General features: G+C 62.2%; 47 protein-coding genes and 1 pseudogene. 26 read left to right on the forward strand and 22 right to left on the reverse strand.

Annotation, left to right across the window (positions count from 1 at the left end):
- Positions 1-523 precede the first annotated feature (523 nt).
- Together B0G76_RS40545 and B0G76_RS40550 are read left to right on the forward strand one after the other, a co-directional pair.
- Positions 524-2,215 carry a sensor domain-containing diguanylate cyclase gene (locus tag B0G76_RS40545; RefSeq protein ID WP_120298319.1) on the forward strand — a complete coding sequence of 564 codons (1,692 nt, stop codon included), beginning with the start codon at positions 524-526 and terminating at the stop codon, positions 2,213-2,215.
- A gap of 116 nt (positions 2,216-2,331) precedes the next feature.
- On the forward strand, positions 2,332-2,598 hold the full coding sequence (locus tag B0G76_RS40550; RefSeq protein WP_115782186.1) for a hypothetical protein: 267 nt from the start codon (positions 2,332-2,334) through the stop codon (positions 2,596-2,598).
- A gap of 77 nt (positions 2,599-2,675) precedes the next feature.
- Here the strand turns inward: B0G76_RS40550 and B0G76_RS40555 are convergent, their stop codons facing one another.
- Positions 2,676-3,992 (reverse strand): ATP-binding protein, encoded by a 1,317-nt coding sequence (locus B0G76_RS40555; RefSeq protein ID WP_120298320.1) that lies wholly within the window; start codon positions 3,990-3,992, stop codon positions 2,676-2,678.
- The gene (locus B0G76_RS40560) at positions 3,976-4,701 is read right to left on the reverse strand and encodes a response regulator (protein ID WP_054035058.1); all 726 of its coding nucleotides are present in this window, start codon (positions 4,699-4,701) and stop codon (positions 3,976-3,978) included. The genes B0G76_RS40555 and B0G76_RS40560 overlap by 17 nt, the downstream gene beginning before the upstream one ends.
- A 220-nt stretch (positions 4,702-4,921) precedes the next feature.
- On the opposite strand from B0G76_RS40560, the gene B0G76_RS40565 reads away from it, so the two are divergent.
- A complete protein-coding gene (locus B0G76_RS40565) occupies positions 4,922-5,449 on the forward strand; it encodes a periplasmic heavy metal sensor (RefSeq protein WP_120298321.1) in 528 nt (175 codons plus the stop codon).
- Between the two features lie 183 nt (positions 5,450-5,632).
- Here the strand turns inward: B0G76_RS40565 and B0G76_RS40570 are convergent, their stop codons facing one another.
- Positions 5,633-6,343, reverse strand: coding sequence for a pirin family protein (locus tag B0G76_RS40570; protein WP_120298322.1), 711 nt, complete (start codon positions 6,341-6,343; stop codon positions 5,633-5,635).
- 144 nt (positions 6,344-6,487) lie between these two features.
- Here B0G76_RS40570 and B0G76_RS45060 point away from each other — a divergent pair.
- From B0G76_RS45060 to B0G76_RS40595, 6 genes and pseudogenes are all read left to right on the forward strand, one after another.
- Positions 6,488-6,667: pseudogene (locus B0G76_RS45060) on the forward strand (lipoprotein); the annotation flags it as partial.
- 178 nt (positions 6,668-6,845) lie between these two features.
- Positions 6,846-7,622, forward strand: coding sequence for an ABC transporter substrate-binding protein (locus tag B0G76_RS40575; protein ID WP_120298323.1), 777 nt, complete (start codon positions 6,846-6,848; stop codon positions 7,620-7,622).
- A gap of 277 nt (positions 7,623-7,899) precedes the next feature.
- On the forward strand, positions 7,900-8,589 hold the full coding sequence (locus B0G76_RS40580; protein WP_120298324.1) for an ABC transporter permease: 690 nt from the start codon (positions 7,900-7,902) through the stop codon (positions 8,587-8,589).
- Entirely contained in the window at positions 8,586-9,299 is a 714-nt protein-coding gene (locus B0G76_RS40585) for an ABC transporter permease (RefSeq protein WP_120298325.1), read from the forward strand. The genes B0G76_RS40580 and B0G76_RS40585 overlap by 4 nt, the downstream gene beginning before the upstream one ends.
- A 48-nt stretch (positions 9,300-9,347) precedes the next feature.
- The gene (locus tag B0G76_RS40590) at positions 9,348-10,127 is read left to right on the forward strand and encodes an ABC transporter ATP-binding protein (RefSeq protein ID WP_120298326.1); all 780 of its coding nucleotides are present in this window, start codon (positions 9,348-9,350) and stop codon (positions 10,125-10,127) included.
- Positions 10,128-10,719: 592 nt separating this feature from the next.
- Positions 10,720-11,847 (forward strand): porin, encoded by a 1,128-nt coding sequence (locus B0G76_RS40595; protein WP_120298446.1) that lies wholly within the window; start codon positions 10,720-10,722, stop codon positions 11,845-11,847.
- Between the two features lie 308 nt (positions 11,848-12,155).
- Here B0G76_RS40595 and glnK read toward each other — a convergent pair whose 3' ends face one another.
- Together glnK and B0G76_RS40605 are read right to left on the reverse strand one after the other, a co-directional pair.
- Positions 12,156-12,494, reverse strand: a complete 339-nt coding sequence (gene glnK / locus B0G76_RS40600; RefSeq protein WP_074763377.1) for a P-II family nitrogen regulator — start codon at positions 12,492-12,494, stop codon at positions 12,156-12,158.
- Between the two features lie 150 nt (positions 12,495-12,644).
- A complete protein-coding gene (locus B0G76_RS40605) occupies positions 12,645-14,345 on the reverse strand; it encodes an NAD+ synthase (protein WP_120298327.1) in 1,701 nt (566 codons plus the stop codon).
- A 135-nt stretch (positions 14,346-14,480) separates the two neighbouring features.
- On the opposite strand from B0G76_RS40605, the gene B0G76_RS40610 reads away from it, so the two are divergent.
- Positions 14,481-15,650, forward strand: a complete 1,170-nt coding sequence (locus tag B0G76_RS40610) for a GNAT family N-acetyltransferase (RefSeq protein WP_120298328.1) — start codon at positions 14,481-14,483, stop codon at positions 15,648-15,650.
- Between the two features lie 53 nt (positions 15,651-15,703).
- Here B0G76_RS40610 and B0G76_RS40615 read toward each other — a convergent pair whose 3' ends face one another.
- The gene (locus B0G76_RS40615; protein ID WP_120298329.1) at positions 15,704-17,971 is read right to left on the reverse strand and encodes a glycoside hydrolase family 3 C-terminal domain-containing protein; all 2,268 of its coding nucleotides are present in this window, start codon (positions 17,969-17,971) and stop codon (positions 15,704-15,706) included.
- 147 nt (positions 17,972-18,118) lie between these two features.
- Between B0G76_RS40615 and B0G76_RS40620 the strand changes: the two genes are divergently transcribed.
- A complete protein-coding gene (locus tag B0G76_RS40620; protein ID WP_120298330.1) occupies positions 18,119-19,144 on the forward strand; it encodes an AraC family transcriptional regulator in 1,026 nt (341 codons plus the stop codon).
- Between the two features lie 139 nt (positions 19,145-19,283).
- On the forward strand, positions 19,284-19,595 hold the full coding sequence (locus B0G76_RS40625; RefSeq protein WP_120298331.1) for a GIY-YIG nuclease family protein: 312 nt from the start codon (positions 19,284-19,286) through the stop codon (positions 19,593-19,595).
- Here the strand turns inward: B0G76_RS40625 and B0G76_RS40630 are convergent.
- A complete protein-coding gene (locus B0G76_RS40630) occupies positions 19,592-21,697 on the reverse strand; it encodes an FUSC family protein (RefSeq protein ID WP_120298332.1) in 2,106 nt (701 codons plus the stop codon). The two genes, B0G76_RS40625 and B0G76_RS40630, sit on opposite strands and share 4 nt — an antisense overlap.
- Positions 21,698-21,973: 276 nt before the next feature.
- A complete protein-coding gene (ppa, locus tag B0G76_RS40635; RefSeq protein WP_064272305.1) occupies positions 21,974-22,501 on the reverse strand; it encodes an inorganic diphosphatase in 528 nt (175 codons plus the stop codon).
- A 258-nt stretch (positions 22,502-22,759) separates the two neighbouring features.
- Between ppa and B0G76_RS40640 the strand changes: the two genes are divergently transcribed.
- From B0G76_RS40640 to B0G76_RS40650, 3 genes are all read left to right on the forward strand, one after another.
- Positions 22,760-24,199, forward strand: a complete 1,440-nt coding sequence (locus tag B0G76_RS40640; protein WP_120298333.1) for an aldehyde dehydrogenase family protein — start codon at positions 22,760-22,762, stop codon at positions 24,197-24,199.
- A 77-nt stretch (positions 24,200-24,276) separates the two neighbouring features.
- Entirely contained in the window at positions 24,277-25,035 is a 759-nt protein-coding gene (locus B0G76_RS40645) for an SDR family oxidoreductase (protein WP_120298334.1), read from the forward strand.
- 84 nt (positions 25,036-25,119) lie between these two features.
- Positions 25,120-26,439 carry an MFS transporter gene (locus B0G76_RS40650; RefSeq protein WP_120298335.1) on the forward strand — a complete coding sequence of 440 codons (1,320 nt, stop codon included), beginning with the start codon at positions 25,120-25,122 and terminating at the stop codon, positions 26,437-26,439.
- A 190-nt stretch (positions 26,440-26,629) separates the two neighbouring features.
- Here B0G76_RS40650 and B0G76_RS40655 read toward each other — a convergent pair whose 3' ends face one another.
- From B0G76_RS40655 to hemC, 3 genes are read right to left on the reverse strand one after another with little or no spacing between them, the layout of a single operon-like run.
- Entirely contained in the window at positions 26,630-27,820 is a 1,191-nt protein-coding gene (locus B0G76_RS40655) for a heme biosynthesis protein HemY (protein ID WP_120298336.1), read from the reverse strand.
- A 2-nt stretch (positions 27,821-27,822) separates the two neighbouring features.
- Positions 27,823-29,841 (reverse strand): fused uroporphyrinogen-III synthase HemD/membrane protein HemX, encoded by a 2,019-nt coding sequence (hemDX, locus tag B0G76_RS40660; RefSeq protein ID WP_120298337.1) that lies wholly within the window; start codon positions 29,839-29,841, stop codon positions 27,823-27,825.
- Complete coding sequence (hemC, locus tag B0G76_RS40665) at positions 29,841-30,857, reverse strand: hydroxymethylbilane synthase (protein WP_120298338.1); 1,017 nt, start codon at positions 30,855-30,857, stop codon at positions 29,841-29,843. The genes hemDX and hemC overlap by 1 nt, the downstream gene beginning before the upstream one ends.
- Before the next feature lie 461 nt (positions 30,858-31,318).
- Between hemC and ppc the strand changes: the two genes are divergently transcribed.
- Positions 31,319-34,447, forward strand: coding sequence for a phosphoenolpyruvate carboxylase (gene ppc, locus B0G76_RS40670; RefSeq protein WP_120298339.1), 3,129 nt, complete (start codon positions 31,319-31,321; stop codon positions 34,445-34,447).
- A 165-nt stretch (positions 34,448-34,612) separates the two neighbouring features.
- Here ppc and B0G76_RS40675 read toward each other — a convergent pair whose 3' ends face one another.
- Entirely contained in the window at positions 34,613-35,365 is a 753-nt protein-coding gene (locus tag B0G76_RS40675; RefSeq protein WP_120298340.1) for a class I SAM-dependent methyltransferase, read from the reverse strand.
- A 167-nt stretch (positions 35,366-35,532) separates the two neighbouring features.
- Between B0G76_RS40675 and B0G76_RS40680 the strand changes: the two genes are divergently transcribed.
- The 5 genes from B0G76_RS40680 (at position 35,533) to B0G76_RS40700 (ending at position 40,919) form a co-directional block, all read left to right on the forward strand.
- A complete protein-coding gene (locus tag B0G76_RS40680) occupies positions 35,533-36,345 on the forward strand; it encodes a helix-turn-helix transcriptional regulator (RefSeq protein WP_120298341.1) in 813 nt (270 codons plus the stop codon).
- 244 nt (positions 36,346-36,589) lie between these two features.
- Entirely contained in the window at positions 36,590-37,996 is a 1,407-nt protein-coding gene (argH, locus tag B0G76_RS40685) for an argininosuccinate lyase (protein WP_120298342.1), read from the forward strand.
- A gap of 441 nt (positions 37,997-38,437) precedes the next feature.
- Positions 38,438-38,893: an energy transducer TonB gene (locus B0G76_RS40690; protein ID WP_409076783.1), complete on the forward strand. Its 456-nt coding sequence runs from the start codon at positions 38,438-38,440 to the stop codon at positions 38,891-38,893.
- Between the two features lie 421 nt (positions 38,894-39,314).
- A complete protein-coding gene (locus B0G76_RS40695; protein WP_120298344.1) occupies positions 39,315-40,622 on the forward strand; it encodes an MFS transporter in 1,308 nt (435 codons plus the stop codon).
- 117 nt (positions 40,623-40,739) lie between these two features.
- Positions 40,740-40,919: a hypothetical protein gene (locus B0G76_RS40700; RefSeq protein ID WP_093643889.1), complete on the forward strand. Its 180-nt coding sequence runs from the start codon at positions 40,740-40,742 to the stop codon at positions 40,917-40,919.
- A 158-nt stretch (positions 40,920-41,077) separates the two neighbouring features.
- On the opposite strand, the gene B0G76_RS43235 is transcribed toward B0G76_RS40700, so the two are convergent.
- Both B0G76_RS43235 and waaC read right to left on the reverse strand, forming a co-directional pair.
- Positions 41,078-41,215 carry a hypothetical protein gene (locus tag B0G76_RS43235; RefSeq protein ID WP_167363299.1) on the reverse strand — a complete coding sequence of 46 codons (138 nt, stop codon included), beginning with the start codon at positions 41,213-41,215 and terminating at the stop codon, positions 41,078-41,080.
- Between the two features lie 743 nt (positions 41,216-41,958).
- The gene (gene waaC / locus B0G76_RS40710) at positions 41,959-42,963 is read right to left on the reverse strand and encodes a lipopolysaccharide heptosyltransferase I (protein WP_120298346.1); all 1,005 of its coding nucleotides are present in this window, start codon (positions 42,961-42,963) and stop codon (positions 41,959-41,961) included.
- Positions 42,964-43,176: 213 nt separating this feature from the next.
- Between waaC and B0G76_RS40715 the strand changes: the two genes are divergently transcribed.
- Complete coding sequence (locus tag B0G76_RS40715) at positions 43,177-44,604, forward strand: chloride channel protein (protein WP_120298347.1); 1,428 nt, start codon at positions 43,177-43,179, stop codon at positions 44,602-44,604.
- Positions 44,605-44,889: 285 nt separating this feature from the next.
- Here B0G76_RS40715 and B0G76_RS40720 read toward each other — a convergent pair whose 3' ends face one another.
- From B0G76_RS40720 to B0G76_RS40755, 8 genes are all read right to left on the reverse strand, one after another.
- Entirely contained in the window at positions 44,890-45,201 is a 312-nt protein-coding gene (locus B0G76_RS40720) for a YXWGXW repeat-containing protein (protein WP_120298348.1), read from the reverse strand.
- A gap of 337 nt (positions 45,202-45,538) precedes the next feature.
- The gene (gene minE / locus B0G76_RS40725; protein WP_028196771.1) at positions 45,539-45,802 is read right to left on the reverse strand and encodes a cell division topological specificity factor MinE; all 264 of its coding nucleotides are present in this window, start codon (positions 45,800-45,802) and stop codon (positions 45,539-45,541) included.
- Positions 45,803-45,816: 14 nt separating this feature from the next.
- A complete protein-coding gene (gene minD, locus B0G76_RS40730; protein ID WP_120298349.1) occupies positions 45,817-46,632 on the reverse strand; it encodes a septum site-determining protein MinD in 816 nt (271 codons plus the stop codon).
- Positions 46,633-46,737: 105 nt separating this feature from the next.
- Positions 46,738-47,595 carry a septum site-determining protein MinC gene (gene minC, locus B0G76_RS40735; protein WP_120298350.1) on the reverse strand — a complete coding sequence of 286 codons (858 nt, stop codon included), beginning with the start codon at positions 47,593-47,595 and terminating at the stop codon, positions 46,738-46,740.
- A gap of 220 nt (positions 47,596-47,815) precedes the next feature.
- Positions 47,816-48,349, reverse strand: coding sequence for a GNAT family N-acetyltransferase (locus B0G76_RS40740; protein WP_120298351.1), 534 nt, complete (start codon positions 48,347-48,349; stop codon positions 47,816-47,818).
- Between the two features lie 197 nt (positions 48,350-48,546).
- Positions 48,547-49,332, reverse strand: a complete 786-nt coding sequence (gene map / locus B0G76_RS40745) for a type I methionyl aminopeptidase (protein WP_120298352.1) — start codon at positions 49,330-49,332, stop codon at positions 48,547-48,549.
- A 372-nt stretch (positions 49,333-49,704) separates the two neighbouring features.
- Entirely contained in the window at positions 49,705-50,862 is a 1,158-nt protein-coding gene (locus B0G76_RS40750; protein WP_120298353.1) for a transporter substrate-binding domain-containing protein, read from the reverse strand.
- A gap of 54 nt (positions 50,863-50,916) precedes the next feature.
- Positions 50,917-51,675 carry a hypothetical protein gene (locus B0G76_RS40755; RefSeq protein WP_120298354.1) on the reverse strand — a complete coding sequence of 253 codons (759 nt, stop codon included), beginning with the start codon at positions 51,673-51,675 and terminating at the stop codon, positions 50,917-50,919.
- Positions 51,676-52,500: 825 nt separating this feature from the next.
- Between B0G76_RS40755 and pstS the strand changes: the two genes are divergently transcribed.
- The 4 genes from pstS to B0G76_RS40775 all read left to right on the forward strand — a co-directional run bounded on the left by pstS (position 52,501) and on the right by B0G76_RS40775 (position 57,016).
- Positions 52,501-53,529, forward strand: coding sequence for a phosphate ABC transporter substrate-binding protein PstS (gene pstS / locus B0G76_RS40760; RefSeq protein ID WP_183082331.1), 1,029 nt, complete (start codon positions 52,501-52,503; stop codon positions 53,527-53,529).
- Between the two features lie 367 nt (positions 53,530-53,896).
- Complete coding sequence (locus B0G76_RS40765; RefSeq protein ID WP_120298356.1) at positions 53,897-55,072, forward strand: site-specific integrase; 1,176 nt, start codon at positions 53,897-53,899, stop codon at positions 55,070-55,072.
- Between the two features lie 415 nt (positions 55,073-55,487).
- Positions 55,488-55,865, forward strand: a complete 378-nt coding sequence (locus tag B0G76_RS44460) for an AlpA family transcriptional regulator (RefSeq protein ID WP_259460982.1) — start codon at positions 55,488-55,490, stop codon at positions 55,863-55,865.
- A complete protein-coding gene (locus B0G76_RS40775; RefSeq protein WP_147394160.1) occupies positions 55,865-57,016 on the forward strand; it encodes a hypothetical protein in 1,152 nt (383 codons plus the stop codon). The genes B0G76_RS44460 and B0G76_RS40775 overlap by 1 nt, the downstream gene beginning before the upstream one ends.
- Positions 57,017-57,671: the final 655 nt, after the last annotated feature.

Here is a 57,671-nt window from a genome sequence, read left to right on the forward strand (position 1 = left end):
CGCCGCAGGCGCCGCCCGAAGGCTGGCGGGCTTTCCTTGTTTTGGACGGCACGACACTACACCATCCTATGTTTCAGGCACAACCTTTCACGGCAAATAGCAACAAATAGCCTCGAACGCACGGGCAACAGCCTTCGGCCGGCGTCGGCAAGGCCGGATACAACCGCATACAACGAGTCAAATACTTCCCGTGCATGACCCGCTTTCCCGGCGAAAGCGATCATGACCGGCATCGCGTTTCAAACACCCTGAAAACCCGCGCTGCCATTCAGAAAGCTGACGCGCTGCCGTTAAGGACCTAATGGGCGAGGCGAACGTACTTCGCATTCCCGCAATAACGGTGGCGTCTGGCCCCATGACGGTTAAAATCAAGAAACGACACACCTGATTGCGGTAATCCCGGGCCATGGCACGGCCCACACTGAGAGCGTATCGCCAGCCGCTTCCACAGGGGCGAACCAGCGCCAGCGCGCTGCCACGAAAAAGCTAGTTGCATGTCACAGCCAGACGGATCAGAGGGTCGATGAACAGGACAACCTTGCGCCAGGCAACCGGACCGATCAGCTTCGCGCTGATCGTGCTCGTTTGCTGGTTCGTGGCCGGCATGGTCGCGGACCGGATGGTACAGCAAGAGCTGGACGCAGACTTGCGCACGCAGCGGCAAATGTCCATGTCGATCGTCGACAACATGGCGGAGGTTATCGCCAGCGACCTTGCAATGTCTCGGGCCATCCCCGCAACCATGGCCGAAATGGACGTGGTCCAGCGCGCGCTGGTGCAATCCCAGAATTATGCCGCGAACAATGAAGCGGCGGAACCCGCCTTGCACGACGCGTTGTTAAAAGATTCGCAGATGCTCGCCGTGAGCAATTTTCTGCACGACGCTCAAGGCTTCTCCGGGCTCGACCAGATCTGGCTCGTCAACGCCAACGGCATCTGCGTCGCGTCGAGCAGCGCCATCAATACCCCCCTCGCCGCCGAGCGCTCCTTCATCGGCGTCGACATGCGCACCCGCGGCTACCTGACCAATGCCCTGCTCGGCGCGTTTTCGGAAGCCTATGGTGTCGGCCGCCTGAGCGGCGAGCCGGGCATCTTCATCGCCGCGCCGGTCTACGCCGACGGCTTGCTGGTCGGGGTGGTGGTGGCCAAGGTGGGGATCGCGCGGTTGCGCCATTGGGTCGCGCATGCCGGCACCTTCGTCGCCGACGAGAACGGCGTCATCATCATGGCGCACGACAGCGAACTCGAAGGCCACGCGCTGCCGAACTCGCACGTGACGCAAATGAGCGCCGCCGAGCGTATGACGATCTATCGCCGCGAAATCCTCCCCGACATCCGGATCCAGGTCGACGCGCAGGTGCGCGAGCAGGCGCCGTGGGTGCCCGCAAATATCGCCAGCCAGTTGTTCGGCATGAGCGAGCAGCCGACGCCGGCGCTGTATCAGGCACGCAGCGGCTTGAACTCGGGGCTGTCGGCGCATCTGGTCGATCCGCTCGCGGCCTGGCCCGAACTGCTGCGCAATCACAAGCGCGATCATCTGCTGGTGTTTCTGACACTGGCCGGCACCGTCGCGCTCGCGTGGGTGATCACCGTGTCGTACGTGCGCGAGCGGCGCCACCATCGCGCCACCCGCGATCTTGCCGAGCAATTGCAATCGGCCAACACCCTGCTCTCGGCCGAGGCACGCCACGATGCGCTGACCGGCGCGCTGTCGCGGCGCTACTTCCTCGACCTGCTGCGCCACGAGATCGAGCGCGCGCATACGTGCAACGAGCCGCTGTGTATGGCGATCGCCGACCTCGACCACTTCAAGCAGATCAACGACCGCTTCGGCCACGCCGCCGGCGACCGCGCGCTCGAGCATTTCGTCGACACTTGCCGGGCCGAGTTGCGCGGCACCGATGCAATCGGCCGGCTGGGCGGCGAAGAATTCGGCTTGCTACTGCCGGCCACGGACCTCGCGGGCGGCCGCGAAGTGGTCGAACGCTTGCGCCTGCGCCTGAAGGCGATTCCTTCGCCGAAGCTGCCGGCTTCGGTGGGCCTGAGCGTGAGCATCGGCATCACCGAACTCTCCGCCGACGATCTGCCCGAGCGCATCATGAGCCGCGCCGACACGGCGCTTTACGCGGCGAAGACGGGCGGCCGCGACCGCACCGAAGCGCTTCCACCCGACGATACCGCGCCGCCCGCGCGGACGGTGGCCAACGCGTGGTGACGGCTGGCGATGCTGGTTGACGCAAAGCAAGTCCCGGCCTCGGGCATCCCGTAATGAAGCAGGTATCATCAACCCTGACATTGAGGTTGCCGCTACCGCTCTAACGGGAGATTCGCATGAAGGGAAATTTGGTCATCGTCTGTCGCGATCAGGATGCTGACGCTTTCGACCATTTGCTGGCCGAATATGGCGCGTTCCAGACGCGTTTGTCGTCGACTGCGTGGTATTTGAAGCTGGAAGTCGCGCCCGAGCTGATTCAGGAAGAAATACTCGCGCGTCTCGGCAAGTACACCACGCACTACATCTTCGAAGCCGAAACGGTAACGTGGAGTACGGTGGATGGCGACGCGGCGAATGCGTTGAACACGCTGTTTTCAGACTAGCGCAACGGTTGCCGGACGCGCTGTCCGGCATCAACACAGCGGGGCAGGCGCCTGCCGCCCTCGCCCCGCTCCACCTGCTACCAGACGCTTTCCGAAGCCGCCATGACACGCGGGACCACTTCGAACGGAAAGCTCATCAGGACTCGCAAGCCACGGCCGCCGTGGTTGCCGATCTCCCACTCCCCGCCCGCACGCCGCACCAGACGCTCGACGATCGCGAGCCCCAGCCCGCTATGCCCGTTGCCGCCACGCGCCGGGTCGAGCCGAACGAACGGCCGGCTGGCATTGATCAGGTCCTGCGCGGCGATACCGCTGCCGGTGTCGCTTACCGAAAGCGTGTACCCCTGCGCCGTGCGTGCCGTGGCGACGACGATCGGCGGCGCGCCGTAAGCATGCGCGTTATCCAGCAGGTTCGACAGGATCCGGTCGAGCGTCGCCGCGGGCAGCAGGAAACTAGGCCCCGCGTTGAGTTCGGTCTGCACCGTGGGCGCACCCGCCGCGACCGCGCGATAACTGCGGACCACGCGCTCGCATTGCGCGTCCACTTCGACCGCTTCGCTGCGATCGGCGCCGTCGTGGGCGAACACCAGAAACTGTTCGACGATATGTGTCATTGAATCGACGTCGCGCACGACGCCGTCACGCATTTTCACTTCTTCCATCATTTCGGCGCGCAGACGCAAGCGCGCCAGCGGCGTTTTCAGATCGTGCGCGACGCCGGCCAGCATCACGGCCCGATCGTTTTCAGTGCGCGCCACTTCCTGAACCATCTGATTGAAGCCGTGCGTGAGTTGCCGCAACTCGCGCGGACCGCGTTCGGGCACCGGCGGCACCGGCAGGCCGCGGCCGAAGCGCGCCACCGCCTGGGCAAGCGAGCGCAACGGCTGCTGCAACGCCCACGCGGCGAAAAGCGCCGCCATCACCGCGAACGAGAAAATGATCGCGAGCCACAGCACCGTGCGGTCGAGCGAACGCGGCGGGCGCAATGGCTGCACCGGCACGACGATCCAGCTGCGATCCGTGGTGGCGCGCACCCACAGCGTGGGCGGATGGCCCGGCTGGCCGACCCGCACCAGCGTGCCGGCGGGCATGCGATCGCGCACGTCCTCGATGAAACGTTGGAGCGGCGCCGGCAAAGCGGTGCTATCCGGCGGCACATCGGCGCTCGCCGGATCGACCAGCCTGACGCGCGACGGCAAAGGCTGGTCAGGCGTGCGGGCAACGTGCTGACGCACTGCGTCGACGAGGAAAGTGGCTTCCTCGACGGCATAACGCGTTTGCAGCTGGCTGCGCTCGAGCCGCATGAGCGCGTACCACGCGAAATGCGACAGCAGCAGCACTGCAATGACTAGCAGCGCGAGGCGCCCGAAAAGCGAATCAATGGGCCGGCGCATGCTGTTCGCCGTCCGGCACGAACACGTAGCCGCGCCCGCGCACCGTTTGAATGAAGCGCGGCGTGGACGGATCGGTTTCGAGAATGCGACGCAAACGCCACACCTGGACGTCGATGCCGCGGTCGGTGCCGTCGTATTCCGGGCCGTGCAGCAGTTCGAGCAGGCGCTCGCGTGTAAGCGTGCGCATGGGGTGATTCACGAAAATCTTCAGGAGCGCGAATTCGCTGCCCGACAGCGTGAGCGGCTTGTCTTCGAGATGCAGCGTGCGCGACTGGAAATCCAGCGTGAAGCGGCCGAAGTTGAACGGCTCGCGCTGTTCCGGCGCCGCCGCCGAGGGCAGCGTGCGGCGCCGCCGCAGCACCGCCTGCACACGCGCCAATAGTTCGCGCGGGTTGAACGGTTTGCCGAGATAGTCGTCCGCGCCGAGCTCCAGCCCGACAATCCGGTCGACGTCGTCAGCACGCGCGGTGAGCATGATCACGGGGATATCGTCGCCCGACGCGCGCAGCTTGCGCAGCGCGGTCAGCCCGTCTACGCCCGGCATCATCAGATCGAGCACGATCAGATCCGGACGCTCGCGTTCGAGCCTGCGCTCAAGCGTGCCCGCGTCATGCAGCACCGAAACTTCGATGCCCTGACGGGCCAGATAGTCGCGCAGAAGATCGCGCAATTCGACGTCGTCGTCGACGACAAGTATTTGAGTAGCCATGGGATGGAGTTTAACGCGCAGCAGGAAGGGATTTCGATTTCAGAAGGCCCGCAAGGGTTACCGGGTGTTACCGTGAAAGGCGCACGTAATGTCCCGTAATAGCCGCATCAATCCGCGTAACACAGCGCCGGACGCAGTTCTCTACGCTGTGTCTTACCGAATGCAGGCCGTCCTCAATCATCGGTTGCATCGTCGGCTATTCCATTACAAGGAGCCTTACATGTCCACCAAAAAAATGTCGCGCGTTCTCGCCGTTGCCGCCACTGCCCTCGCCATCGGCGCGGGTGCCGCCTATGCCGCACAACCCGCCGCTCACGGCGGCCCCGGCGGCTGGCATGGCCACTTCATGAAGGAACTCGGGCAACTGCATGACCAGTTGAAGCTGAACGCGGATCAGGAAAAGCAATGGCAGGCCGCGCTCGACACCATGAAGCAGAACCACGAAGCCATGCGCGCCAACCATGAACAGATCAAGAACCAGATGAAGGCCGCACAGCAGCAGCCGATCCTGGATCTGAACGCCATGGCGGCCAGCCACCAGCAAGTCGAGCAGAAAGACGCGCAACTGCGTCAGCAAACCACGGACGCGTGGCTCAAGTTCTATAACGGCTTGAACGACCAGCAGAAGACCACCGTCAGCACGGCGCTGAAGCAGCGTTTTGCGAAGATGGAAGCACGTCACGAGAAGATGCGCGACCGCTGGGAACATCACAAGGACGCAGCGTCGGCGCCGGCTGCGAATCAGTAAGCGGTACGACGAAGGCGGAAGGCGGCTTGCGCGGCCGTCGTCCGGATGCAAAAACGCCACGGAGGGTTTTCCGTGGCGTTTTTGTTTGCGTTCACAGCCTGCACTTCAGGCCGAGAAACTCGTTGCGCCCGCAACTAGCAACTAATAAGTAGCAACCGTCGGCCGTCGGCCCGTGAATGGCGCTTATCCGTTGAGCGGACCGAGATCGAACAGCAGCACTTCGGCGTTCTCACCCTTTTCGAGCGTCACCGTATCGGTCTCGCTGAGCTTGGCGGCGTCGCCGGTCTGGAGCGCTTCGCCATTCACAGTCAACGCTCCGCGCGCCACGTGCACATACACCAGCCGGCCTTTCGGCAACGCGAACGCAGCCCGTTCCGCGCCGTCGATCAGCGCCGCGTAGATCGAGGCATCCGCATGAATCGTGACGGAGCCGTCGCGGCCGTCGGGCGAGGCGACCACGCGCAGACGCCCGCGCTTGTCGGCATCGTCGAAGCGTTTTTCCTCGTAGCCGGGCGGGTCGCCCGCGCGCTGCGGAATCACCCAGATCTGCAACAGGTGCGCCTGCTCGTCCTGCGATGCGTTGAACTCGCTATGCTGCACACCCGTGCCGGCGCTCATGCGCTGCACGTCGCCGGGACGGATGGTCGAACCGTTGCCCATGCTGTCGCGGTGCGCGAGCGCGCCTTCGAGTACATACGTGACGATTTCCATGTCGCGATGGCCGTGCGTGCCGAAGCCCTGGCCACCGGCGATGCGGTCCTCGTTGATCACCCGCAGCGGTCCGAAATGCACGTGTTGCGGGTCGCGGTAGTCGGCAAACGAGAAGCTGTGATACGAATCGAGCCAGCCGTGATTGGCGTGGCCGCGTTCGTCGGAACGGCGAATCTCGATCATGGGGATCTCCCGGTGAGTAAATAGCGATGCCCAGAATGTATGGGCGCGCGGCTCGTTAAACAATCGGCAACGGCGCACCGGATCGTTTCATAAATCCGTGCAATCGCGCACGGGTGGGGGTGGTGAGGGTGGCGGCGCTGGCAGGCCGGTTGCGGGCGGTCCGGCTCGCTTTACCTGCCACCGGCTCGTCGATCGTTCACGCGAATGAGCGTCCGCAAGCACGGCCCGGCTGCGGCCCGGCACCGTCGCGCATGCGCAACGCATGCGTCCGTCCAATCGCAACCAGCGGCGTCCCGCACTGGCGCCCCGCCCCTGTTCGGGTAAAATACCGCCCTTTTCGAGACGCATGGGCGCTCAAGGCGCGCCGGCGGCCCCGAAGCAATGCCGAAGCAATGCCCCAGCGGCGCGACAATTTTGACCGCCTAGAATAGCGACGGCCGGCCACGAGCCGGCGGTCGTCGAGATCGGCACACCACGACGATCAGTCTGATCCAGGAGAAACATGAAAAAGGCCGCACTGTGCGTGGCGCTTGCCGTCATGGCCACCGGCGCGATGGCGAAAGAATGGAAAACCGTGCGCATCGGGGTGGACGCCAGCTACCCGCCGTTCGAATCGAAGGCGGCAAGCGGCCAGGTGGTCGGCTTCGACGTCGATTTGACCAAAGCGCTGTGCGCGAAAATGAACGTCAAGTGTGTGTGGGTCGAGCAGGACCTGGACGGGATCATCCCGGCGTTGAAGGGCAAGAAATTCGACGCGATCGTGTCGTCGCTGACCGTCACGGACAAGCGCCGCGAACAGATCGATTTCTCCGACAAGCTGTTCGACGCCCCGGCCCGCATGATCGCCAAAGCCGGCTCGCCGCTCTTGCCCACGGCCGAATCGCTGAAGGGCAAGCATGTCGGCGTCGAGCAGGGCTCGACCCAGGAGGCCTACGCCAAGGCGTACTGGGAGCCCAAAGGCGTCACCGTGGTGTCCTACCAGAATCAGGATCAGGTCTACGCCGACGTCGCTTCGGGACGTCTCGACGCCGCATTGCAGGACGAATTGCAAGCCGACGCCGGGTTCCTGAAGACGCCGCGCGGTAAAGGCTTCGCCTGGGCCGGCCCGGAAGTAAAAGACCCCAGGACGATTGGTGAAGGCACGGCCATCGGCCTGCGCAAGGATGACGTCGAGCTGAAAGCGATGTTCAACCAGGCGTTGGCGCAGGTGCACCAGGACGGGACGTTCAGGAAACTCGAAAAGCAGTACTTCGACGTCGACATCTATCCGGGTCACTGACACCCATGAAACTCGGGGCTCGCCCGCATGGGCTTTCCCGAGGCTTCGTAATACAGTCGGCACTAGTTTCAAAAACAGCTTCAAAGCAGCTTCAAACCCGATTCAATACCAGAGTCGAAAAGCGCGCTGCAAGGCCGGTAACGGCCATGCAGTCATGATTTGCACAGCGGTGCGCTGTGCGCCGCAGGAAACGGCGAGCCCTGGCTCGCGGCAAACGCGGTGCAGAGCTGGCCGCGTCTTTCGCGGTGCGTCGCAAACGCATCGTCAAGGACCCCCTATGTTCCTTCAAGGCTACGGCCCGCTGCTTCTCAACGGCACCTGGCAAACCGTCAAACTGGCGGTATTGTCGCTGGCGTTCGCTTTCGTGCTGGGCCTGCTCGGCGCGGCGGCGAAACTGTCGAAGAACCGCTTCTCCTATGGTGCCGGCACCGTCTACACGACGCTGGTGCGCGGCGTGCCCGACCTGGTGCTGATGCTGCTGCTGTTCTACAGCATCCAGATCTGGCTGAATAACCTGACCGACCTGCTCGGCTGGGACCAGATCGACATCGACCCATTCGTGGCTGGTGTCGCGGTGCTGGGCTTCATCTACGGCGCGTACTTCACCGAGACCTTCCGCGGCGCGTTTCTCGCGGTGCCGCGCGGCCAGCTGGAAGCGGGCGCGGCCTACGGCATGACCGGCTGGCAAGTGTTCTCGCGAATCATGTTCCCGCAGATGATGCGCTTCGCGCTGCCCGGCATCGGCAATAACTGGCAGGTGATGGTGAAAGCCACGGCGCTGGTGTCGATCATTGGCCTCGCTGATGTCGTCAAGGCTTCGCAGGATGCGGGCAAGGGCACGTTGCGGTTCTTCTTCTTCACCTTGCTTGCAGGGGCGATCTATCTCGTCATCACCACAGTGTCCAACTTCGTGCTGATGTACCTCGAAAAGCGTTACTCGACTGGCGTGCGAAAGGCGGATCTATGATCGAGATCATTCAGGAATACTGGCGCAACTATCTGTATACCGACGGCTACCGCCTCACCGGTGTCGTGATTACGCTGTGGCTGCTGGTGGTGTCGATCGGGCTCGGCTTCTGCCTGTCGATTCCGCTTGCGGTCGCGCGCGTATCGAAGAAGAAATGGCTCGCCGGCCTAGTGTGGCTGTATACGTATATCTTTCGCGGCACGCCGCTCTACGTACAGCTGCTGCTCTGCTACACCGGCTTGTACAGCCTAGAAATCATCCGCAACCACGAACTGACCAACGCGTTCTTCCGCGACGGCATGCATTGCACGCTGCTCGCGTTCACGCTGAACACCTGCGCGTACACCACCGAAATTTTCGCGGGCGCGATCAAGGCCACGCCGTATGGCGAGATCGAAGCGGCGCGCGCGTATGGCATGTCGTCGTTCACGCTGTACCGGCGGGTGATTCTGCCGTCGGCGCTGCGCCGTGCGTTGCCGTACTACAGCAATGAAGTGATCCTGATGCTGCACGCCACCACCGTCGCGTTCACCGCGACCGTGCCGGACATTCTCAAGATCGCACGCGACGTGAACTCGGCCACGTATCAGTCGTTCAATGCGTTCGGCCTCGCCGCCCTGCTCTATCTGACGATTTCTTTTGCGCTCGTGTGGCTGTTCCGCCGCGCCGAGCGCCGCTGGCTCGCTTACCTGCGGCCGCAAGGCAAATAATCAAAAAGGGCACTGCGCTCCAAGCAGGTAAGCCCGCCAAGGATCCTGATGAACACCAAGAAGCAAAAGCTCTTCGTCGACGAGCTTCACAAACAGTACGGCGACAACGAAGTCCTCAGGGGCGTGTCGCTGAGGGCCAACGCCGGCGACGTGATCAGCGTGATCGGTTCGTCCGGTTCGGGCAAGAGCACGATGCTTCGCTGCATCAACTTCCTCGAACAGCCGAACGCCGGGCGTATCTTTGTCGACGGTGAAGAAGTCCGCACGCAGATCGGCAAGGCCGGCGCGCTGCGCGTGTCCGATCCGAAGCAGTTGCAGCGCGTGCGCACCAAGCTCTCGATGGTGTTCCAGCACTTCAACCTGTGGTCGCACATGAACGTGCTCGAGAACATCATCGAGGCGCCGGTCAACGTGCTGGGTCTGAAGCGCAAGGAGGCCGAAGACCGGGCGCGCCAGTATCTGGAGAAAGTGGGCCTCGCGCCGCGTCTCGAGAAGCAATACCCGTCGCATCTGTCGGGCGGACAGCAGCAACGCGTGGCGATCGCGCGCGCGTTGGCCATGCATCCGGACGTGATGTTGTTCGACGAACCGACTTCCGCACTCGATCCCGAACTGGTCGGCGAAGTGCTCAAGGTCATGCAGACGCTCGCCGAAGAAGGCCGCACGATGATCGTCGTGACCCATGAAATGGCGTTCGCGCGCAACGTGTCGAATCACGTGATGTTCCTGCATCAAGGCCGCGTCGAAGAAGAAGGCCATCCGGACGAAGTCTTCAAGAACACAAAGAGCGAACGGCTCAAGCAGTTCCTCTCCGGCAGCCTCAAATAAGACTGCCATACAGCCTGGTATTTGGGCTGTAGTCAAAGCATAATTACAAGACGCTTACAGACGCTTTTTTTACTTCGCTCACCTGCACATTCCGGGTGTTTTACCCGCGAAAAACCTACCGCGGCGCACGCCGTCCGCCCCTCTTCCGCCCTACTCTGCCGCTTTTCAAGCGTCAATAGTGGCAATCCTTAACGTTATCCTCGCCGAACCGTGATTCCCTTGCCTCATAAGGGTTTCCGGCATTTTTTTCACTGTGGCGATGGATTGTTACGCACATTCTTATTGCAATTTGGAGACACCCACACTGGCCGGTACTAATTTCTGCTTCCACTTCAGGGTATTTTTGATAAATTAGTAACCAAAGTAGCAAAACAAAGTTCATTAAAAGTAGTTTCACTTCAAAGCAACAGAGGAGAACCGGTCGGCGAGGGATCGGCATGGCGCGAAGAATAGCCCGCTGAGGCTATCCGTCACGGCAGGAAACCCAATCCACCCGCTAATCTCCCTGGTACCGATTTCTGTTCGGCGCGCTTGCGTCCGAACACCATTCGCAGTACTGGGTTTCACTTTTTGACAGGGTATGGAGGAGAAGATGAAGAAAGCTTTGCTCGCCGCTGCGTTGATGACAGCCGGTGTAGTTGCCCACGCCCAAAGCAGCGTGACGCTGTACGGCCGCCTTGACGCTGGCCTGGAATACATCAGCGGCCTTCCGAACAACAGCTATACCGGTTCCACGTCGCGCTTCCGTGCGGAAAGCGGCGACTGGGGTACGAGCCTGTGGGGCATGAAGGGCGTCGAAGACATCGGCGGCGGAAACAAGGTCCTGTTCCAGTTGGAAGGCTCGTTCAACACGATGAACGGTCAGGGCCCTGGTGGCGGTGGTCTCTTCAATCGTTGGGCAACAGTCGGTATGGCGAACGACGCGTACGGTACGCTGACATTGGGCCGCATGCTCTTCATCTCGAACGGCGTGTGGGACTTCGACCCGTTCGGTCAGTCAAACTGGTCGTCGGCATCGCTGGTGCGTGGCCGCAACTGGCCGCAATCGAGCAACAACATCGCGTACCAGTCGCCGAAGCTCTACGGCTTTGACGTGTACGGCCAGTACGCGCTGTCGAACGCGACGAACTGGAACGGTAACGGCACGACGCCGCAAGGCCGCGAAGCCGGTCTGCAACTCACGTACACCTCGTCGCTGTTCCAGGTGCGCGGCTTGTACGACGAAATCCGCAACAGCGCGAACGGTCAATTCACCGACCCGTTCAACTTCTCGCGTGAATACACGGCTGCTGCCAACGTGTTCCTTGGCCAGTTCAAGATCCAGGCTGCGTACCAGGCGATCCGCACGTCGAGCTCTGCCAGCGCAGCCGGCGCGTCACCGACCTCGCTCGATCACGAATGGGGTGGCGTGACGTGGCAAGCCACGCCGGCTGCCGCGCTGATCGCTGCGGTCTATCACGTGAACGCGAACAAGGGCGCGGGTAACGCAACGATCTACACGATCGGCGGTTCGTACAACCTGTCCAAGCGCACGTTGCTGGACATCCAGGTCGCAACCGCGCGTAACAGCAAGACGGCTAACTTCGGCCTCGACGCGAACACCGCAGGTGTTGGTGGTACGGGCAACCCGGCTATGTCGCCTGCAGGCTCGTACAACGAGAACCCGCTGCCGGGTCATAGCCAGACTGGTGTGTACGCAGGTATTCAACACTCGTTCTAATCGAACGGTTTGCCCCGAAGGGAGTTTCTTCGGGGCGCCCCCCAAGGGAATTTCCTACGGGGCGTAGTCGCAAGTTCTTCAAGAGAATCTTTTTCACGCTGCTGCGAGAGGCGCGTATCGGTGCGATGTCCGAAAGGGTATCGCACCGTTTTTTATTTCAGCGCACGGTTTTGCCGCTGCCTCGACGCACCGTGCTGGTGCGCGGCGCATGCTTTGCCGCTGCGATTGCCCTGCTGCAATGACCTGCAATACCGGCGCTTGATTCCTGCGTTTGAACGTTGCGCAGAGAAGGCCTCTGGCCTAAAAACTCAGACCGCCGCTTCGTTTTCTTCGCCGGTGCGAATCCGGATCACACGCTCCACTTCCGCGACGAAAATCTTGCCGTCGCCGATCTTGCCGGTGCGCGCCGCGCCGATGATCGCGTCGATCACCTGATCGCACTGGTTGTCCGCGACCACTACTTCGATCTTCACTTTCGGCAGAAAGTCGACCACGTACTCTGCACCACGATAGAGCTCGGTGTGGCCTTTTTGCCGGCCGAAACCCTTGACTTCAGTCACGGTCAGCCCCGTGAGGCCGACTTCAGCGAGCGCCTCGCGCACTTCGTCGAGTTTGAACGGTTTAATGACTGCAGTGATGCGCTTCATGGCGGACCTCGTCTCGTGATTGGAAGGTTGAAAGGGACATGGATGATTTTTATTCTACGCCGCGCCGGATGCGTTGCGGCGATCCGGCGGACGCTTCTGGTCTGCTATGGGGTAAGTCCGCAGCAACCGTTCACTTCAGCTCGCTTCAGTTCACTCCACCGGCTCGGTGTAGCGCGACGTAATCGGATAACGCCAGTCGCGGCCGAACGCGCGATGCGTGACGCGAATGCCGATCGGCGCCTGACGGCGCTTGTATTCGTTGATCTTGATGAGACGCGTGACGCGTTTCACGTCCTCCACCGCGTAGCCCGCCGCGATGATTTCAGCAAGCGAGCGGTCCTCTTCCATGTACATGCGCATGATCGCGTCGAGCACTTCATACGGTGGCAAGCTGTCCTGATCGGTCTGGTTCTCGCGCAGTTCCGCCGACGGCGCGCGCGTCAGAATCCGCTCGGGAATCACGTCCTGCTTTGCAAAGGTGGTGGCATGGTTACGGTAATGGCACAGCTTGTAGACCAGGGTCTTGGCGATGTCCTTGATCACCGCGAAACCGCCGGCCATGTCGCCGTATAACGTGCAGTAGCCCACCGCCATCTCGCTCTTGTTGCCGGTGGTCAGCACGATCGAGCCGAACTTGTTCGACAGCGCCATCAACAAAGTGCCGCGAATACGAGCCTGAATGTTTTCTTCAGTGGCGTCTTCGGCGCGGCCGGCGAATTCATCGGCGAGCGAGCTGCGGAACGCTTCGAACATCGGCGCGATCGCGATTTCGTCGTAACGTACGCCGACGCGGCGCGCCATCTCGGCGGCATCGGTTGTCGATATGTCCGCCGTGTAGCGCGACGGCATCATCACCGCGCGCACGCGATCGGCGCCCAGCGCGTCACATGCGACGGCGAGCACGAGCGCCGAATCCACGCCGCCCGACAGGCCGATCAGCGCGCCCGGGAAGCCGTTTTTATTGATGTAGTCGCGCACGCCCATCACGAGCGCGGCGTACACCTGCGCTTCGAGCGAAAGCTCCGGTGCGATCGCGGCGGGCAGCGGTTTGCCGTCGTCGAATTCGACGATTGCGTTGCCTTCTTCGAACTGCGCCATCTTCGCGACCAGTTCGCCCTTCTCGTCGAGCACGAACGAGCCGCCGTCGAACACCAGTTCGTCCTGCGCGCCGACCATGTTCACGTAGACCATGGGCAAGCCGGTCTCGCGAATCCGTGCGCGCAGAATGTCGAAGCGCACCGCCTCCTTGTTCAGGTGGTACGGCGAACCATTCGGAATCAGCAGCACTTGCGCGCCCGCCGCCCTCGCCATTTGCGCAGCCGACGCATGCCACGCGTCCTCGCAAATCACCACACCGTACTTCACGCCCTCCAGTTCGAACACGAACGGTTGCGGATCGGAAGCGAAGTAGCGCTTCTCGTCGAACACCTCGGTATTGGGCAAATCCTGCTTGCGATAGGTGCCGACCACTTCGCCGCTCACGATCAGCGAGGCCGCGTTGAAGCTATCGACCGGCGGGACGCCGCGCTCGATCGGCGCGTTTGCTTTACCATGACCGTGCGCCAAGATGTGCGCCACGTCACGCAGCGGATGGCCGACGATCACATGCAAGCCGGCGAAGGGCTTCAGTTGCGCGGCCAGATCGGCGAGCGCCGCCGCGCTCGCGGTGTAGAACGCGGGGCGCAGCAACAGATCTTCGGGCGGGTAGCCGGATAGCGCGAGTTCAGGCGCAATCAGCAGCTTCGCACCATCGTTGTGCGCGGCGCGCGCGGCAGCGACAATCTTCGCAACGTTGCCGGCGAAGTCGCCGACGGTGACATTGATTTGAGCAAGAGCGATTCGGGTCTTCATGGCAGGATCGACAGGCAAGCCAGGCGGCTTGCGAGTACCGTGGCTGGTTAGCTCGACGGCAACGGACAAATCGGATAAACGAACGACGCACCGCTTTCATCGCGCCGCGCCGCTCATTGGGAACAGTCACACAGATTGAACCAGGAACGCTTTGATTATCGCACGGGCATTCTGGCGTCGCCCTCCGAGGTGGACGCCGCGGAATGGAATGCCCTCCTTGCGCAGCAGACACAGCCCACGCCGTTTTTGCGGCACGAGTTTCTGAGTGCGCTCTCCGCGACCCGATGTGCGGTCGCCGATACCGGCTGGGCGCCGCAATTCGTCACGCTCACCGACCCGCGCACCGACAAACTCGTGGCGGCCGCGCCTGTGTATCTGAAGGGCCACTCGTACGGTGAATATGTCTTCGACTGGGCCTGGGCCGACGCGTACAAACGCAACGGCCTGCCCTATTACCCGAAGCTGCTGTGCGCCGTGCCGTTCACACCGGTGCAAGGCAACCGGCTGTTGTCGGCGGATACGCATGCCCTCAGGCATCTGGCGGCAACGCTGATGGCGTTCGCCGAGCAAGCCGACGTGTCGTCATTGCACGTGCTGTTTCCGACCGAAACGGAGGCCGCCGCGCTAACCGACATGGGCATGATGCTGCGCGAAGGCGTGCAATTCCACTGGCTCAACGACGGCTATCGCGACTTCGACGATTTCCTCTCCACGCTCGAACAGAAGAAACGCAAGAACATCCGCGCGGAGCGTCGCAAGGTGCAGGAAGCCGGCGTGACGATGCGCCGGATTCGCGGCGAAGATATCCAGGACGCCGACTGGCGATTCTTCAGCAAGTGCTACCGGCAAACCTACCGCGAGCACTTTTCGAGTCCGTATCTGAACCTCGATTTCTTCCGGATGATCGGTGCGTCGATGCCGGAAAATCTGCTGCTGGTGATCGCCGAATACGACGGCAAACCGATCGCGAGTTCGCTCGTGGTCTATCAGCGCGATGAGAAAACTGGCGGCACCTTGTACGGCCGTTACTGGGGTGCGCTCGAACATGTGCCGTGCCTGCACTTCGAAACGGCGTACTACCAGCCGCTCGAATTCTGCATCGAAGAAAAGCTCGGTGCGTTCGAAGGCGGCGCCCAGGGCGAGCACAAGATGGCGCGCGGTTTTTTGCCGACGGTGACGCGCTCGGCGCATTGGCTCGCGCATCCGGCCTTCGCCGATGCGGTCGGCCATTTCCTCGACAACGAAAAGAACAGCATTCACGCGTATGTGGACGAGCTGCGCGAACACAATCCGTTCAAAGGTTGACAATCTTGCGCGGCACGACGGTCGTGAGCCGCCGTGCCGCGCTTCGCTACAGTTCAGCGGCCGGCCAGCGACAACGACTTCGTCAACGCATTCGCATCCCGCGAAGACGCGCCCGCGATAAACCCATAACTGCCGCCGTTTATCTTCCACGCGTGATTCGTCGCGTCCCAGGTCGCGAGCCGCTGCGCCGGGATCGTCACGCTGACGGGCTGAGCCTGCCCCGGTTGCAACGAAAGCTTTTGCCAGCCGACCAGACACTTCGGCGGTTCGCCCAACCCCGCAGGCAACGCCGCGTAAACCTGCGCGACCTCCTCTCCCGCACGCGCGCCGTTATTGGTCACGGTGAACGTGACGGTCACGTTGCCCGCGCCGTCGGCACTCGCATTGAGGTTCGAGTAGGCAAAGCTCGTGTATGACAGACCGAAACCGAATGGGAACAAGGGTTCGATCTGCTGTGCGTCATACCAGCGATACCCCATCAGCAGGCCCTCGCTGTATTTAACGCTCAGATCGGTCGCGGAAATGACCGGTTGCGGCAGGTCGCTATCCTGCTTCGGAAACGAGATCGGCAACTTGCCCGACGGATTAGCGTCGCCGAACAGCAGATCGGCGATCGCCTGGCCGCCTTGCACGCCCGGATACCAGCTTTCCAGCACACCATGCACATTGCCGAGCCACGGCATCAGCACCGGGCTGCCGTTTTCGAGCACCACGACGACCCGTTTCGCCTTGGCCGCCACAGCAGCGATCAGGGCATTCTGATCGTAGGTCTGGTTAGACGGATCGGCCTTGCTGTCCGGCAGGCTCAGGCTCGGCAAATCAAGCGTTTCAGTTTGCCACTGCGTCGCGAACACGATCGCGACATCCGCCTGGGCCGCGGCGTTGGCGGCTGCATTCGCATCATTCCCGTCGAAGTAGCTCACGCTCGCGTTCGGCGCCTTCGCCCTGATCGCCCCGAGCGGCGCGGACTTGTACCAGGTCGCACAAGCACTGAGCAACGCGCCAGCCGGCTGCTGACAACCCGACACGGCGTTGCCGTCGATCGCTGGCACCGCGCCTGACCCGCCGCCCGACAGCACGCCCGCATCAGCATGTCCGCCGATCACCACGATCGACGACAGATTCGCTGCCGCAAGCGGCAGTACAGCCTGCTGCGCGCCGGCCGGCGCGGCGTTTTTCAACAGCACCGCCGATTGCTGCGCAACCTTCAGCGCAAGCGTATTGCCAGCGGTTTCGTCGATCGCGCCACCTGCCGTAGGCGGCGAATCCATGATGCCGATCCGCACCAGCGTGCGCAGCTTGCGCTGGACCATGTCGTTCAATCGCGCGATCGGCACCGTGCCCGCCGTCACCGCGGCCTGGAGCTTGGTGTTGAAATACGAACCGAAATACGCGGATAGAGGATTGCTGGTGTCGCTATCGTCGGCGGCGCCCGGCTGTTCCTCGTCGAGACCGGCGAGCACCGAGGGCACCGTGCTATGCGTGGCGCCCCAGTCCGACTGCACGACACCCTTGAAGCCCCATTCGGTTTTCAGCACATCCGTGAGCAGGTAGGGGATTTCGCACGCATAGGTGCCGTTGACCTTGTTGTACGAACACATCACACTGCCCGGCTGACCCTCCTTCACGCCAATCTCGAACGCGAGCAGTTCGGTCTCGCGCATCGTGCGTTCGTCGACCTGCGAGTCACCCGTATTGCGGTTCGTCTCCTGATCGTTCATCGCATAGTGCTTGATGGTCGCGATCACTTTCTGCGACTGCGTGCCGACCGTGCGGGCGGCGCTCATCGTGCCGCTCAGCACCGGGTCCTCGCCCATGTATTCGAAGGTGCGCCCGTCGCGCGGCTCGCGCGCGAGGTTCACGCCACCGCCAAGGCCTTCCGCGTAGCCGAGCGTGCGCAACTCGACCGCGATGCGGGTACCGTACTCGTTAGCAAGCGCCGGGTCCCAACTCGCGGCAAGCGCTACCGGTGCAGGCAGCGCCGTGACGCGAGCGTTATTCACGTTGACACCGCCCGCGGAGTCCGCGCTGCTGACCCTGGGAATGCCGAGCCGCGCAATGCCGGGGATGTAGCTCGCTCCGCCCAGCGCGTCCGCCGGGAATGTGCCGTAGCCTAGCGTCGGCATGCCGGTACCGTGCACCATCTGAATTTTTTCGGCCGTAGTCATTTGCGCGACCAGCGCCGCGGCACGCTGGTCGGCGGCCGTATCGGGATCGGCCGGCGCGACCTGCAAGTCGTCGTTATGGCCGCACGCGGCAATCAGGGCCACCACGGCACAGGCCGTCGCGATTGCGGTACCACGGAAATACGTTCTACCCATTGCTCCTCCGGCTTCGTTCTGTTGTACTTAAGCTCGTCCGACAAGAACAAGAGTCTAGGGAAGGGCACGGTAGCCGTTTGACATGCAGGAGCGGCTTTTGACCAGAAGATGCTCAGGAAAACCCGGGGATGACATCAGAGAGACACCGTGGAGCTACTCCAGAAATCCGTTTCCGCCCGGCTATATCGATGGCTGCTCGACGAACTCCAGCGCGACGGACTCGATCGCGAGGCGATATGCAGATCGATTGGTATCCGGGAACACGAACTTGATGCCGCGGACGCGCGCGTAGCCGGCGACCAGCATGTGCGCATGACGCAACTGATGGCCGGCTGGAAGCTCAACTACACGCCGCCTGTGCCAGGCGTAGCCGGCTGGTTACGGCCCTTTCCGGAACTGGCGGGCGTCGTGTGCAATCGCCCGACCTTGCGCGACGCATTGCGGCGCTTCGTGCAGTATCGCGAGCTGATCGGTAATGTCGACTGGCTGTTGATGCACGAGGAGAACGACGCTGTAGCGTTCGACTACGTGCTCGAAGGCGACGGCCGTTCGGCACGCTGCGCGCTGGGCAACTTCGCGATGATTGCCGACCTCGCCCGCCTCTACGATCCGTCCATACGGGTCCGCGAAGCAGGTTTGACCGGCACGCTGTCCGCGCCCAACGTAAACTTTGAAGACGCACTCAGAAGTCCGATCCGGGTCGACCAGCAACGCAATCGCATCGTGCTCGCCTCGGCGGTGCTCGACGCTTCGTTCGAACAGTTCAACCCCTCGCTCGCGGACATTCACCTGCATGCCGCGGACGAGGTCCGCCACAAGATCCGCATGCGCGCCTCGTTCGGTCATACGGTCGAGGCTTGCCTGATCGAATGGCTACGCGAACAGGCCGACGAAGTGTTGCCGGAGCACATGCAGTCGCGCCTGTGCGAACGCTTCGCGATCTCGCGCTGGACCTTGCGGCGCCGGTTGCTGAACGAACAGACGAGCTTCCACGATCTGCTGACACGCGCGCGAACGCGCGAAGCCAAACAGCTTTTGTCGCGGACGCAACTGCCGATTCGCGAAATCGGCGAACGTGTCCGTTTTGCATCGACGAGCGCCTTCACGCGATTTTTTACGCGAGTATCCGGCGCGGCGCCGAGTCATTACAGAAGCACGCATGACGAGAGGTGAAGCGGCCCGCACGAAGGCGCGAGTGCGGCACGTGCGCACTGCGCCTTCGTTCTGTGGGACACTTGCGCTCTCCTTGCGAGGCTCGGTTGTGCAGGTCCGCCAAGCCTCTCGTTTGACGACACTCCCGATCGGCGCACCCATGGCGTGGTTTCTATATCTGCTCGAATGCTCGGACGGCAGCGTCTATACCGGCATTGCCACCGACGTGCAGGCGCGTTTCGACAAACACGTGAGCGGTGAGGGCGCGCGCTATACGCGTTCGCGCAAGCCGGTGCAGGTGCTGGCGTCGTTTGAGTTGGCGAACCGTTCGAGTGCGTCGAGTGCGGAGTATTGGGTCAAGCGGCTGTCGCCTTCTGACAAGCGCGCGCTGGCCGCGGGGCTGCGAACGCTCGAATCGGTATTGCCGCTGCCCGAGCCGGTTGCCGCAGACGAACCCGACGCCCCCTTCTAACCTCTCGCCTCGCGCATCCGCTCAGTCAGCAGCCGGTGCATCAGCGCGATTTCACCCACCGCATCCGCCTCCAGCGACGTCAACCGATCTCGCGCGGGAAGGTCGCGCCGGATCGGCCGTAACGTCCGGTTCAATGCCGCGTCGATGTCGTGGCTCGTGGCCGCCATCCACTCGCCGAGTTCGCCGTGCATGTTCCGCCGGTTCGTACTCAGGCGCAGTTGGGTCGCGGTTCCCGCCATTTTCCGCAACACGCTCAGCACGGTCAGCGTCACCGTATCGACCATCGAGTCCTCGAGCTTTTCAAGTCGGACGCGGCCGATCGCTTCCTCGGCATTGTTGCTGCCGAGACCCGCGGCTCGACGCAAGCGTTCCATGTCCTTCTCGCTACGCTCCGGCGACTCCAGCGCCGCCCTCAGATACGCGAGATTGGCCCGCACTGCCTCGCTCAGATAGGCGCGATAGTCGACTTTCTCCCGCGTCGGCCACAGGTAGAACGTTGCCAGCAGCGCCAACACACAGCCCAGCACATTGTTGCCGAGCCGCGTGAGCGCGTAGGCGAATTCGCTGGCGCCCGGCGTCGCGAAGTCGGCCACGAGCACGAAAGTCGGCGTCAGAAAAAGAACGAAGAGGCTGTAGCTGACGGGACGCAGCGCCATCGTGGCGACCACCAGCGGAAAGACCGCCAATGAAATGCCGAGCGGCGAATGAATCGCATAGCCGATGCCGGCCGCCAGCACGCCCCCGACAATGCTTCCGGCCGCGCGCTCGATACTTCGTGGCCAGGTCGCGGCAATGGACGGTTGCAGGATCAGCAGCGTCGCCATGGTTGCCCAGTAGCCAAAGGGCAGTCCGAGCGCCCGTATGACCAGAAAGCCCGCCGTGGTCGTGACGCCTACGCGGGCGGCGTGGCGCAAGCCGACCGACTGAACCGAGAGGTTCGCCTTGAGGGTCGACCACGTCCGCGTGAGCAGTCTCGCGGCACTGTCCCGCCACCCGAGCGGCTGCGCATACGCCGGTGCGAAATCGACCAGTTCGAAGCCGGATTTGAGCGCCACGGGCTCCATCAGCGCGGATTCGAGTCGCCTCGCGAGGCGCCGCAAACGGCGTTGCAGGTCGGCGAGGCGGTTCCATTGCGCTTCGCTGGCGTCCGCACCGATTCTGCGCAGAACCTCGCCCATCCCGGTCAGCAGCCGGGCCGCGCGTTTGACGCGACGTGCGTCTTCCGGGGGTTTTTCGCAGGCACCGGTGACCGCAATCAGATACGCAAAGAGCGCTTCACTTTCGCTCAGCAGAGCGAGCAGCGTGTCGTAAGTTTCCCGGCCGGCCGTTCTCGAGTCAGGCACGTTCGCCAGCGCCTTGCGCGAGCGCTCCAGCGCAGCCCGCGCATCGGCGCGAAATTTCGCGGCATGCGTGACCCACTGTCCCGGGGCTGCGCGCTGTTCGAGCAGGCGAGCGCTATCGAATGCGATGTCGGCCAGACGCACATACACCGCACGCAGCGAAGCGCGGCTCGTCCCAAACGGGTGAATGCGCCAGACAGTCAAGCTCAGCACGACGGCAAACAGGCATCCGGCCAGGTAGATGCCGAGAAACGCCATCCCTTCCCGAAGATTGTGCATGGGCCGGTCGACCATCACGACGCAAGCGGTCGCTGCGAGAATCGTCACCTGCGATGTCGCGGCGCCCCAGATCCTGCCGAACGCGCCGAGCGTCGTGAATACCAGTATGGCGAGCGCCGCGAACACCGTGCCCTCGCCTGACGCGAAAGCAGTCACGCCGCCGCACACGGTCGACAGCAGCGCAAAGCCCATCATCGAGGCGAAGCGGGTACGGTTCGAGCCGGCCGCGTCTGCGAGACAGGTCCAGAAAGCGCCGATCGCGGCCCATGCGAAGGTCGGGTCGTGCAGCAGATTACCCACCACCAGCATGGCGGTGGACGCGCAGGCGGCTCTCAGCCCTTCCGACAGACTGGCCTCGCTCATCGAAAACGACACCATCCATACCGGCCGCTTGCGGTAGATCGCGGTGACGAGCGCGTACAGGCTCGCATACAGGCGGCTCGACCAGCGCGGCGACGATGGATTGGACTTGCGATTCAGCATCCGGACGGTGGGCCCTCAAAAAACGCACGTTGGCGCTGCCTCAGCGCATTAATACGCCGGCAGCGGGGATCCTGCTACGACCGCCAGATGATAAGGGTTAACACTGAGATATAAAAATGGCTTCGGTTCATCCGGTCGATGCGCTGCGTCTATGCGTTGTGTCTTTGCGCTGTTTCCATGCGCTGCTTTTATGCACTAAATCGGCCGCCCATGAAAAAACCGCGCGGCCCTTGCAGGCTCGCGCGGTTTTTTCATCAACTAGCGGTGTAACGCAGCTTACTTCTTGAAGTTCGCCACGCCTTCGCTGATTTCCTTGTGCGCGGCTTCGATGCCCGCCCAGCCGTCGACCTTCACCCACTTGCCCTTTTCCAGCGCCTTGTATTGCTCGAAGAAGTGCTTGATCTGGTCTTTCAGGTACGCCGGGACGTCGTCGATCGACTTCAGGTCGGCGGTCATCGGGCAGACCTTGTCGTGCGCGACGGCGACCAGCTTCGCGTCCACACCCGATTCGTCGGTCATTTGCAGCATGCCGAGCGCGCGGGCACGGACCACCGAGCCGGCCAGCAGCGGGAACGGCGTGATGACCAGCACGTCGACCGGGTCGCCGTCGCCCGACAGCGTTTGCGGAATGTAGCCGTAATTCGCCGGATAGCGCATGCCGGTGCCGATAAAACGGTCGACGTGGAGCAGGCCCGTTTCCTTGTCAGCTTCGTACTTCACCGGATCGCTTTGCGCCGGGATTTCGATGATGACGTTGAAATCTTGCGGAAGGTCTTTGCCTGCGGGGACGTGATTGAAGCTCATGAGCGCTCTCTGATCAGATGGAATTCGGAACACGGCGTGCGGCGCGAGAACTCGAGCGGCGAATCGTGAAACTCGCCAGGACGAGGCGTTGCGGCCGGACAGTGCGGAATACGCCATTATAGCCAATCAGCCGATGGCACCTTGAGTTGGATCGGCGCGATAATCGTCTGGCGTCTCTCGCTTGTCTCGCGATTGTGCCTCTCGTTTGTGACCGCCGCGCAACTGAACCCCGGCAGCGCGACACCTCAAGGAGCATGCATGGAAGAAGCCAGGCATTTCATCGGCGGCGAATGGTCCGCTGCATCAGGCGGCGAGACGATCGCCGTGCTCGATCCCTCGGACGGCCAGCCGTTCACCCGGCTTGCGCGCGGCACCGCGGCGGATATCGACGCCGCCGTCCACGCCGCCCGGCGCGCCTTCGAAGGCGCATGGGGCGAGGCGAGCGCCGCCGAACGCGGCCGCGTGCTGTACCGGCTATCCATGCTGGTGGCAGCCCACCAGGAAGAACTCGCTCAACTCGAAGCCCGCGACACCGGCAAGCCGCTCAAACAGGCGCGCGCCGATTCGGCTGCTTTGGCACGCTACTTCGAGTTTTACGCCGGCGCGGCGGACAAGCTGCACGGCGAGACGCTCCCCTATCAGGCCGGCTACACCGTGCTGACGATCCGCGAGCCGCACGGCGTGACCGGCCATATCGTGCCGTGGAACTACCCGTTGCAGATCTTCGGCCGCAGCGTCGGCGCGGCGCTCGCCACCGGCAATGCGTGCGTCGTCAAACCGGCGGAAGATGCGTGCCTCTCGGTATTGCGTGTCGCCGAACTGGCGGCCGAGGCGGGTTTGCCGGCGGGCGCGCTGAATATCGTCACGGGTTTCGGACATGAAGCGGGTGCGGCGCTCGCGCGTCATCCCGGCATCGATCACATCTCCTTCACCGGCTCGCCCGAAACCGGCAAGCTCGTGACGCAGATGGCCGCCGAGAACCACGTGCCGGTCACGCTCGAACTGGGCGGCAAATCCCCGCAAATCGTTTTCGCCGACGCAGATCTCGACGCAGCCTTGCCCGTGCTGGTGTCGGCGATCGTGCAGAACGCCGGGCAAACCTGCTCGGCGGGCAGCCGCGTGCTGATCGAGCGGGTAATTTACGAGCCGCTGCTCGACCGGCTGAGCGGCGCGTTCCACGCGCTGCGGGTCGGACCGTCGCACGCCGATCTCGACTGTGGTCCGCTGATTAACGCGAAACAGCAACAGCGCGTGTGGGACTTCCTCTCGGACGCGCAACACGACGGCATTCCCATGGCGGCACACGGCGAAGTGATTCCCGAAGCGCCGGAGAGCGGCTTCTATCAGGCGCCGACGCTTTTACGCGACGTGCCCGCGAGCCACCGTCTGGCGCGCGACGAAGTATTCGGCCCGGTCCTCGCCGCCATGTCGTTCGCGGACGAAGACGAAGCGCTCTCGCTAGCCAACGGCACACAGTACGGCCTGGTCGCGGGCATCTGGACGCGCGACGGCGCCCGGCAGATGCGCCTCGCGCGGCGGCTTCGTTCCGGTCAGGTATTCATCAACAACTATGGCGCCGGTGGCGGCGTCGAATTGCCGTTCGGCGGCGTGAAGCATTCCGGCCACGGACGCGAAAAGGGTTTCGAAGCGCTGTATGGCTTTACGGTTTTGAAAACCATCGCGATTCGTCACGGATAGTCGGGCACGCGAGTTTCAAGGGTACGGAAGCAGACGCATCACCAGCATCGCCATCCACAACACAATACGGAGACATCATGCGGTTGACAGGTAAAACAGCCATCGTCACGGGTGGCGGCTCGGGTTTCGGCGAAGGTATCGCGAAGACCTACGCGCGCGAAGGCGCGAATGTCGTGATCAACGACCTGAACGGCGCGGCGGCCGAACGTGTGGCGAGCGAAATCGCGCTCGCCGGCGGCAAGGCGATCGCGGTGGCCGGCAACGTCACGCAACGCGAGGACTGGCAGGCGCTGCGCGAAGCCGCGCTCGAAGACTTCGGCAGCGTGCAGATCGTCGTCAACAATGCCGGCACCACGCATCGCAACAAGCCGGTACTCGACGTAACGGAAGCCGAGTTCGACCGCGTCTATGCGGTGAACGTCAAAAGCCTCTACTGGAGCGTGCAGGAATTCGTGCCGTATTTCCGCCAGCAAGGCGGCGGCGCTTTCATCAATATCGCGTCGACCGCCGGTGTGCGGCCGCGGCCCGGTCTCGTCTGGTACAACGGCAGCAAGGGCGCGGTGATCATCGCCAGCAAGTCGCTCGCCGTCGAACTGGGACCGGACCGCATTCGGGTGAACTGCGTGAACCCCGTGATGGGCGAGACGGCGCTGCTGTCGGAATTCATGGGTGTCGAAGATACGCCGGAAAATCGCAAGCGCTTTCTCGCCGGCATTCCGCTCGGGCGCTTCTCGACGCCGCAGGATATTGCCAACGCGGCGCTGTATCTCGCCTCGGACGAGGCCGAGTTCATCACCGGCGTGTGCCTCGAAGTGGACGGCGGGCGCTGCGTGTAAACGCCATGCAAACCAAACCATCCGGCACCGCTAGAATCGCGATCGACGGCGGCACTTCATTTCCACAAGAAAAAAGGAGACACCATGGCTAGTCCCGCAGATCCGCTCCACCATCCCGGCGCGGGGGCGCCACCTTCCACTTTCGAGGAGGCGACCTACCGCAAAGTCACCTGGCGGCTCGCGCCGTTCCTGATGCTCTGCTACGTGGTCGCGTATCTCGACCGCGTCAACGTCGGCTTCGCCAAGCTGCAAATGACCACCGATCTCGCCTTAAGCGACGCGGTCTACGGCTTCGGCGCGGGGATTTTCTTCCTCGGCTATTTCATCTTCGAAGTTCCGAGCAATGTGATCCTGCACAAAGTAGGCGCACGCGTGTGGATCGCGCGGATCATGGTGTCGTGGGGCGTGATCTCCATGCTGACCATGTTCATCACCACGCCGACCATGTTCTACGTGATGCGCTTCCTGCTCGGGCTCGCCGAAGCGGGCTTCTTCCCCGGCATCATTCTGTACCTCACGTACTGGTATCCGGCGCATCGCCGCGGCCGCATGACCACCTTGTTCATGACGGCAATCGCGTTGTCCGGCGTGATCGGCGGCCCGGTGTCGGGCTACATTCTGAAGAGCTTCAACGGCATGAACGGCTGGCATGGCTGGCAATGGCTGTTTCTGCTCGAAGGGATTCCCTCGGTGATCGTCGGGATCCTGGTGTTCCTGAAACTCGACGACCGCATTTCCAAGTCAAAGTGGCTCACCGCGGAAGAGAAGGAATTGCTCGAACGCCAGGTATCCGCCGAAGAGGCCACCAAGCACGACATGCCGATTCGTCAGGTGCTCACGAGCGGCCGCGTGCTGATGCTGAGCCTCACGTACTTCTCGTTCGTGATGGGCCTGTATGGCGTGAGCTTCTGGCTGCCGACCATCATCAAGGCGACCGGCGTGACCGACGCGTTCATGATCGGCCTGCTGTCCGCCATTCCGTTTGCAGCAGCGGTGATCGCGATGGTGTTCGTGTCGCGCAGCGCGGACCGCAAGCGCGAGCGGCGCTGGCATATCGCGTTGCCGGCATTCGCCGGGGCGATCGGCCTCGTGCTCTCCGTGGTGTGGACGCACAACACGGCGCTGGCCATGGCCTCGCTCACGCTCGCGACCATGGGCATCCTGACCACCCTGCCGCTGTTCTGGAGTTTGCCGACAGCAATTCTCGCCGGCACGGGCGCGGCGGCCGGCATCGCGATGATCAATTCGATCGGCAATCTTGCGGGCTTTCTCAGCCCGTACGCGGTCGGCTGGTTGAAGCAGGCAACGGCCGCGAATGACTCAGGCATGTATATGCTGGCGGCATTCATGGTCCTCGGCGGACTGCTCGCGATCAGTGTGCCCGCGAAGATGGTCAACAAGTAAAAGCGGCTCGCTGGATGACGTAACGCAGGAGCCTCCGTCAACTGCACCACGTCACGCGTCACTCTTCACGCCTGACGCTTCAACGAAAACAGCAAATACAACGAAAGAGCCCCCGGCGCCTTGAAGCGCCGGGGGCTCTTTTCCATCTACCGAAGTGCGCGATCAACCGCACGCAGCATCGATCACAGCATCAAACGATATTCATCGCCAACGCGCTCTCACGATAGTGCTGGCTCGCCTTGTCGGAATCGCCAAGCTGTTCATGCAAACGCGCCAACGCGCGATGCGAACGAATCTTCAGCGTCTCGTTGTCGGCCAGTTTCAGCGCGCGCTCGAGGAACGATTGCGCCTTGCCCCACAACTGCTGATGCAAACACAAACGGCCCAAGGCGAACATCAAGTCCGCGTCTTCCGGGCGATCCTTCTGCCACCCTTCGGCCTTCTGGATCAGCGGCAACGCGTCGCCTCCGGTCGTATCCGGATAACGCCGCAACAGACGCGCGTCCCAGTTCTGCGCCAACGCTTCTTCCACGATCTTGCGTGCTTCCTGCGGACGATTCAGCGACACCAGCAGTTCGGCGGCGAGATCGGCGAGACGCGGCGAATGACGCTCCGTGGCCGACAGCGAACTCCACAACTCCAGCAGCGCATCAGCATTGTGACGCCGGTCGCGCAGCAGGTTTTCCGCTGCGAGCTGACGCAGGCGCACCGCTACCGCCGGATGGATCGCTTCGCGCTTTTCCAGTGTCTTGACGAGCTTGAGCACTTCGCCCCAGTTCTTCAATTGCTGTTGCGCGCGCAACATGATCTGCTGCGCGTGAATGCGCCGCGCGCCCTGCGATTGCATTTCGGTGAGCGCGGTCAGCGCGCCGTCCGCGTCACGGCCATCGGCGCGCATGTCGGCGGTGGCCATCAGGCGTGCGTCCTGCCAGTCGGCTTCGTCGATCTGGGCGAGCCATTCGTCGCGCCGCGCGTATTCACGCATGCGGTGCGCTGCGGTGGCCGCGATCAAACCGGCCGCGCCCTTGTTGTCGCCATTCGTGAGCGAATCTTTCGCGGCTTTTTCAGCGCGCGAGAAACGCCCGGCATACAGATTGCCGATCGCGTCGCGCAATGCGGCGTGCGCCTTCGCGACCCGCGAGCGAGCGCGATAGGCCGCCACGCGCTGCGGCATGCGCCAGATATTGCGCACGATGCGCAGCAGCGCGTACAGCATGATGAACAGCACCACCAGCCCGACCACGAACAGATTCAGCGAGAGGTCGACGCGATACGGCGGATAGATCAGCAGCACCTGCCCCATGTCGAAGCGCCCGACCACCGCCAGCACCACCGCGATGGCGAACAGCAACGCGAGCCATAGAAGTCCCCGGATTGCCATGATTAACCTCGGCTCCGGTATTGATTGACGGCCTGCAGGCTGGTGTTCAGATTCGGCAGTTCAACGGCGGCCGAGCCCGCATCCACCTGCTTGACCAGATCGCTCACGGTCTGCGTTTTCTTCGACGTGCCGTCGAAATAGCGCGTGAGCGCGGCCTGCGCCGCCTGCAGATCGGACTTCAGCGTGGTCTGGTTGCGCGAGAGCAGTGCAAGCCGCGCCGACAGCAAACGCAGCTTCAGATTCTCGCGCACGAAGTAGCCTTGATCGGGCGTGACGAGCATGGCGTCGGCGTTGTCGATGCGGCGCACCTGCACGAGGCTCGTCAACTGCTGGCCGATGCCGGTCGTGACTTCACGCCACCACACTTTCCAGCGCGGCTCGCCGGTGGCCGCGGCCACCTTCGCCGTGTCGGCCCAGGTGGCGGCCTTCGGCGTGACGTGGGCAATCGGTGCTTCGCCGGACAGCGGCAACGCGTCGACCTGGTCGATCGCGTTATCGAGCTTGATCGCCATGCCCGTCAGATCCGTGGACGGCGCGGCCTTCAGCTTGTTGATATCTTGCGCGATCGCTTTGCGCACGGTAACGGCCTGCGGGCTATCCGAGGCGGCAAGACGCGTGTCCGCGCTTTGCAGCGCGAATAGCGCGAGTTGCGTATTGCCGGTGAGCTGCAATTGCTGGCTCGCGGCCGAGAGCATCTGGCCGACTTCAGCCATCGTCCAGTCGTCGCGATTGCGCGCGAGATCGGTGTATTGCTGCTGCAGCGCCTGCTGCGCGGTTTGCGCATCGGCGAGCTTGCCTTCGAGTTGCGCGACCTGCGCATCCGATTGATGCACCGAGGCCAGCGCCTGATCGGTCTTGATGCGCAATTCGTTGGTCTGCGTGTCGTTCGCCTGCTGGCGTTGCGCGAGGTGCTGCTCGGTGCGTTCCACCTTGCGATTGAGCGCATAGCCGCCCACGCCCGCCGCGCAAGCGATGACCACAACGACAAACCACAGCAGCGGTCCGCTCGCGCTGCGGCGCTTTTGCGCTTCGTAGGGCGTGAAGGGTGGATTCGGCGGCAAGGCAGTGCTTGCGGCCGGCTGGGGTGAAGCGGTCGTGGATGCGTTCGTTTCAGTCATGCGTGATTTAGCCGGTGAAAGAGCCGGGTTGGACGGTACCGGTTGAACTACGGTCGGCACGGCAGCAAGCAAGGCGCGGGCAATGCGATCATCGCCCGCGCCGGACACCGTAATGCTATCAAAACCCAATGCCCGCGCGGTCTGCGCGATACGGGGATGCGGCGTAACCAGGTTGGCGTGCTTCAGTTGCGCGATTTCGTCTGCGGTCAGATGCTCCTGCGCGAGTTCATGCAGATTGCGCACGCCCTCCGAACTGGTGAGCAGCCAGGCGTGCGGCTCGCCGGCAAGCAGTGTGTGCACACGCGCCCAGCCGCCGATCGACGGTTCCGGCACGAGGCGGCGATAGGCCGCGACGGTTTCGACTTCGGCACCCGCTTCGCGCAAACGGTCGGCCAGCCATTCGCGGCCGCCGTCGCCGCGCACGATCAGGACGCGCTTGCCCTCGAGGCTCGCCGCGCCGAGCGCGGTATCGATTGCCGCGAACAGGCCTTCGGAATCGAAGCGCGCGGTATCGTCATCGGATACGGACGGCGGGCTGATCACCTTGTACGCCGGCGCGGTGACGCCGTGGCGCGCCAGCGCCTGCACACTGCCCGGCCCGACTACGCCGATCGGCAGCGCATGCGGCCAGATCGCATCGCTGCGGGCAAACGCGTGATCGACCGCATTGGGCGAGACGAATACCACCAGTGCGTAGCGTTCCAGTGAAGCCAGCGCGGCGCGCAACGGCGCTTCGTCAGTGACAGGGGCGATGTCGATCAGCGGAAAGTCGAGCACCGCGACGTCTGCTGCTGCGAGTTGCGCGATCAATTCGTTCGACTGACCGGCCGGTCGCGTAATCACAACCGTGAACGCCGCCTTGCCGACGGGTGAGGATGCGTTGCCCGGGATATCGGCCGCCATCACTCGCCGGTCGCCGCACTGTCCGACGCGCCGTCGGCTGACGCTGCCGCGGGACCGCTGGCCGTGCTCAGCGCACGAACGATCTCCATTGCGCCTTGCTGTTCGAGCGCGTTCGCCACTTCCCGGCCGAGCGCAACAGCATGTTCGACGGTGGGCGCCGGCGCCGATGCCTGCGCGCTCAGGACACGCTGGCCGTCAGGCGTAGCGACGATGCCGCGCAAATGCAGCGCGCCGTCGTGCCAGGTTGCATAGGCCGCGAGCGGCACTTCGCAACTGCCGCCGAGGGCGCGCGACACCATCCGCTCCGCTTCGACGGCCGCGGCCGTATGTTCGTGATGCAGCGGCGCGAGCCATGCGGCGAGGTCCGCGCGATCGGCGCGAATCTCGATGCCGAGCGCGCCCTGACCGGCTGCGGGCAAGCTGTCTTCGGGATCGAGCAGCGCGCGGATGCGCTCGCCGAGACCCAAACGCTTCAAACCGGCCGCCGCCAGAATGATCGCCGCGTAGTCGCCGCGATCAAGTTTCGACAGACGTGTGTCCAGATTGCCGCGCAGCGGCCGCACCACGAGATGCGGGTAACGCATGCGCAGCATGGCCTCGCGGCGCAGGCTGGAGGTGCCGACCACGGCGCCGGCCGGCAGCGCGGCTAGCGAGTCGTAATCGTTGGAGACGAGCGCGTCGCGCGGATCTTCGCGCTCCATGATGGTGGACAGCGCAAAGCCCGCGGGCAATTCCATCGGCACGTCTTTGAGCGAGTGCACGGCCAGATCGGCGCGGCCGTCGGCCAGCGCCGCTTCCAGTTCCTTGACGAAAAGGCCCTTACCACCAACCTTCGACAAAGTGCGATCGAGAATTTGATCCCCACGTGTCGTCATTCCGAGGATTTTTACGTCACAAGATGGATATAATTTGTGCAGCGCACATCGCACATGCTCCGCTTGCCACATGGCAAGGCGGCTTTCTCGCGACGCAATCACAAGCGTGTGGGGTGGCGCAAAAAACGTCTCGGTGTTCATTAGCTTGCTGATCGAATGACGGGATGTAATAACAATCAATGTTAGCACGCGCCCTTGTGTCTCAAGGCACAGCGGAGCGCCGTGCCGACGCGGTATCGATGGAGGAGACGGGCTTCGCAGCGCGCGCGCCTGCCCCATCCCAGCCTGTTCAAGCACGGTCGTTCGCGCACCGGGGCGCGGCATGCGGGATGATGCAATGCGGCGCAACGTGCCTCATGAGCCTGACGTGCATGCACTGCGCTTCGTGCGCTTTGTACGCTTCGTGCACATGCACGTGTGGCCACCCTCTCCGGCGTATTGCCATCGGCGCATACCGCTTTGTCCAGGCTTCGTCCGGGCTTAGTCCTGGTTCCAGCCTGGTTCCATGCTGGTTTCATGCAGTTCACGTTGCAACTCATTGTGCAGTTCCGCAGTAGCAGTTCATCACTCAACAGACCCTGGCTTCCCTGAGGAAACCCATCGTGACGTCTTCCGGACCGGCGCGCCCTGCCCGCCGCAACACTGCATCGCCCAAGGCTCAAGCAGCCGACGCCGCCGCTTCTGCCTCCGCCGCAACGGCCACCCAGTCCACCCCGGCCAAACGCGCCGGCAAAGCGGCCAAGGCAACCCAGGCCGCTCACGTCGCCAAAACGCCCAAGTCCGCGAAAACCTCCGCGCCTGCGAAAGCGGACAAAGCCGTGAAGGCCGTGAAAGCAGATAAAGCGACGCAAGCCGCCAAAGCGCCCAAGCTGCAAACCGTTTTGCAGGAGACGATCGCGCCCGCTTCGAAAAGCAGCGGCCGCACGCGTGAGGACAAGGATCATCCGCTGTTTCAGGACATCCGCTATCTCGGCCGCCTGCTCGGCGACGTGCTGCGCGAACAGGAAGGCGACGCGGTGTTCGACGTCGTGGAAACGATCCGCCAGACCGCCGTGCGTTTTCGCCGTGAGGACGACAACGCCGCCGCGCAGACGCTCGACAAGAAACTGCGAACGCTGAGCCCGGAGCAAACGGTCAGCGTGGTGCGCGCGTTCAGCTACTTCTCGCATCTTGCGAATATCGCTGAAGACCGCCACCGCAATCGCCGTCACCGGATTCACGCGCTGGCCGGCTCGACCTCGCAACCCGGCACCATGGCGCATGCGCTCGAACGGCTCGTCGAGGCGAACGCCGCCGCGACGCCGGTGCTGCAGCAGTTCTTCAACGAGGCGTTGATCGTGCCGGTCCTGACCGCGCACCCTACCGAAGTGCAGCGCAAGAGTATTCTCGACGCGCAGCACGACGTCGCGCGCCTCCTGGCCGAACGCGATCAGCCGTTGACCAACCGCGAACGCGCGCGCAACGAAGCCATGCTGCGCGCCAGCGTCACGTCGCTCTGGCAAACGCGCATGCTGCGCGACTCGCGTCTGACGGTTGCCGATGAAATCGAAAACGCGCTGTCGTATTACCGCGCCACGTTCCTCGAAGAAATTCCGGCGCTCTACGCCGATATCGAAGAAGCGCTCGCCGAGCACGGCCTCGACGCGCGTCTGCCGCCGTTCTTCCAGATGGGCAGCTGGATCGGCGGCGATCGCGACGGCAATCCGAACGTCACGGCGGAAACGCTCGAGCACGCGATCACCCGCCAGGCCGCGGTGATCTTCGAACACTATATGGAGCAGGTGCACAAGCTGGGCGCCGAGCTGTCGGTGTCGAACCTGCTGGCCGGCGCAAGCGACGCGTTGAAAGCACTCGCGGCCGCTTCGCCCGACCGGTCGCCGCACCGTACCGACGAACCGTATCGCCGCGCCTTGATCGGCATGTACACACGGCTCGCGGCTAGCGCGCGCGTGCGTCTTGGCGAAGGCAGCGTGCCGGTGCGCAGTGCGGGCCGCGGCGCGGCGCCGGTGCGCGCCAAACCGTACGACGACTCCGCCGAATTCGTGCGCGACCTGCACGTGCTGATCGATTCGCTCGCCGAGCATCATGGCGCCCCGCTCGCGGCACCCCGCCTGTCGCCGCTCACGCGCGCCGCCGAAGTGTTCGGCTTCCATCTGGCGAGCATCGACTTGCGCCAGAGCTCGGACATCCATGAAGCCGTGATCGCCGAGCTGCTGAAACGCGCGGGCGTGGAAAACGACTATGCGTCGCTCTCCGAAGAAGACAAGCTCAAGGTGCTGCTCGCCGAACTGTCACAGCCGCGCCCCTTGCGTCTGCCGTACGGCGAATACTCCGACCTCGTGAAGAGTGAACTCGGCGTGCTCGAAGAGGCTCGCGTCACGCGCGAGAAGTTCGGCGCGCGCGCGGTGCGCAACTACATCATTTCGCACACGGAGACCGTCAGCGATCTGGTCGAAGTGATGTTGCTGCAAAAGGAAACCGGCCTGCTGCACGGACGTCTCGGCGACGCGAACGATCCGGCGAGAGCGGCCTTGATGGTGATTCCGCTGTTCGAGACGATTCCCGACTTGCGCAACGCGCCGCACATCATGCGCGATCTGATCGCGCTGCCGGGCGTGGGTGCACTGATCGAACATCGGGGCAACGAGCAGGAAGTGATGCTCGGTTATTCGGATAGCAACAAGGACGGCGGCTTCCTGACGTCGAACTGGGAGCTGTACCGCGCCGAACTGGCACTGGTGTCGCTGTTCAATGAACGCGGCGTGACCTTGCGCCTGTTCCACGGACGGGGCGGCACGGTGGGCCGTGGCGGTGGTCCGACGTATCAGGCGATTCTGTCGCAGCCTCCGGGCACTGTGGACGGCCAGATCCGTTTGACCGAGCAAGGCGAGGTGATCGCCAGCAAGTTCGGCAATCCGGAAATCGGCCGGCGCAATCTGGAAACGGTGGTGGCCGCGACGCTCGAAGCGTCGCTCCTGCCGCACGGCAACGCCCCGGCGGAACTGCCTGTGTTCGAAGAGACCATGCAGCAATTGTCCGACGCGGCAATGGCGTCGTATCGCGCGCTGGTCTATGAAACGCCGGGCTTCAAGGAGTATTTCTTCGAGTCGACACCGATCTCGGAGATCGCCGAATTGAACATCGGTAGCCGTCCGGCTTCGCGCAAATTGCAGGACCCGAAGCAACGCAAAATCGAAGATCTGCGCGCGATTCCGTGGGGCTTCTCGTGGGGCCAATGCCGTTTGCTGCTGACCGGCTGGTATGGTTTCGGCAGCGCCGTGGCCGCGCATCTGGACAGCGCGCCGAGCGACGCCGAGCGCACCCGCCGTCTTGCGCTGCTCAAGAAGATGCACAAGACCTGGCCGTTCTTCTCGAACCTGCTCTCCAACATGGACATGGTGCTGGCGAAGACCGACCTCGCGGTGGCCTCGCGCTACGCACAGCTCGTGTCGGACAAGAAGCTGCGCAAGCACGTGTTCGAGCGGATCGTCGCGGAATGGGAGCGCACGTCGAAGGTGTTGTCGGAGATTACCGGCAAGAGCGAACGGCTCGCGGAGAATCCGCTGCTCGCGCGCTCCATCAAGAACCGCTTCCCGTATCTCGACCCGCTCAATCACTTGCAGGTCGAGTTGCTCAAGCGTCACCGTGCGGGCGATACGAACGCACGCGTGCGACGCGGGATTCATTTGAGCATCAACGGGATTGCGGCGGGCTTGCGTAATACGGGCTGATCGAAGCCGATTGAACCGGCGGTCTGTCTCTCGCGGTAGCCGCCTGCGAAAAGAAGCCGGGCGCGGAGCAGTTTGCCGCGCCCGGCTTCGTCGTTTTTGCGCCGTGTGTTTTCAGGCCGTATCGGCCGCTACTTCGGTGCGGCCACGCGTTATTACGTTACTGCGTTATTGCGCCTCGATCATCAGCGCGTCGAGCTTGAACGAGCCGTCTTCCTGCACGTCGAAATACTGACGCACCTCATCGGGGGACTTGTTCCACAGCGAGCGAATCGCAATCACGTGCGGCTCCGGCGTACGCATGCGCGCCACCCACGAGCTGAACTCGATCGCGATGCGCCAACGCTCGCGAATCGATGCCTTGAAACCGGCCGCTTCGAAAAACGCGATCCATTCGTCGGCGCGGTAGTCGCGGATATGCGAGCCGTCGCGCAACACTTCGATTGACTGAATATACGTGTCGAGCAGCGGATGATCGATGCCGGCGATGTCGATGAACAACACCTTGCCGCCCGGCTTTAACACGCGCCGCACTTCGGCCAACGCATGCGGCACGTCGTGCCAGTGATGCGCGCTCATCCGGCTGATGACCCAGTCGAACGAATGGTCGTCGAACGGCAGCGTTTCGGCGGCGCCCTGTTGCGTGCAAATGTTGCTCAGGCCGCGGTCCTTCGCGGCGCCGTCGACCGTCGCCAGCATTTGCGGCGCGATGTCGTACGCGACCACTTCTTTTGCGTGCGGCGCCACCGCGAAACTCGCATGACCCGCACCGCAACCCATGTCGAGCACCTTTGCATCCGGCGTCGCGGCGATCGATCGGGCCAGCGTCTGCAGATCGGCGCCGGTGGCATGCGTCTGACTCGTGAAATACGCGGCGGCGGTCGAGCCGAAGGCGTCGGCAACTTGATCGTGGTGCTTCATGGAAGGCTCCGGTTATCCAGGTGGGGTTGGGCGGGCTTGGGCCGGGTGGGTCTCGAGGGCGCTGCGCCGTTCCAGCCGTTACAATAGAACCCGCCGTGTACCAGTACAAGTTAAGCAATTATTCTGGTATCAATAACACCACCTCCACCAAGCGCTGCCTGACAAGAATGACCACGCCGCCCTCCGCCGACAACCCGCCGCCGCTCGACGCCACACCTGCCCGCGCACTCGGCGATTTCATCCGCGCTCACCGCGAACGGCTCACGCCGCAAGCGCTCGGCCTGCCGCCCGGCCCGCGCCGCCGCACGCCCGGCTTGCGGCGCGAGGAAGTCGCGCAGCTATGCGGCGTCAGCCCAACCTGGTACACGTGGATCGAACAGGGCCGCCCGGTCTCCGCCTCCGCCGAGGCGCTGGCGCGGATCGCTGTCGCGCTGCAACTGTCGCGTGCCGAGCGGGCGTATCTGTTCGAGCTGGCCGCGCAGCGCGACCCGGCCGAGCCCGATCCGGCCGCCGCCGACGCCCCCGCCACCCTGCTCGAAACCGTGCAGCTCGTGAACGCGCCGGCTTACGTGCTCGACCGGCAGTGGAACGCGCTCGCCTGGAACGCGCGCGCCGCCGACCTGTTCGTCGGCTGGCTGGACGGTACGCACGACCGCAATCTGCTGCGCTACACCTTCACCGAGCCGGCCGCACGCGAGCTGATCGTCGACTGGGACACGCGGGCGCGGCGTCTCGCGGCCGAATTCCGCGCGGATTCGATCCGTCATCTGAACGACGCTCCCACGCGCGGGTTGATCGACTCGCTCTCCGCCGCCAGCGACGCGTTCGCGCGCTTCTGGGCGTCGCAGGATGTCGGCGGCCGTGAAGGCGGCCGGCGCGAATTCAATCATCCGCGCGACGGCCGCATCGTCTACGACCAGATCACCTTCAAGCCCGCGCATCGCGAGGATCTGAAGCTGGTGGTGCTGGTGCGGGAGTAGCCGCGGTGGCGCAGTGGCGCGCTGCGGCACACGCAGCCGCCAGCGCATTCGCGCCGTCTGCGTTTCTCCGGGCGGCTCGTCAGAAGCCGGCGTCGCAAGTGCTTTTGCCTATGCGGCCTCGGGCGAGCGGCATCTTTGAGGCCGTCCGCCAGTGTTAAAATCCCAGTCTTTCGCTCATTCCGATGGCGCCTGCACCGTACGCAAACGCCGTCAGCGTCCTCACCTCGTTCAACTGCCCAACACCATGACGTCCCAACTGCACAAAAAAGGCGAAGCCTGGTCGGCTCGCTTCTCGGAGCCGATGTCGGAGCTCGTCAAACGCTACACGTCGTCGGTTTTCTTCGACAAGCGTCTGGCGCTCGTCGATATCGAAGGGTCGCTCGCGCACGCCTCGATGCTGGCCGCGCAGAAGATCATCGCCGCCGACGACCTCGCCGCGATCCAACGCGGCATGGCGCAGATCAGGGGTGAAATCGAACGAGGCGAGTTCGAGTGGCAACTCGATCTGGAAGACGTCCACCTGAACATCGAGGCACGCCTGACCGCGCTGATCGGCGACGCCGGCAAGCGCCTGCACACGGGCCGCTCGCGTAACGACCAGGTCGCGACCGACATCCGCCTGTGGCTGCGCGGCGAAATCGACCGCATCGGCGGCCTGCTGACGGAACTGCGCACCGCCTTGCTCGACATGGCCGAGAAGAACGCGTCGACCATCATGCCGGGCTTCACGCACCTGCAGGTGGCGCAGCCCGTCACGTTCGGCCATCACCTGATGGCTTACGTCGAAATGTTTTCGCGCGACGCCGAACGCATGGTCGATTGCCGCAAGCGCGTGAATCGTCTGCCGCTGGGTGCAGCGGCGCTGGCCGGCACCAGCTATCCGATCGACCGTCATGCAGTGGCGAAGACGCTGGGCTTCGACGGCATCTGCGCGAACTCGCTGGATGCCGTGTCCGATCGTGACTTCGCGATCGAGTTCACGGCTGCGTCCGCGCTGGTGATGACGCACGTATCGCGCTTTTCCGAAGAACTCGTGCTGTGGATGAGCCCGCGCGTCGGCTTCATCGATCTGGCCGACCGTTTCTGCACGGGCTCGTCGATCATGCCGCAGAAGAAGAACCCGGACGTGCCTGAACTCGCGCGTGGCAAGACGGGCCGCGTGAACGGCCATCTGATCGCGCTGCTGACCTTGATGAAAGGCCAGCCGCTCGCGTACAACAAAGACAATCAGGAAGACAAGGAGCCGCTGTTCGACACCGTCGATACGGTTGCGGATACGCTGCGCATCTTCGCTGAAATGGTCGCCGGCATCTCGGTGAAGCCGCAAGCCATGCGCGACGCCGCGTTGCAAGGCTTCTCCACCGCAACCGATCTCGCCGACTACCTGGTCAAGCGCGGTCTGCCGTTCCGCGACGCGCACGAAGCGGTGGCGCTGGCGGTTCGCGTGTGTGCCGATCGCGGCTGCGATCTGGCCGACCTGACGCTGGAGGAAATGCGTCAGGACCTGCCGAACGTCGCGCATCTGATCGGCGAGGACGTGTTCTCGTATCTGACGCTTGAGGGTTCGGTGGCGAGCCGCAACCATCCGGGCGGCACGGCGCCGGAGCAGGTGCTCGCTGCCGTTAAGGCTGCGCGGGAAGCGTTGAAGTAAGGTAAGTTGAAGTAAGGCAAGGCTGGCGCGTGAAAACAAAGGCGAACTCATCGACGGGTTCGCCTTTTTCTTTTGCGTGGCTGGAATGATTGACTGCGCAAAGCGTCGCGCAAAAAAAGAAAGCCCGCGCGAAGCGGACCAAATGAAAGACTTCCACCGATGCCTCTCGAAAGAGGCCCATGCAGTGTAGGCGTGTTTTGGCCGCCGACCAATCCGGTCATATTTCGGCTCATTACAAGCGTGCGAATCGCGCGGAGCGGGTCAACGACAATTGAATCCTGGCGTTTTTTGACTACCATCAATTTAGATCCTGCCTCGGTGCTTTCCACCACCATGCTCACCCGCACGCGTCACCTCCGCCGCTTGACCGGACGCTTCGCTTCACGCGTTGGCGCATCGCTATCGCATGCGCATAGCGCGGCATCCGCTTCAGCATCGGCATTGAAGATAGCTTCCGTTTTAGCGCTCGCAGTCATAGCAGGCTGCACCTTCACGCCGCCGGACCGCCCACTCATCATCACACCGGCAGCCGCCGTCAATAGTGCGACGCTCGACCAGTACCGCAGCGCGGTTGCCAAACGCATCATCGAACGCAGCCCGTCTTATGTGTTGCGCGGCACGCCGCAAGCGATGCTGCGCTCGCTGGTGGTGGTCTCGTTCACGGTGGATCGCAACGGTCAGGTAGTGCAATCCTCGGTGTATCGCACCAATGGCGATGACGAAGCCGAGAGCACCGCGCTCGCCACCTTGCGGCGCGCCTCGCCGCTGCCTCAACCGCCTGGCAAATTGCTGAACGGCCGTGGCCAGCTCGAACTGTTCGAAGACTGGCTGTTCAACGACGACGGCAAATTCCAGTTGCGCGAGCTCGCCTCGCCGCAAGCGCAGACCATCGACTGAACACGGCGCCCAAACAGCGCCCCATGTGACAAGACGCGAACCGCGTCTTGTCACGCCTTGCTGTGCCGCCACCGCGCTCGTTATAATTTTCCGATTCCCCAAGCCGGAGCCTTCCGGCACGGCTCACGCCGCCCACTCACCCGTTGGCGCGGCACGAGCCCGATTGCAGCGCCGCCGCGCCACCCGCGTCGGCCGCCCAGTTATTTCTCTCGTCAGGCCGCTTTCGCGCGCGACCGCGGACGGCCACCGGCTACCGTTGTAAGCTGTCGCATCGTCGCCCGCGCCGTGCCTGGCTTCAGCCGCCTACGAGACGCGCCGAAGCGCTGGCACACGAACTTAAACAAAGATGCTGCCCGACCTCGCGCCGCCCCTACACGAAAAGTATGGCGCCCAACGGCATCACGACACACGGAGACCCTGCATGTCCACTTCGCCGATTTCCGCGGCCCAGCCCAACGCAAGCGGGCAGAACAGCAGCACGCGAATCATCTTCGCGAGTTTCATCGGCACCGCGATCGAGTTCTACGATTTCTACGTCTATGCGACCGCCGCGGCGCTCGTCATCGGACCGGTGTTTTTCCCGCACAGCTCGGCGACGGCCCAGGCTTTGTCGGCATTCGTCACGTTCGGCATCGCGTTCGTCGCGAGGCCGATCGGCTCGTTCCTGTTCGGTCACTTCGGTGACCGGATCGGCCGTAAGTCGACGCTCGTCGCTTCGCTGCTGGTGATGGGCGTGTCCACCACGCTGATCGGTTTCGTGCCCGGCTACGACTCGATCGGCAGCCTCGCGCCGATCCTGCTGTGCATCTTGCGCTTCGGCCAGGGTATCGGTCTTGGCGGCGAATGGGGCGGCGCCGCGCTGCTCGCCACCGAGAATGCACCAGCCGGCAAACGCGGCTGGTTCGGGATGTTCCCGCAGTTGGGGCCATCGATCGGCTTTCTGGCGTCCAACGGTCTGTTCTTCGCTTTGGCGTTGTCTTTGAGCGACGAGCAATTCCGCAGCTGGGGCTGGCGCGTGCCGTTCCTCGTCAGCGCGGTGCTGGTCGCGCTCGGCTTGTACGTGCGGTTGAAAATCGCTGAGACGCCGGCCTTCCAGGCGGCCATCGAACGCAAAGAACGCGTGAAGGTGCCGATCGCGACGTTGCTGTCGCAGCACGGGCTGCCCACCCTCCTCGGCGCGCTGGCCATGGTGGTCTGCTACACGCTCTTCTACAACGCCACGACGTTTTCGCTGTCGTATGGCGTGTCGGTGCTGCATATTCCGCGGCCGACGTTCCTCGGCATGCTGTGCATCGCGGTCGTGTTCATGGCGCTCGCCACGCCGCTCTCGGCCTGGGCGAGCGACCGTTATGGCCGCAAGCCGGTGCTGATCGCCGGCATCGTCGCGGCGATCCTGTCCGGCTTCACTATGGCGCCCTTGCTCGGCAGCGGACAGACGCCGCTGGTGCTGCTGTTCCTCGTGATCGAACTGTTCCTGATGGGCGTGACCTTCGCGCCGATGGGCGCGCTGCTGCCGGAACTGTTTCCGACCAACGTGCGCTATACCGGTGCAGGCGTGTCGTACAACCTCGGCGGAATTCTCGGTGCGTCCGTCGCGCCGTATATCGCGCAGGTGCTGGCCGCGCACGGCGGGCTGTCGTGGGTGGGCGCTTATGTGTCGATCGCCGCGGCCGTCAGCTTGATCGGCGTGCTGTGCATGCGCGAGACACGCGATACGCAGCTGATGTGAAATGCCAAGAGACTGAAGACGAACTGAGGGTGGACTGAGTAAATCCCCTGCCTTGCGCGTCTTTTTGACTTGCCTATACTCGACTCAAATAACCCTATGGCAAGCAGGGAGGCTCTGATGAGTATTCATCTTCACAACGCGGATATCGTGATGATCATCGCGCTGGCGTTGCTGTGTTCGCTGCTGCTGGCCTTGCGCTTTCGTCCCGCGACGTGGAAGGGCATCGTCGTCGAAGCACTGGCCGCGAACGCCGCTGCCATCACTGCGGTGATTGCGTTCGAAATGCTGCTCGCCTGAGCGGTCGAACGCCGCGACACTCGGTCGGATGCGGCAGCCGGAACCGGGCCTGACATCATCATTAGAAGAAGCTGCTGAGCGGCTGCTCTTGCCTATGCAGGCAAGCGGCAGCCTTCAGGGTTTGGTGCTGTGTCTGGCAAGACACTCGCCACACGCCGTTACCGGTAGTAGTAGCCTCCGTGATGGTAGTAACCACCACCGCCGTAGTAATAGCCCGGCGCCGGTGCAACGATGCAGCCTCCGAGCGCCGTTGCCAGCAGCGTGCCTGCGATCAGGGTCAGGATTAAGCGTTTCATATTGTTCTCCTTCGAGTCAGATTCATTCGAGCCGAAACCCCGAATGACTCGATTGAACACGACCCTGCCTCGCGCGAACGTTGCCATTTGTAAGGGAAGATCACCGAGGTGTTACACGTTTGAACCCCTAAACCGACCGCGCCGCAGCAGGTCGACAACAGATTCCCATCAGACGAAAACACCTCCTATACTGCTTTGAGCACGCACGTTCCTTGCAAGCCCTGCCTGTGGCGGGTGCGCGGCTCGCGGCGTCGGCCATGGCTATCGAGTACGCACTTTCATGCGCAATGATTGAGCCGGTGGCCACACGCAAGATCACATGGTTGGCCAATTAGGCACTCGACGAAATGCGACAGATTTAACAGGTATGTAATGCAAGGCTCAACCGAACGCTGAGCGAGGTCACGAGAGAGCCGCTGTGGGAGGCCGGTGAGCGGCACACGAGAGCAGCACACGATTCGGTCGGCGCGCCCGGCATGCCTCGACGTTAAATGCACCATTGAACTCGACCGCCGGCCGGCGGTCTCTTTAGAACTGGGTCGATCGCCCGATGGGGCTGCTCAATGCACGACTCGGTGGAAAAGTCGGTGTGTTCATTGCTGCGATTCCTCTCCGCCCGTAGTTCCCCGACACGGGCGTTTTTCGGAGGCGTTCCGTGGCAGCGCTTGTTTGATAAAGCGACTGCGCGTCACGCCTCTTTTCTTTCAGCCAAACGATTGCGCGACGGCGCGGTAAGGCTGCGCTCAGGCGGCTGCCGATCCGTGCTGCACGGGAACCGCGCGCGGCTCGCTGTGCACGTAATCGATCGCCCTCAGTGCCTCGGCGATCGGCGGCACTGAATGACCGTCGCCGATCGAGATCGAGCGGAACGGCGCTTCAATGCCGAAATGCGATGCCGAGGTCGCCACAAAAATCATGACCGTGCGTTTCTGCAATGCATGCGCCACATGAACGAAACCCGTATCGGTTCCGATCACCAACGCACACGCGTCGATCATCTGCGCGATTTCGGTCACGCTCAGCTTGGGCAGGACGGTCGAGCCCGGCACCTGCGACGCAATCTGCTCCGCCTCAGCTCGCTCGCCTTCCGAACCCCATGGCAACACCACATGAAAACCGCGCTGCGCCAACTCGCGGCCGACCGCGACCCAGTGAGTCAGCGGCCACTTCTTGTCCTCTTTGGAGGTGGCGTGAAACAGCGCCGCGACCGGCGCGCTGTCAGCCGCGAACAGTGGGGTGGCCGGTTCGGGCAGGCGCAGATTGTGGACGGCGGGGCCTTCGACCTCGTAGCCCAGCGCCTCACCCGTGCTGATGCGCATGCCATGCCACGCACTGCACTGCGGACGCGGGCCGAAACGCCCGGTATAAGCGAATGCGGCACCTCGCTCGCCAAGATCCTGGGACTGGTAGCCAATACGCTTCGACGAGCGCGCCAGAAAGGCGATGATCGCGCTCTTGTACACGCCTTGAATGTCGACGATGAAGTCGTAGCGGTACGCACGCAATTCGGCGATCGACGCCGCGATCGCCTTGAAATCGCCCCATCGGCGCGCCTTCTTGAAACGGCGCAGCGGCGCGCAAAGCACGCGGTCCACGCCTTCGCACCAATGCACCACTTCGGCGAATGCTTCGTCTGCCGCCCAATCCACCTGAACGCCGGGAAACGCGCGTTTGATGTCGGCGACGACTGGCAACGCCTGCACGATATCGCCGAGGGAAGTGACCTTGACGATAAGGACTCGCTTCATTGAGGACCTATTTGTTGTTCGAACGTCAAACTATTTTAGCCGACGATTGGAATAATCTTTGCCGAACCCGGAAAACTGCCATCCGGTCTTTAATACAGCACGTTACATTGCATACCTTACAAAAATACCTTTTACTATATTTCATAATACTTTCATGCGATTTTGTCGATGCGGCGCGCTTTATAATTCATCCTTTACGCCAGCACTTTCCTCATGTCCCGGGCCTTCTCTCCGCGCTCTTCCAGCATCGTGCGTCGCGCCAGACGCCTGTGGCGGCAATATGGCGTCTTCTGGCTCGGTGCGATCGCGGTCGGCTTAGTCGCGGTGCTGTATGCACGGCTGATCGACTGGGGCTACGGCGAATTCCGCGCGATGCAGCAACAGCACGTGTGGGCGCCTTTGATCGTCACGCCGGCGGTCGCTGGACTCGCCGTCTGGCTCACGCGCAAGTTCTTCCGCGGCGCCGAAGGCAGCGGCATTCCGCAAGTCATCGCCACTCTGCATGCCAGGCCCGGTGAATACGGCGCGCGGCTGCTGTCGTTCAGGATTCTGTTCGGCAAGATCGCCGTGTCGTTTCTGGCGATTCTCGGCGGCTTCACGATCGGCCGCGAAGGACCGACCGTGCAGGTCGGCGCGGCCCTGATGTTCAATCTGCGGCGGTTGTATCCCCGCTCGAACGCCCTGATCGAACGGCAACTGGTGCTCGCGGGCGCGGCAGCCGGCTTGTCCGCAGCGTTCAATACGCCGCTGGCCGGGGTCGTGTTCGCAATCGAGGAACTCACGCGCAGCTTCGAAGCCCGCGCGAGCGGCGTGCTGATTACGGCAATCATCATCGCCGGTGTGATCGCGCTCGGGCTGAACGGCAACTACACGTATTTCGGCACCATCCAGATCGGCCAACATTTCCCCGACCTGCTGGCGGTGGCCATCGTGCTCACGGCAATCGTCACCGGGATTGCGGGCGGCGTGTTCGGCTGGCTGCTGCTGAATACCGCGCGCTGGATTCCCGCGCCGCTGCGTCAGTTGCACGGCGAGCGGCCGGTCGCGTTCGCAGCGCTGTGCGGCTTCGCGATCGCGGTGGTCGGCCTCATTTCCGGGGGCACGACCTTCGGCAGCGGCTATGCGGAAGCGCGCGGACTGCTCGACGGGCACGAGCACCTCTCCGTGTTCTATCCGTTTCTGAAGATGATCTCGATGGTCGGCTCGTATCTGCCGGGCATCCCGGGCGGCATCTTCGCACCGTCGCTGTCGATCGGCGCGGGCTTCGGCAATCTGCTGCACATGGTATTCGACTCGATGCAGTTGCCGATGCTGATCGCCCTCGCCATGGTGGGCTATCTGGCGGCCGTCACGCAGTCGCCGATTACGTCGTTCGTGATCGTGATGGAGATGATCGATGGCCATGCATTGGTGATTTCGCTGATGGCCACCGCGTTGATTGCGAGCCGTGTGGCGCGTTTCTTCGCGCCGCCGTTGTATGACTCGCTGGCCCAGCGCTATATGGCGCCACTGCTGCAGCCGGCACCCGCGCCAGTACCGGAAGTCCCCGAAGTCGAAGCGCCCGAAGCAGCGCCCGAAGCAGCGGTCGCCGATGAGGTCGACGGCGATGCTCGCGCTGAAGACAGCGCCCCGCGTCAGTAAGTCAGTAAGTCAGCAAGTCAGCAAGTCAGTAAGTCAGTAAGTCAGTAAGTCAGTCGATCAATAAACGACAACTGCCGGCGCACGCATATAAACCGGCCGCGCCGGCACCACTACGCAACCGGCCAGCATGACCGCCAGCACGGCGATCAGAAGCAGATTCTTTTTCATCTTGGGTTCCTCTGAAACACAGGCGAGCGCCGATGCGGCGCCTGTGTCGTCAAACTGGAGGGAGCGGCACGCGCGAGGTCAGCCACGCCGTGCCGTGCACTGCCGGCGCCTCGCGACTTACGCCCAGTGGCCTTCGACCCAGCGATAGTTCGGACCGTGTTCGACCCAGTGGCCCGGCACCCAGTGGTAGCCGACGCGCTCGGCCTGCCAGTGACCCTCGACCCACACATAGCGGCCGTGGTCCCAACGCCAATGACCGTGATCCCACACATAGCCGACGCGCGGCGCCGGCACGGCTTCATAACGCACGACCGGCGGTGCGGACGGCGCGATCACGACGACTTCCTCGGCAGAAGCGGATGCCACAGCGGATGCACCAGCAGCGATCAGAACTGCGTTGGCGATCAGCAAGCGAAAGGTCTTGTTCATGTTTTCCCTCTGTAGTTGGACACCGGTACCGGCGTTATCCGTTTAATGCGCGAGGGAACGAAAGCGCTGACTGCGTGCGTGTAACGGCGCACGCTGAAGTGCAACGGATTATTTCGACCCGCGACGTAGCAGCGTGTGGACGTGTTTAGCCGTACGCGGCGAAGCAGCGCGTTCGAGCAAAACAGAAAAGAACGGAGAGATTGACGGCGCGCAGAACCTGCATCCGCGCGTCAAATTGAACAGCAGAAAGAACAGCGAGGGAACCGCGAGAGATCAGCGCCTACGCGCCCTGCCTCTTCACGTCAGATCGACGCAACGAAGCAGAGCGCGCTGCATGTTATGCGGAACCGGCCTGCGGAATTTCGATCTTGACCTCGAGCACTTCGAGATCGTCCTGGCGTTCCAGGCTCACGCGAATATCGTCATTGGAGATTTTCACGTACTTCGAAATCACGGCCACCAGTTCGCGTTGCAACGCAGGCAGGTAATCGGCAGGCGCATGGCCGCCGGCGCGCTCGTGCGCGATGATCAACTGCAGGCGTTCCTTCGCTACCGACGCGGATTTCTTCTTCTCGCCCAGCAAAAACGAAAGAATCGACATGACGTGCGCCCCCCTTACTTGGTGCCAAAGAGGCGCTGCAGCAGCCCTGGCTTCTGGTAATCGGTAAAGCGAAGCGACTTTTGCTCGCCGAGGAAACGCGACACGACATCTTTATAGGCTTCGGCGACATCGGTACCGTCGAGGTGCACGGCCGGCAGACCCTGGTTCGACGCATGCAGCACCGCTTCCGATTCCGGAATCACGCCGATCAGATCGATGCGCAGGATTTCCTGAATGTCGGTGAGCGAGAGCATTTCGCCTTCGCTGACGCGCTTCGGGTTGTAGCGGGTGATCAGCAGGTGTTCCTTGATCGGCTCCTTGCCTTCGATCGCGCGCTTGGTCTTCGACGACAGAATGCCGAGGATACGGTCCGAGTCACGCACCGACGAGACTTCCGGATTCGTCACGATCAGCGCTTCGTCGGCGAAGTGCATGGCGAGCAGCGCGCCCGATTCGATACCGGCCGGCGAATCGCAAACAATGTAGTCGAAGTCCATCGCGATCAGGTCGTTGATGACCTTCTCGACGCCTTCCTGGGTCAGCGCGTCTTTGTCACGCGTCTGCGAAGCCGGCAGGATGAACAGGTTCTCGCACTTCTTGTCCTTGATCAGCGCCTGGTTCAGATTGGCTTCGCCCTGAATCACGTTGATCAGGTCATACACCACACGGCGCTCACAGCCCATGATGAGGTCGAGATTGCGCAGGCCGACGTCGAAGTCGATCACGGCGGTTTTGCTGCCACGCAATGCGAGGGCCGATGCAAAACTCGCGCTCGTGGTCGTCTTGCCCACGCCACCCTTGCCCGAAGTCACCACAATGATTTTTGCCATTACCCTTACCTTGTGTTCGTCAAATTCGTCAATTTATGTGCGGTCCTATTTGCCGTGGAACGCCGCGTGCCGTGACTGTTCAGGCCAGCGCGCGCATCACGTCGATCAAGTGAGCCGCAGCGGTTCGATCATCAACTTTTCTTCTTCGAGCCAGATCTGTACCGGCTTGCCGAGCACGTCGGCCGGCAGCGGGTTCTCGGTCGTACGATAGATGCCCGCGATCGAGATCAGTTCCGGTTCGAGACACGTGCAGAAAATGCGCGCGTCGTGATTGCCCTGCACGCCGGCCAAGGCCCGGCCGCGCAACGGCGCGTAAATATGGATGTTGCCTTCCGCGATGACTTCCGCGCCGTAGCTCACCAGACCGAGCACGACCAGATCGCCCTTCGCGTAAATGCGCTGACCCGAGCGCAACGGCTTGTCGATCACCGTGGTTTGCGATGAGGTGGCAAGACGCACGGGCTCGGCGGCGGGCACCGGCTCGACCGCGGCGGCCGTGGCCGGGGTGCCAGCCTCAGCGGGCATAACGGGCGTGAGGGCCGCGGCTTCGAACAGATCGGCTGGGGGCGTGGCCGTCGCGGCGGTGACAACCGGCGCCGTAGCGGCGGCATGCGCGCCCTCTTCGTCTGACTTCGCGGCGACGCCGCGGCGGTCGCGCGCTTCGAGCAGCGGCAGCGCGGATTCGCCCGCCCACGCCTGCTGCGGGTTGGCGACGACGCCGACTGGACGCATGCGCACGCTGTCGAGCAGTTGCACGATGTCGGCAAGCGGCACGCGTTCGTTCTCCGCGAGACGGCGGACGTCGATCGCGACAACATCGTTAGCGAAAAATTCGGGGGTCGCCTCGAAGCGCCGGGTCAGTTCGGCACGCATCGCATCGAGGTCAGTTGTCTTGACCACAAACAGGAGCGTGTCGACAGAGCCGCTGCGGAGTTCGAAAAAGGGCGATTTCTTGGGCGACATAGCGTTCGGCAAAAAATTTTGCGTATTTTACAGGCGTCCAGGCAGGGAGCGAGTTTTTTTGCCGAGAGAACACGCCTCTGCGGCCACAATGCCCTGGACATGGCCACGCCTCGGCCGTTCAGGCCGCGCTTATGCCATTGATTTGGCCGCTGATTCGGCCATGAACGCTGTAGGGACGCGGATGGGATTTGAGCGGCAAGCCGACGCGCCGCTCGCGAGATCACTGCTGAAACACCTGCGATGTGGTCGGCACGTGGCGCACCAGCAGGCTTTCGGCCTGCTCGGACGCACGCGCGACGCGCCGATGCTCGCCGGTCGGACCAAAGCCAAGCGCCTCGTAAAAGCGCATGGCATTGCGGTTGGCGTCGGCGACCCACGCGTAGATTTCCATGGCGCCTTCGCCGGCGAGCCAGGTGCTGGCGGTGTCGACCAGCAACTCGCCGCCTCGCAGATGACGCACGGCCGGCGCCACCCACAACTCGCAAACGAACGCGCGGCGTGCCGCGGTGTCGTCGAAATGCGCTTCGATCAACCCTGCGGGATGGCCCTCGGTATAGAGGATGAAACTGGTGGCGATAAACGAATCAGCGTGTTCGGCAGCGGTTGCGTCGAACGTGGCGGCATCCGCCGACAACGCGTCCTCTAGCGTTTCGCCGAAGGCATAGGGCGCCTCCCGCAGCGACGCAGTACGGAGTTCGCGGAAAACAGCGCCCTGATCAGCGGCGATACGGCGAACGGTCAATGACGGACTCATGCAGACGAAAACCCCTTGAAACCCTAAGGCATAGCTTTAACCGAACCGGCGCGCGAGTCAAATCCTTATTTACCTGATCGGACGGCAACGCCCGTCCAAGGTGCGCTCGCCGCGCACCCAAGGCGCAGCAACTGCCCAGCAATTCATACTGCCCGCCGCCTTGACAGCCGGTTCATCAGGCGCCCAGGCCACTGCGTTCAAGGTGCTTCGTAATCGCCGGTGCCGTCCGGCCACGGTGTCAGCAGCTCATAGCCCTCTTCGGTCACGGCGACCATGTGCTCCCATTGCGCCGACAGCGAACGGTCTTTGGTGACGACCGTCCAGCCGTCACGCTGCACCGCGGTGCCGGCGCGGCCCGCGTTGATCATGGGTTCGATCGTGAAGACCATGCCCGGTTTCAGACGCACACCCTGCCCCGGCTGACCGTAGTGCAGCACTTGCGGATCTTCGTGGTAGACACGGCCGATGCCGTGGCCGCAGTAGTCGCGCACAATCGAAAAGCCGTCGCGCTGCGCGACCTTCTGGATCGCGTGGCCGACATCGCCCAGCGTAGCGCCAGGCTTCACTTCACGAATGCCGGCAAGCATCGCTTCATAGGTCGTGTCGATCAGCTGGCGCGCCACCGTGCTCGGCTGGCCGACGCAATACATGCGGCTGGTGTCGCCGAAATAGCCGTCTTTGATAATCGCGACGTCGATATTGATGATGTCGCCGTCTTTCAGGATTTCGCTGCGGTTGGGAATGCCGTGGCACACCACCTGGTTGACGGACGTGCAGACGGTCTTCGGAAAGCCCAAATAACCAACATTTGCCGGAATCGACTTTTGCGTATTGACAATGTAGTCGTTGCACAGCGCGTCGAGCTCGTCGGTGGAGACACCGGCCTTGACGTGCTCGCCGATCATCGCCAGCACGTCGGCCGCGAGGCGGCCGGAGATGCGTAATTTGGCGATGTCGTCGGGAGTCTTGTAGGTAATGGCCATGAATTCAGTCGAGGTGGGTCGAGGTGGGTCGATGTGACGATCAGCCAATTGTACAGAGGATCGCCGGACGGCCTCCGCGAGCCGGGCCGGGCCTGCTTGCCGGGGACCGGCATCGACGAATCGCTCGCGTTTGATATTGCGCGCGCAAATGATGTGCAATGCTAAGCGTTTGCCATAGTCGACGGGCATGCGTCCGCTCCGCATCTGCGCGCGGTAGCGCTGAAAGCCGGCTTGATGCCGAACACGCTGAATCGCCCTCGCCGACGAGTCTCGCGGACTGCACGTCGTCGCGTCAGTCGGCGCAGGTGGCCATTGTCCAGGGGGAGTTGTTCATGCCGGGCCGCGAGGGCCCGGCAGAACCACCCTGTCGCGTCAGCGCACCGGAATGATCAGATGCTGGCCGATCAGGATGAGGTTGGGGTTCGGAAGGTTATTGCGCTTCTGCACGTCCACAAATCGCGCCCCGCTGCCCAACTGGCTCGCGGCAATGGCATTGAGCGTGTCGCCGGAGCGGACCACGTAGGTCTTCTCGGCGCCAGTCGCAGCGGTGGTGAGCACCTGGTCGCTGATGAAATATTTACGCAACAGGTCCAGATACGCCGGCGACTGCTTGACCTTCGCGATCGCGGAATTCAGGTAGATCAGGAGCGCGCTGTCTTCCTTGCGTACGCCGATTTTGTACGCGAGGTTGGACCCGTCCAGTTTGGTGACCGCGAACGTCAGGTCAGTGCCCTTGATCTCCGACACGCCAAACGGATAGTCGTAGACGATGGCGTCGACCTGATGCTCGTCGAGGAAGTGCGACATCCACGAGCGCTGCCCCTCGATGCTCGCATCCGATAGTTCGACGATCTTGCTATTCGGAAACGCTTTCTGGACAAACGCCTTCACATCCGGATCGCCCTGCAGCACGCCGACCGTTTTGCCCGCCAGATCGACCGCGGAACGGACCGGCGAACCCTTGGCGACGATCAACGAATAGCCGAAATCCTCGACGTAAGGAATCGAATAGACGACGCCGCTCGGGGTGTTGTCAGGGAACGTCAGGCCGTCCATCGCGACGTCGACGACCGTGTTGCCCTGCTTGTCGGTTTTCGTCAGCTGATCGGGGACCGCGGGATACGTGTCCACGCCGTGATGCGTGTCGACCGCGATGGTCGGATGGTCGCCCGAGGTGAACTCTTTCTGCGCGAACAGCAGGTTCGCGAAGTCGACGTTGAAGCCTTGTGGCTTGCCGTTGTCTTCCGAGTAAAACGGCCGCGACGGATTTTCGACGCTGACGCGCACCACGCCGTTGCCCAATATCGACTTCAGCGTGTCCTTGTTGGGCACGAAGCCGTCCGGGTTGCTCGGAGCGGGCGTTTTGACGTCGGCGCTGCTGGGGTTGCCGGTGTCCACGCCATTCACCGCGACGGTGTCTTTGTCGGCGCTCTGGCCGGTGTTAAGAGGATTTTTCAGGCCACCCTCGTGGATATACCAACCGGCAGCCAGCAAGATCAGGAAAAGAACCGAACCCAGGATTTTCTTCATTGTTTTTTTGATCGAGTGTTGAGCGAGTTGAGTAGTCGGGCAGCGCGCGCCTGATTATTTGGGTGCCGCCGGCGAGCCGAGTTGCTGATTGGGCGGGTTGATAACGCCCATTTCGGTCGCGGCCTTGGCTTGCTGCACTTCCGCACTTTCCATCAGCGACGTTTCCATTTCGGAAAATGCCTTGTTGACTGAGTTCATCACGGAGTCGAGCGCGGCGTCGGTTTTGATTTGCGCGAAGGTGTCGCTGGATTGCATGCCGGCGATCTTGTTCATGCGTTGCGCGGATTGCGACATATCCCACAGTGCTTTGGCGCGATCGATCGCGTCGGAGAATCGCTTGAGTTCGTCCTGCACCTGCTTATAGCGCCCCTCGCGAAACGCGAGCAGTTTTTTCATCGTCGCGAGTTGCGTCTCGAAACGATCCGCGTCTTCGGGATACTGCTTTTTGAACTGCGCGGTTTTGTCTTCGAAGTTTTTTACTTCGGTGCGGAAGTCGGTGATGCTCTTCTTGAACCGTTCGGCGCCTTCCTGCTTTTCGGCCAGTTCGTTGTAGAGCGTCTCGATCGGGTTCGACTTCGCTTCGTTCACGAACATCTTGACCTTCTGATTCGCGAACTTCATGGCGAGAACGGGACCGAAATTGATCGCCGCGAGCCCGATCACCGCAGCGATGATCAGGCCGACCAGGCCTTTGACCAGCAGGATGGCGAGCGGCGCACCGATGGCGATGCACAACCCGATAATCGACCACTTGATGACTTTGTATTTGGTGGTGCTTTTGGTCGTGTCAACGACCGAATTGCCGACTGGCATGTGAATCCCCTTTTGAAGCCTGTTTTACAAAACCGGTTTTTCAAACTATTCGGGACATCGTTGTGGCTGCGCGTTTGGCGCCTGTATTTTTCGACCTGACGCGAAAACGCTGTATGACTTTACAGGCACTAGGGCGGCTCGGGAAGTGCCAGTTATTTCCCTGCATCGTTCAGAGGATCATGAATTCGAATCGATCGAATGATCAGTGGCAGTGCATGTCGGATTCAGCCCGAGCTTTCCTGACAAAAGTTAATCAATATATTTTCTAATTGCTTTCAATTCGCACATTCGCCGCGAGTGATTTTGTCCACGCGAACGAGAAAATCCATGCCGATTATTTAAACGGCATAAGTTCAGGTAATCCCTAAGCCGGGCGCGATCGTCTATGCGGTGGAAACGGTGCCTTTCTTTTGCGCCAGACGCTTACCGAAGCCGAAGCCTGTGCGCGAGCTGGCGACGCACGTGAAATCAACCCGCTGTCCGCTCTCCTATGTGGCTATCGTCGGCGGTGGCGATGTTCGCATGCCACTGCGACCTCAGGAGACACCTGAACGGCGGCTCGATTCAGGTAAGCGTCCCGTCGCAAACATCAGACTCATTGAATCGTCATGGCGCGCCCCGCGATAGGCCGATTCAATTGGTATCCGGACTGCAATCATCCTGTAATTGAAGCTACGCGCAGACGTTCCTGAGGCGCATGCGCGTGCGGGGACAATTAAAAAAATATCTGCCGACGCAGTCGCCCTCTACGAAGGAATTCGTCACCTGGCGACTCTCGTTCAGCGATGTCCCACAATAATTCAAAGTGAGATATTCGTGAGACCAATGCCAACCTTGATTGCCGGTCTGACTGGCGCGCTTTTCGCCGTCGCGGCCCTCGCCACCGACATTACCGGTGCCGGCAGCACGCTCGCTGCTCCCCTCTACACCAGATGGGCCACCGACTATCAAAAGTCTGGCGGAGGCAAGGTGAGCTATCACGGCGTTGGCTCGTCGGACGGTATCAAACAACTCATGGCCAATGAGGTCGACTTCGCAGGATCGGACGCGCCGCTCACGGACGCAGATCTGACGAAGAATGGGCTACGGCAGTTCCCGACGGTGATCAGCGGTGTGGTGCCGGTCGTCAACCTGCCGGGTATCAAGCCCGGAGAGTTGACGCTGTCCGGCACGGTGCTCGGCAACATCTTCCTTGGCAAGATCCACTTCTGGGACGACCCCGCGATTGCTCAGCTGAATCCGAAAATCAAAATGCCTGACACCCCCATTGCCGTCATACGCCGTCAGGATGGGTCCGGCACAAGTCTCATCTGGACGCACTACCTCGCGCAGGTCAGTCCCGAGTGGAAGCAAAAGGTCGGTGAGGGCACGAGTGTGCACTGGCCGCTTGGCATTGGCGGCAAGGGGAATGAGGGCGTAGCCACTTTCGTCGGGTATCTCCCCGGCGCAATAGGCTATGTTGCGTGGGACTTCACCAAGCAGAACCACATGACGTACACGGCACTGAAAAATGCATCGGGTGCCAGCGTCGAGCCTAGCGTGCAGGCTTTCAACGCGGCGGCCGCCGGCGCCGATTGGTCCAGGTCACTCTCCCAGATCCTGACCAATCAACCAGGCAACGATGCGTGGCCTGTGATGGGCGCCACCTACGTGCTGCTGCGCACGTCGGAGGACAAACCGGATCACAGCGAAGAAACGCTGAAGTTCTTCGACTGGGCATTCAGCAATGCGACACAGACGGCGAAAGATCTCGACTACATCCCACTGCCCGCCCCGGTTGTCACGGAAATCCGCTCGCAATGGCGTGTCAACTCAGGGGGCAATGCGGCGCACAAACCGATTGCCGGGCAATGATTTGATGGCGTTCATTTGCAGGTGTTCGAGCGTTGCGCTGTAGCCGCGCAGCCCACACGCGATACGACATTAGCTTGCCAACGTGGAGGTGGACATCAACAGACGTCCAGAAGCAAAAACCCCGCAGAACTTTCGTTTTGCGGGGTTTTTAAATTTGGCGGAAAGGGTGTCCGTCTACATTGAATGCGCCCGCACTCACCAAAATCCACTAGAGTCCGTGCAAACCCTTTCCCACTCTGGGATCAGTCTTGGCGCTCGTTCATTAACGTTCACTCGAATACCAATGAATACGCTTATAATCGGGCTTTCATTTGATAGTCAATTTGATAGTCATCCCATGCCAAGAGCCATTAACAAACTGAGCCAGATGAAGATTACCAAGACCACGACGCCGGGTTTGTACGGCGACGGCGGTGGTCTTTACCTTCAGATTACCGCCGCTGGTGTCAAGTCGTGGCTCTTCCGCTACATGCGTGCAGGCAAAGCTCGTGGCATGGGCCTTGGCCCCTTGCATACCATCGGTCTGGCCGAAGCCCGGGCTCGCGCCCTCGACTGTCGACGCCTCCTGCTGGACGGCATAGACCCAATTGATTCACGCAATGCCGAGCGCGCCTCCCAGCCGGTCGCGCAGGCCGACGAGGTGACATTCAAGCAATGTGCGGAGAAATACATCGAAGCACACCGGGCGGGGTGGAAAAATGCAAAGCATGCCGACCAATGGACGAACACGCTGACCACTTACGCCGACCCCGTTTTTAACTCGCAACCCGTCTCCGCCATTGACACCACGCTGGTCATGAAGGTGCTGGAGCCGATCTGGGCGACAAAGACTGAAACGGCGTCGCGGCTGCGCGGCCGCATCGAGTCTGTGCTCGATTGGGCAACTGTGCGCGGCTATCGCACCGGAGAAAATCCGGCACGGCTCAAGGGCCATCTCGATACACTGCTCCCGAAACGCTCCCGCGTCCAGAAGGTTGTGCATCACCCAGCACTGCCATACGCCCATGTCGCAGCGTTCGTGAAAACATTGCATTCGCAGGAAGGCGTCGCAGCATGTGCGCTTGAATTTCTCATCCTGACCGCCACGCGAACGAATGAAGTGATCGGTGCAACATGGGCAGAGTTCGATCTGGACGAAGGGGTTTGGACCATTCCTGTTGAACGCATGAAGATGCGCAAGGAGCATAGGGTGCCGCTGTCTGCCCGAGCAATAGCAATCGTGAAGGCGCAGGAAGACGTGAAGCGAGGAGACTATGTCTTCCCGGGTGCTCGTGACAAAAAACCTCTATCCAACATGGCGATGCTGCAACTGCTGGAGCGTATGAAGCGTGCCGACATAACAGTTCACGGCTTTCGCTCGACGTTTCGCGACTGGGCGGGCGAAACAACGCACTACCCTCGCGAGGTTTGCGAAGCCGCGCTGGCTCACGGTATCAAAGACAAAGCAGAAGCGGCCTACGCACGAGGCGATCTGTTCGCCAAGCGCGCGGCGCTGATGGAAGACTGGGCGGCATTCGCGGAGGCCACTTGTGCGAAATCCTGACGCGCGTAGCTCCTCTCTACGTGAACGCAGGCAGAGCGTCGCCAGCGCTGGGGCGGCAGACGTCCGGCAAGCAATATGTACGGCAGCGTACACTTGAGTACAAAAAAACCTTCTTGAACGTTGACAACACATCATCGTTTTGGCAACCTGCTTTCCCGCCTGCAGCGCACTCGGCAATAGAGCCCGAATTCGCCAACACCCCTCGTCACGGGTATAAAACGGACCGTCGGATCGATTAGGCAACGATTCGAAGCCCATTTGGGCCTTCACCCAGGCATAACGAGCCGTTGAAAATCGTTCGTGGCGCTGTCAGACAGACGCGCCCGCGATGCGTTCGTGCGAAGTAATGCGCGACGCCGGTGAAGGTCCTGCGTCTGTCGTCGCGCCGATTCCAGCCATGAATACGGTGAGACAAATGAAATTCAACGAGTCCATTAATCAACCGATGCAACCGGCCGCGGCGCCGCTGCATGAAGAGGCGCTGCCGCCCGTTCTCCCGAACCGTGCAGCACGACGTGCCAAGTCGGCCAGTCATCCAGAAGTGGCCGACTTCGCGATGCCTTCCCTACCGGCATCACTTCAAGCACGCGTGGTCAACAGCGATGGCGTGCGCGTTATCGATCGCGTTCTGCGCCTGCCAGAAGTTCTCGCGATGATTGGCATCGGACGGACGACACTCTTGGGCATGGTAAAAACTGGCGAATTTCCAGCTCCGTTACGGCTCTCTGCCCGTATACGAGCCTGGCGGCAGTCCTCCGTGGAGGCCTTCCTTGCGTCGAAGGAGGCCGAATAATGACGCAGTCACTGAACCCGTTGCCGACTCCTGCCCGCACGCCAGTCGGCACAAACACATCTTCAGCGGACAATGCGAGCGCACCCGGCGTTGCTAAAGTAGCTTCGTCGCCGGTGCTGTTCGCGATGAAGGTTTTTCTCGAGAGCGAGCAACCGGAAAAAGGCGTCGTACTCGTGACGAACAGCGACCCGACCGACTCGGCCGTTGCGATGGCTGCCGTCGCGCACGGCATTGTGTGTGACGATGCGATTGCCAATCAGCAGATACGCCACATTTCGAATATCACTTTTCTGCATCCATCCGGCCGCCGTGCCCTAGTGCCGGTGAAGGCGTTTGCATCCAGTGCTGTAAAGGCAAAGCTGCGCGAAGTGCCGGTCAGTCATTGCACCAACCTCAACCCGTTGGTGCCCGAAGGTGTGCACATTGTGCTGAATCAGTTGAAACCGGGCGAGTGCATTTTCGTCCAGATCGACTACCAGACCGTGGTCCGCGATGTGGCGATCGCCGCACTGGCCGAACTGAACGTCAAGATCAAAGAACTTGGCGCGGTACTCGTCATCTTCGTTTTACACAGCAAAAAACAGGACGTTAGCTGGTTGCAGGGTCATTGCGGAATGTTCGTGGAAGTCGGCAAGTGCGAGCCGGGACCGGGCGCGCAGGCGGCAGTCGCTCTAACGAATGTTTCGCTGTCGAGTTGGCATTCGCATGGAATCGGTCGTGTGATGGTCGAAGCATTTCTCGAACCGGACAACACGTGGTCCTATCGTTCGGAACCGTTCATCGCGGGGCGCGCGATCATCCGTCTGGCGTGGTGTCTTTGCCGCAAGGGTGTGAAGTTGGAGCAGATCGCAAAAGTCATCGGCATCGATAAGTCGAACATCTCGCGTGGTCTTGCGCTGCTATTGATCCCGCCGAACAATACGGTGGGCCTTGTTTCGCCGAAGGGCTGCCGCAAACGCTGGATAAGCCGCTACCCGGAAGCAGAAAACGTGTGGCCGGTCAACAAGCCCGACCAGCGAGCAGGTACCAACGCCACAGATGAAGTGACCAAGGTATCGACCCCGTCCAAGACCGACAACACGGGCCATGTTGTCAATGGGGCGTCGGCGATTGGCCGCGTGCATCCGGCGCCTCCGAACGACAAGTCGTAGTCGTGGTCTTGCGGTCGTTGCGCGAAATTCCAGCCCCTCCGGATTCAGCGCAACGACCACAACCGGATACTGACAGCGGCCTCGACCACTAACCTACTCTCCTCTACGTATCGTTTCGGCAACGCCCATCCTAGCGAAGAAAGTCGACCAGACGCAAAGCGTGTCCAACGAACTGAATTCGCTGAAATACCCTTTAAAACAGAGGTTCGAAGCAAATCACATTGATCGCAATGGAAGTGGGGGCTAGCGGAGAAAGTCGACCAGAAACTGCATCCTTTTTCGTTGGAACGATGCCTCACTTTCGTCAACATCCCTGTTTTTAAGGGGGATTCGTTGTCTTAGCACTAGAGAATCACGCGGCTGTAATAACAAATCCACTACATATAGGAATACATCCAGTCCTACATGACATGGGTGGAAAGTTGTAAATGAAGTGACTGGCCGGATTCCGCCACGTCTCGGTTCCGTGCGACTCCTTAACCTTATCTAACCAAGTATGCCTAATTTAAAATTCCATGAAGTTATCGGCACCTCGCCGCTAAAACACATAGACGAGATTGGCGTCGACAAGTCGAAACTCGGCATCCGGTCGGAGCACGTTGACGCTTCTTTTGCAGCGCTGCTGCAGGAGAAGTTCGATTTGCTCAGGAACAGG

Source organism: Paraburkholderia sp. BL23I1N1 (assembly GCF_003610295.1).
In the GTDB taxonomy this organism is placed as follows: Bacteria; Pseudomonadota; Gammaproteobacteria; order Burkholderiales; family Burkholderiaceae; genus Paraburkholderia.

Bases quoted from the DNA above. Each gene is read 5' to 3' on its own strand.
- B0G76_RS40740 (WP_120298351.1), bottom strand. From the start codon at position 48,349: ATGAGTCCGTCATTGACCGTTCGCCGTATCGCCGCTGATCAGGGCGCT.
- B0G76_RS40585 (WP_120298325.1), top strand. From the start codon at position 8,586: ATGATCGAGATCATTCAGGAATACTGGCGCAACTATCTGTATACCGAC.
- B0G76_RS40560 (WP_054035058.1), bottom strand. From the start codon at position 4,701: ATGGCTACTCAAATACTTGTCGTCGACGACGACGTCGAATTGCGCGAT.
- B0G76_RS40720 (WP_120298348.1), bottom strand. From the start codon at position 45,201: ATGAACAAGACCTTTCGCTTGCTGATCGCCAACGCAGTTCTGATCGCT.
- hemDX (WP_120298337.1), bottom strand. From the start codon at position 29,841: ATGGCGGCCGATATCCCGGGCAACGCATCCTCACCCGTCGGCAAGGCG.
- B0G76_RS40570 (WP_120298322.1), bottom strand. From the start codon at position 6,343: ATGATCGAGATTCGCCGTTCCGACGAACGCGGCCACGCCAATCACGGC.
- B0G76_RS40615 (WP_120298329.1), bottom strand. From the start codon at position 17,971: ATGGGTAGAACGTATTTCCGTGGTACCGCAATCGCGACGGCCTGTGCC.
- hemC (WP_120298338.1), bottom strand. From the start codon at position 30,857: ATGAACACCGAGACGTTTTTTGCGCCACCCCACACGCTTGTGATTGCG.
- B0G76_RS40595 (WP_120298446.1), top strand. From the start codon at position 10,720: ATGAAGAAAGCTTTGCTCGCCGCTGCGTTGATGACAGCCGGTGTAGTT.
- glnK (WP_074763377.1), bottom strand. From the start codon at position 12,494: ATGAAGCGCATCACTGCAGTCATTAAACCGTTCAAACTCGACGAAGTG.
- B0G76_RS40640 (WP_120298333.1), top strand. From the start codon at position 22,760: ATGGAAGAAGCCAGGCATTTCATCGGCGGCGAATGGTCCGCTGCATCA.
- B0G76_RS40565 (WP_120298321.1), top strand. From the start codon at position 4,922: ATGTCCACCAAAAAAATGTCGCGCGTTCTCGCCGTTGCCGCCACTGCC.
- B0G76_RS40645 (WP_120298334.1), top strand. From the start codon at position 24,277: ATGCGGTTGACAGGTAAAACAGCCATCGTCACGGGTGGCGGCTCGGGT.
- B0G76_RS43235 (WP_167363299.1), bottom strand. From the start codon at position 41,215: ATGAAACGCTTAATCCTGACCCTGATCGCAGGCACGCTGCTGGCAACG.
- B0G76_RS40580 (WP_120298324.1), top strand. From the start codon at position 7,900: ATGTTCCTTCAAGGCTACGGCCCGCTGCTTCTCAACGGCACCTGGCAA.
- minE (WP_028196771.1), bottom strand. From the start codon at position 45,802: ATGTCGATTCTTTCGTTTTTGCTGGGCGAGAAGAAGAAATCCGCGTCG.
- minC (WP_120298350.1), bottom strand. From the start codon at position 47,595: ATGTCGCCCAAGAAATCGCCCTTTTTCGAACTCCGCAGCGGCTCTGTC.
- B0G76_RS44460 (WP_259460982.1), top strand. From the start codon at position 55,488: ATGAAATTCAACGAGTCCATTAATCAACCGATGCAACCGGCCGCGGCG.
- B0G76_RS40550 (WP_115782186.1), top strand. From the start codon at position 2,332: ATGAAGGGAAATTTGGTCATCGTCTGTCGCGATCAGGATGCTGACGCT.
- minD (WP_120298349.1), bottom strand. From the start codon at position 46,632: ATGGCAAAAATCATTGTGGTGACTTCGGGCAAGGGTGGCGTGGGCAAG.
- B0G76_RS40630 (WP_120298332.1), bottom strand. From the start codon at position 21,697: ATGCTGAATCGCAAGTCCAATCCATCGTCGCCGCGCTGGTCGAGCCGC.
- argH (WP_120298342.1), top strand. From the start codon at position 36,590: ATGACGTCCCAACTGCACAAAAAAGGCGAAGCCTGGTCGGCTCGCTTC.
- B0G76_RS40755 (WP_120298354.1), bottom strand. From the start codon at position 51,675: ATGCCAGTCGGCAATTCGGTCGTTGACACGACCAAAAGCACCACCAAA.
- B0G76_RS40655 (WP_120298336.1), bottom strand. From the start codon at position 27,820: ATGGCAATCCGGGGACTTCTATGGCTCGCGTTGCTGTTCGCCATCGCG.
- B0G76_RS40750 (WP_120298353.1), bottom strand. From the start codon at position 50,862: ATGAAGAAAATCCTGGGTTCGGTTCTTTTCCTGATCTTGCTGGCTGCC.
- B0G76_RS40715 (WP_120298347.1), top strand. From the start codon at position 43,177: ATGTCCCGGGCCTTCTCTCCGCGCTCTTCCAGCATCGTGCGTCGCGCC.
- B0G76_RS40625 (WP_120298331.1), top strand. From the start codon at position 19,284: ATGGCGTGGTTTCTATATCTGCTCGAATGCTCGGACGGCAGCGTCTAT.
- B0G76_RS40695 (WP_120298344.1), top strand. From the start codon at position 39,315: ATGTCCACTTCGCCGATTTCCGCGGCCCAGCCCAACGCAAGCGGGCAG.
- B0G76_RS40590 (WP_120298326.1), top strand. From the start codon at position 9,348: ATGAACACCAAGAAGCAAAAGCTCTTCGTCGACGAGCTTCACAAACAG.
- B0G76_RS40765 (WP_120298356.1), top strand. From the start codon at position 53,897: ATGAAGATTACCAAGACCACGACGCCGGGTTTGTACGGCGACGGCGGT.
- ppa (WP_064272305.1), bottom strand. From the start codon at position 22,501: ATGAGCTTCAATCACGTCCCCGCAGGCAAAGACCTTCCGCAAGATTTC.
- waaC (WP_120298346.1), bottom strand. From the start codon at position 42,963: ATGAAGCGAGTCCTTATCGTCAAGGTCACTTCCCTCGGCGATATCGTG.
- map (WP_120298352.1), bottom strand. From the start codon at position 49,332: ATGGCCATTACCTACAAGACTCCCGACGACATCGCCAAATTACGCATC.
- B0G76_RS40680 (WP_120298341.1), top strand. From the start codon at position 35,533: ATGACCACGCCGCCCTCCGCCGACAACCCGCCGCCGCTCGACGCCACA.
- B0G76_RS40555 (WP_120298320.1), bottom strand. From the start codon at position 3,992: ATGCGCCGGCCCATTGATTCGCTTTTCGGGCGCCTCGCGCTGCTAGTC.
- B0G76_RS40700 (WP_093643889.1), top strand. From the start codon at position 40,740: ATGAGTATTCATCTTCACAACGCGGATATCGTGATGATCATCGCGCTG.
- B0G76_RS40650 (WP_120298335.1), top strand. From the start codon at position 25,120: ATGGCTAGTCCCGCAGATCCGCTCCACCATCCCGGCGCGGGGGCGCCA.
- B0G76_RS40605 (WP_120298327.1), bottom strand. From the start codon at position 14,345: ATGAAGACCCGAATCGCTCTTGCTCAAATCAATGTCACCGTCGGCGAC.
- B0G76_RS40545 (WP_120298319.1), top strand. From the start codon at position 524: ATGAACAGGACAACCTTGCGCCAGGCAACCGGACCGATCAGCTTCGCG.
- B0G76_RS40775 (WP_147394160.1), top strand. From the start codon at position 55,865: ATGACGCAGTCACTGAACCCGTTGCCGACTCCTGCCCGCACGCCAGTC.
- pstS (WP_183082331.1), top strand. From the start codon at position 52,501: ATGCCAACCTTGATTGCCGGTCTGACTGGCGCGCTTTTCGCCGTCGCG.
- B0G76_RS40575 (WP_120298323.1), top strand. From the start codon at position 6,846: ATGAAAAAGGCCGCACTGTGCGTGGCGCTTGCCGTCATGGCCACCGGC.
- B0G76_RS40675 (WP_120298340.1), bottom strand. From the start codon at position 35,365: ATGAAGCACCACGATCAAGTTGCCGACGCCTTCGGCTCGACCGCCGCC.